This is a genomic window from Saccharomonospora sp. CUA-673, assembly GCF_001942305.1.
In the GTDB taxonomy this organism is placed as follows: Bacteria; Actinomycetota; Actinomycetes; order Mycobacteriales; family Pseudonocardiaceae; genus Prauserella.
Window position 1 is genome coordinate 1 of record NZ_MKKE01000007.1, and the last position, 56,968, is coordinate 56,968.

A 56,968-nucleotide genomic window follows, 5' to 3' on the forward strand; every position below is an offset into this window, starting at 1 on the left:
AATCTCAACGTCCACGGCCCCGAAGACCTCGAGCACGTCGCCCAGGAACTCAACGGCCGACCACGCAAAACGCTCGACTGGGACACCCCAGCCGAGCGCTGCGTGCTCTACTGACGGCCACATAAACCACCAGGTGTTGCGACGACCCCTAGAAACCACCGTCGCGTTGAATGCGACCATCGGGCCCTTGGGAGCACTTTGGGCTCAGTGGAGCATCAGGATGACCTGCATCTCGCCGACGAAGCCGCCGATGATGCCGCCGACGACGATCAACTTCCACTCGTCCTGGCGGAACGCCGGCCGCAGGAGGCCCTCGAACTGTTGCGGCGTCAGCTTCGCCATCCGTTCCTGCACGAGTCGCGCGACGTCCATCGCCTCGGTCAGATAACCCTCGGCGTGCCGGACGGTCTGGGGGAGGCGCTCGATCGACTTGTCGGCCGCCGCGCGCTTCATCTCCGCGAGCCGCTTCGGCCCGATCGTCGCGTTGACGAGTGGCCGCGCCGTGTTGGTCTGCTGGTCGATCGCGTCGGCGACGGTCCGCGAGATCATCGCCATCAGCCGGTCCGACCGCGGCCCGCTGAGGATCGACTCCATCAGGTTCTGGACGGTCAGCACGTCGCGCGCGATGATCTCGCCGTACTGCTCGGCGACCTCGTCCCTGCGTTGCTGGAACTTGCCCTGGAAGTAGAACTTGCGCGTGATGTAGACGGGTTCGCGCGGCCAGAAGATCAGTTTGATCGCGGCCCAGTCGGTGAACAGGCCGACCGCGGCGCCGAAGATCGGCATCACGATCGGTTGCTTCGTCACCGCCCACACGAAGGCCTGCACGATGCCCAGCGCGAATCCGAAGTAGATCCCGGAACGCGCGATGAACGCCATCTCGGGTCGCGACGTCTCGCGGATCAACCGCACGAGCAACTTCTTGTCACTCGTGAGTCGCCGAACCGTCATTTCCTTGACGTCCAGGAATTCGTGGACGTTCTCGCGCATCTCCAGCGTCACTTGCCGCACGATCTGCGGCGTCTGCGCCTGGATCTGCTTGATCACGAGGTCCTGCGCGACGGCGGGCAGGCGTTCCCACATGCGCGGGTGCGTCTGCTCGAGCACCTCACGCGCGACGTCGTCGACGGCCCGCAGCAGCGGCTGCTCGATCTCCTTGGTGATGCGGTCCGGGTCGATCCGCGCGAAGACGTCCTTGATGTCCAGCAGGTTCTTCGTCAGCAGATCGGTCGCGATGGCCGCCATCCGGCCGCCGTGCTGCGGGACGACACCCTGCCAGCCGAGGAAGGTGCCCTTGATGCCGCGGAACTCGAGCGGACGGAACATCATCTCGATCGCCACGCGCTTGGTGACGTAGCCGATGAACGCCGCGATGAAGGGGATGGCCGAGTACAGCATCCAATGCTCGGCGATGTCGACAATGATCGCGTCCACGTCGCAGACTCCTCCTTCCCCTCCTCGTCACGCGGGAGAACAGTATCGCGACCGGTTGTGAAGCCGAGTATGGGCTTCTCGCTGCGAACTCATTAAAGTTGCCGAATGGCTGAAGCCGAGGCATCCCCGAATCCCACCAAGTCAGGCACCTTCACCACCGTTTTTCGCGGTTACGACCAGGTGCAAGTCGATGAACATCTGAAGAAGTTGAGCGACCGGCTCGATCGGACCGCGCGCAGCCGCGACGACGCCACGGCGTCGGTCGCCGATCTGACGAAGGCGCTCGGGCACGCGCAGCAGGAACTCGTCGAGACCAAGGCCGCCCTCACCCGGATGGCCGAGGAGCCGACGGGTCCGGCTGCGATGAGTGAGCGCGTCAAGACGATGATGAAGCTCGCCGAGGAGGAGATCGACGAGCTGCGCAAGAAGGCCGAGGAGGAGGCGGCGGCGACCCGGTCGGCCGCCGACGCGTACTCGGAGAAGACCCGCGAGGACGCGCGCACCGAGGCCGCCCGCCTCGCCGACGAGGCGAAGGCCGAGCGCACGCGCTCGACGAGGAGGCCGCGAAGGTGCGCGCCGACGCGGAGAAGGCGTCGCAGGACAAGATCGCCGCGGACGAGAAGAAGTCGTCCGAGGAGATCGCGAAGGCCAAGGCCGATGCCGAGAAGGCCGCCGAGAAGCTGACCTCGGACGCCAAGACCCGCGCCGACGCGATGCTCGGCGAGGCCGAGACCAAGCTCGCCGACGCCAGGACCAAGCAGTCGCAGGCGCTCGAACTGCGCGAGAACGTCGCGCAGAAGCTCGCCGCCAGCAACACCGCGCTGTCCGAGGCGCTCGACAAGCTCGGTACCGCACCGGAGCCGGTGCAGTTCGCGGCGTCCGGTTCGGACGGTTCCACCGCTGCGAAGGGTGGCGCCGCTGCTCCGAAGGACGGTGCTGTCGCGAAGGCTGGCGCCGCTGCGAAGCCGGCTTCCGGGGCCTCCGCCGCGACCCCGGCGCCCGCTGCGGGCACGGCGAAACCCGGCGACACGCCCGCCGACACGCCCGCGTCCAACGAGAAACCGTCGCCCGGAAAGGCCGAAACCGCTGGTAACGGCGTTGCCGGCGGTCCCGCGTCGACGTAAACGTCACACCGGGGCTGCAGAAAAGGACCTAACGGGTGCAAGATCCTCGCCGTGAGTACCAAACCGCCTGACACGTTGCCGCCTGCCGATGCGTCCGGATCCGATCCGGACGCATCGGCAGGCGGCGCGGCCGAGACCGCGTCCACACCGGACCTGCCGGGGGCGGACGCGGTCTCCGTCGACTTCCCCGTGTACGGGTTGCATCGCGACATCCCCGGGCCCCGTTGGGTCGACTTCTTCGAGGGAGGCGGCGAGTACTCCGGCGGCGAGCCGTGGGCGCTCTGGCTCGGCCAGCGGATCGCCGACAGCGAACGGGGCCTGCGGATCGGCAGCATGCCGAGACACCGGTACGAACAGTCGATGTGCCCCGGCGGCGGCGATCCGTTGGCGGAGGTCGCCTTCGGCGGCGCGTTCGGACTCGTCAACCTGACCCTGCCGGACCGGGACGTCGTGCGCCCGGACGGTCTCATCGAGACACTGCTGGCCCACGCCGAGCAGAACGCGCGGCGGTACGAGACGTGGCGACGCGCGACGTGGCGCGTCGACGGCATGTCGGTCCGCGCGCGCGTCTGGGAGTTCGCGGGCGGCTGGACCGGGTTCACCGGCGACCTCGACGACAGCTACGTGTCCGTGATCGGCATCGGCGTCTCGCCGGAGGGGCTGAGCCTAGCGCGGGTCGACCGTCCAGCGGCCTACGGCGTCGACTTCTCGCAGCCGATCAGCATCTCCGACCTGGGCAGACACCGCGCGATGCGCCCCGAGGCGTGGCTGCCCCCACCCCGCCGCGACGCCTTCCAACCCGAGCAACTGGCCTTCCTCGACGAAACCCCCGAGGAATAACCCCGCCGGCCCTTGCGCCGTGTCAGCACCCCACGTCGCCGTGTCAGCACCCGGCGCGGGCGTGTCAGCATCCGGCGTCGCCGTGTTGACGTTTCGTGTACGAGTAGGCGAGCTCACCGCGCCCGGTCGCAGTCCTTGAGGGCATCCTGTTGACATGCCCGGATACGATGAAATCGCCGGGTATGCACGATTGGTCCTCAGTGACGAGGGGCTGCCGATGTCGAGCTCAGGGGCGGATCGCACGCCGGAGCAGATGGTGCGTCTGCTCGCGGGGTTCGAGGTCTCGCAAGCGTTGTACGCCTTCACGAAACTCGACATCGCGACCGTGATGCACGGCGGCGTGCGGGCTGTCGACGAGATCGCGCGCCGCGTCGAGGTGGACGAGACGGCGCTGAAGCGGTTGTTACGCACGCTCACCGGCGTCGGCGTCGTGGAGCAACGCGGTGAGATCGAGTTCGCCATCACCGATTTCGGCGCGACGCTCGCCGACGGCACCGAGGGGTCGTTGCGGGATATGGCGCTCATGCTGATGGAGACGCATTATCGGCCCTTCGAGCGGTTCGTCGACACGGTCCGCACCGGCGAACCCGCCTTCGACATCCACTATGGACAGTCCTTTTTCGAGTGGGTCACCGCCGAACCCGAGCGCGCCGAACTGGTGAGCGCGGGCATGGCATCGATGACCGACAGCGTGCAGGGTGACGTCTTCGCGGGCTATCGACTTCCGGACGGCGACCTCGTCGCCGACATCGGGGGTGCGGACGGCTCGGTACTGACACGGTTGATTCGCGACGAACCGGCCCGTCGCGGCATCGTGTTCGATCTTCCGGAGGTGGTGTCCGCCGCGGCGACGCGCGTGTCCGAGGCGGCTGTGGTCGGCCGTATTTCCTTGGTGGGCGGCGACTTCTTCGACGGCGTACCGGCCGCCGACGTCTACGTGTTGTCCACGGTGCTGCACGACTGGGACGACGCGTCCTGCGGTGTGTTGCTGGGCCGGATCGTCGCCGCGGCGCGTCCCGGCGCGCGTCTGGTGCTGGTCGAGACGATCATGCCGGTCACGAACGAACCGCATTTCAGCAAGCAGTCCGATCTCACGATGCTGGGCATGGTGCGCGGGAGGGAACGGACACTCGCCGAGTTCACGGATGTGCTCGCGGCGGCGGGTTTCGTGGTCGATCGGCTCGTGCCGACGCCGCCGACCAGCCCGTACGGCATCGTGGAAGCGACGCTGGCGCCCTGACGCGGGTGCCATTCCGGGTTCGCAGGTCTACGGTAGGGCTGTGGCCACGAATTGGTACTGCGCACTGCTTCGGGGAATCGGCCCCGGGAATCCGAACATGCGCAACGACAAGCTGCGGGCGGTGTTCGCCGGCCTGGGGTTCGACGGCGTCGTGTCGGTGCTCTCGAGCGGGAACCTCGTGTTCGCGACCGACGACGACGCGTCGACGCTGGAGGACCGGATCCAACGTGCCCTGCAGGACGAGCTCGGGATCGGCGGCGGCACGATCATCCGCAGTCGGGACGAGCTCCAGGCGTTGGTCGACACCGACCCGTTCGCCGGCAGGGAGCACGGCCGCGAGTCGTACCTGACGGCAACTTTCCTGAAATATCCATCGGAACTCGCGGAGTCACTGGCCGAATTGGACGGTGCGAGCGTCAGCCTCGTCGGCTACGACCGTGCCGCACGGGCGGTGCTGGCGGTGTCCGACCACACCACGTCGTCCGGTCCGGAGTTCATGACCACGCTGGAACGCCGCTTCGGCAAGGACATCACCACGCGAACCTGGTTGACGGTCACCCGGATCCTCGCCCGCTTCCCGAACTGAACATCGTCACTCCGGATCGAGGAGACAGAACTCGTTGCCCTCGGGGTCGCGGAGTACGACGTGCTCGGCGTCGTCGGGTTGGCCCACGGACGCGCGGGATGCTCCGCGTGCCAGCAGATCCTCGATGACCGACGGTTGATCGCCGGCGGACAGGTCGAGGTGCAGCCTGTTCTTCGTCGTCTTGTCGTCACCGACGTGGACGAAGAACAGCGACGGCGCCGCCTGGGTGGGATCCTGAACCTCGACACCACCCGGAACCGGATCCATCAACCGCCAACCGAGCGTTGTCGCCCACCACTGCGCGAGCGACCGGGGGTCGCGGGCGTCGATCGTCAACGCTTCCCAGGTGATACCCATGGCCGCATCGTCCACGACCACTCGAGACGCGGCAACACGGTTCCGCGAGGTCCGCGCCCAACGCAGTCTCGCGGGTCCGAACGCAGATCCCGCGGTGCTGCATGCAGATCTGCGTCGCAGAGTGCAGGCACGGCGACGTGGAATGCTGACACGGCGACGCAGGATGCTGACACGGCGACGTGGGGTGCTGACACGGCCCTCAGAACTGGTAGTACAGGAAGGGGCTGAAGGTTCCTGTGGCTACGAGGATGGCGGCGTAGACGGTGCCGACGGTCATCAGGGCGGTGCGGACGACGGTGGCCTGCTTCGACCGCGCGGTCTCGAGCAGCGGACCGGTCACCGACGTGCCGGGCAGGAAGAACACGCCCATCGCGAAGAGCAGCAGCACGAGGCGTTGGTTGGTCAGCGCCGAGTCGACCACGTCGTTCAGTCCGCCGAGGTCGGGCGTGAACATGTGCCCGATCATCGTGAACGCCTGGCTCAGGTCGGAGGCGTTGAAGAACACCCAGCCGACGATCACGAGCAGCAACGTCAACGCCCGCCGGCCGGCCCGCGCGGCGGTGGAACGCGGTGCCTCCGAACCGCCCGTCGCGCGCTCGATCACCAGCAGCGCACCGTGGTACAGGCCCCACACGACGTACGTCCACGCCGCGCCGTGCCAGAACCCGGTCAGGATGAACACGATCCACAGGTTTCGATACGTCTTGCGCGCCCCGTCGCGGCTGCCGCCCAGCGGGATGTAGACGTAGTCGCGGAACCAGCGCGACAGCGACATGTGCCAACGCCGCCAGAACTCGGTGATCGTCACCGACGAGTACGGCCGCGCGAAGTTCTCCGGCAGGCGGAAGCCCAGCATCCGGCCCAGTCCGATCGCCATGTCGGAGTAGCCGGAGAAGTCGAAGTACAGCTGCAGCGCGAACGCGGTGGCGCCCAGCCAGGCGATCGCGAACGTCATCTCGTCGTCGGGCGTCGAGAAGCACGCGTCGACGAACGGCGCCAGCGAGTCGGCGATGATCGCCTTCTTGCACAGCCCCAGCGCGAACCGCGGGAACCCGGCCGCGATGTCGTCGAGCCGGTGCCTGCGGTGCTGCGGCAGCTGGTCGGCGATCTCGTGGTACCGGACGATCGGGCCGGCCGCGAGCTGCGGGAACATCGCGATGTAGGTGCCGAACGACACCGGGTTGCGCAGCGCGCGCCGCTCACCGCGGTAGATGTCCACCGCGTACGAGATGTGGTGGAACGTGAAGAACGAGATGCCGATCGGCAGCGCCACCTCGGCGATGGGGAAATCGCCGCCGAACAGCTGCGTGAACCACGCGATCTGCTCCGACGCGAACCCGGCGTACTTCCAGATGAACAGGATCGACAGGTCGAAGACGATGATGCCGATCAACAGCCGACGTCGGCGCCCGTTCGGCGACATCCGGTCCCACTCGTCCGGCTCCAGGGCGGGCCCGGCGAGGAAGTTGACCGCCATGCACGCGATGAGCAGCAGCGTGAACGCGCCCGCGCCCGTCGCGTAGAACAGCAGGCTCGCGACCGTGATGACGCCGTTGCGCCAGCCCCGCGGTGCCACAAGCACCGCGATGAGCACCGCGGGCATGAAGTACCACAGGAACAGTGGCGAAACGAACGACATCCGGTGGGCCCCCTCGGCTGATCCGAGCTGACCCTAGCTCAAGAGACTGCCGCGTATGGCCGGTACCGCGCCGTTCGCCACCCCGTCACCCACGGCGGCCAGGACCGACAGCGCCGGGGGCAGGAAACAGTCGTCAGACGCGGCCGGCGGCCCGGCGCCGTCGGGCGACCTCCGACATCAGCACCGCCGCGGCCACGGACGCGTTGAGCGACTCGACCTCGGGGGACATGGGGATCGACACCGTGACGTCGCAGTTCTCGCGCACGAGGCGGGACAGGCCGCGGCCCTCGGAGCCGACGACGATCACCAGCGGGTCGGTGGCCACGTCGAGGCCGTCGATGTCGAGCGTGGCGTCGGCGTCGAGGCCGGCGATCATCAGGCCCTCGGACGCCCACGCCTGGAGCTGACGGGTCAGGTTCGTTGCGACGGCCACCGGCAGCTTCGCCGCGGTGCCGGCGCTGGTGCGCCACGCGACGGCGGTCATGCCGGCGCTGCGCCGCTGCGGCAGCAGCACGCCGTGGGCGCCGAACGCCGCGGCCGACCGGATCACGGCGCCGAGGTTGCGCGGGTCGGTGACCCCGTCGAGCGCGATGATCAACGGCGGCTGTCCGGAGTCGGTGGCGGCCGCGAGCAGGTCGTCGGGGTGGGCGTACTCGAACGGCGGCACCTGCAGGCCGAGGCCCTGGTGCACCGCGCCGCCGGTCTTGCGGTCGAGCTCGTCGCGCGGCACCTCGAGGATCGAGATGCCCTTGTCGGCGGCCAGCTGCACGGCCTCCTTGACGCGGTCGTCGGCGTCGATGTTCAACGCGACGTACAGCGCGGTGGCGGGCACATCGGTGCGCAGCGACTCGACCACCGGGTTACGCCCCGCGATGATCTCGGGGGTGTCGGCGGCCTTCTTCTGGCTGCGCTTGCGCTGCTCCTCCTGGGCGGCCCGCTTGTGCGCCTGCTTCTGCTTGGGGTGGCCAGGACGGTTCTCGCCCTTGGGCGTGGGGCCCTTGCCCTCGAGGCCCTTGCGGCGCTGGCCGCCGGAGCCGACGACCTGGCCCTTCTTGGTGCCCTCTTTGCGGATCGCGCCGCGACGACGGGAGTTGCCGGCCATGTCCTAGTCCCTCACTGTCCACGTCGGACCATTGGGGGTGTCCTCCACGGCGATGCCCGCGGAGGTCAGCTGGTCGCGGATGGCGTCCGCGCGCGCGAAGTCCTTGTCGGCGCGAGCTGCGTGCGCTCGGCCAGCAGCCCGTCGACGAGCGTGCCGAGGGCCTTCGTCTCGCCGCCGCCCGCGGAGGCGTCCTGCCACTGGTCGCCCAACGGGTCGAGCCCGAGCACGTGCACCATGCCGCGCACGGCCTCGGCGAACTCGAGCGCCTTGGTCTCGTCGCCGGTGTCGAGCGCGGTGTTGCCGTCGCGCACGGTGTTGTGCAGCACGGCGAACGCCTGCGGGGTGCCGAGGTCGTCGTCGAGCGCGGCGGCGAACTCGGCGGGCACCTCGCCCACGCGCACGTCGCGCGCCGACGCCACGCGGCGCAGGAAACCCTCGATCCGCCGGTAGCCCTGGGCGGCCTCGGCGAGTGCCTCGTCGGAGTACTCGATCGTCGACCGGTAGTGCGGCTGCACGAGGTAGTAGCGCAGCTCCACCGGCCGGGCCTTCTCCAGCAGCGCCGGGATGGCCACGATGTTGCCGAGCGACTTCGACATCTTCTCGCCCGAGAGCGTCACCCACGCGTTGTGGAGCCAGTACCGGGCGAAGCCGTCGCCCGCGGCGTGCGACTGTGCGCGCTCGTTCTCGTGGTGCGGGAACACCAGGTCGACGCCGCCGCCGTGGATGTCGAACTCGGCACCCAGGTAGGCCGTGGCCATGGCCGAGCACTCGAGGTGCCAGCCGGGACGGCCGTCGCCCCACGGCGTCGGCCACGACGGCTCACCGGGCTTGCTCGCCTTCCACAGCGTGAAATCGCGCGGGTCGCGCTTGCCCTCGGCGGCCGTTTCGCCCTGCTGCATCTCCTCGAGGCGCTGGCCGGACAGGCTGCCGTAGTCGGGTTGCGACGACACGGAGAAGTAGACGTCGCCGCCGGAGGCGTAGGCGTGCCCGCGCTCGATCAGCCGCTCGATCAGCTCGACCATCTGCGTGACGTGGCCGGTGGCGCGCGGCGAGATGGACGCGGGCACGCAGCCGAGCACGGTGTAGGCGTCCTCGAAGGCGCGTTCGTGCGTCGCGGCCCACTCCCACCACGGCCTGCCCGCGTCGGCGGCCTTGGTGAGGATCTTGTCGTCGATGTCGGTGACGTTGCGGACCATCAGCACATCGAGTCCACTGTGGAGGAGCCAGCGGCGCAGGACGTCGTAGTTCAGCGCGCCGCGGACGTGCCCGATGTGCGGAACGCCCTGGACGGTGGCCCCACAGACGTACATGGACGCCGTTCCACTGCGCGCGGGATGGAATTCCCGTACGTCCCTGGTCGCGGTGTCGTAAAGATGGAGGGCCACACCGAAATGGTACGGGCTACAACACGCCGTGCTCGCGCAGGGCGGTGCGCAGCCCGTCCGGTCGCTGAGCCGTGGGCAGGGGCTCGACCAGCGCGAACGCACAGCCGATGTCGCGTGCGCCGCCGTCGGCGTCGGTGTGGTCGCCGACCATGAGGGTGCGTTCGGCCGGGGTGCCGAGGCGGTCCACGAGGATGCGGAACACCTCCGGGTCGGGCTTGATGGCGCCGACCTCGTAGGACAGCACGAACTCGTCGATGTGGGCGTCGAGTCCGAGCGCGGTGAACGCGGGCCGGATGTCGAACGCGATGTTGCTGAGCACGCCCACCTTGACGCCCTTGCCGGCGAGTTCGGTGATGACGTCGGCGGTGTCCGGGTAGGGCGTCCACTCGGCGGGGTTGATCAGCGTGCGGTACAGCGCCTCGCCCTGCTCGCGGCCGGGCACGCCGCTCTGCCGGAGGATCTCCAGGTACGCCTTGTGGTGCAGCGCCGGGTCGAGGTCGCGGTTCTCCCACGCGTGCCGGTGCTCGTCGTCGAGGTCGACCGTGAGGGTGACGGGCGCGGTCATCCGGCGCAGCAGTTCGGCCTGCGCGGCGGCGTCCAACGGCGTGCCGGCGTCGTCGACCATGCCGGCGAACCACGACTCGTGCTCGTCGAGTCGGAACAACGTGCCCGAGAAGTCGAACATCACCGCGTCGATCGCCATGTCGATCACGTTACCGGGGCAGCAGCAGGGCGGTGGCGACGGCGGCGATGCCCTCGCCGCGGCCGGTGAGGCCCAGGCCGTCGCTGGTCGTGCCGGACACGCTGACCGGCCCGCCCGCCGCCTCGGACAGCACGCGCTGGGCCTCCTCGCGGCGGGTGCCGATGCGCGGCCGGTTGCCGATGACCTGCACGACCGCGTTACCGACGACGAAACCGGCGGTCTCGACACGGTTGCGGGCCTCGGCGAGCAGTTCGACGCCGTGGGCGCCGGTCCACCGCGGGTCGCCGGTGCCGAAGACGGCGCCGAGGTCGCCGAGCCCGGCCGCCGACAGGAGCGCGTCGCACAGCGCGTGGGAGGCGACGTCGCCGTCGGAGTGGCCCGCGCAGCCGTCGTCGTCGGGCCAGAGCAGTCCGGCGATCCAGCAGTCGCGGCCGGGTTCGATCGGGTGGACGTCGACGCCTGGCCGATACGGGTCATGCGGGGGTCTCCGTGGTCAGCAGGGCCTCGATGACGGCGACGTCGAACGGCGTGGCGATGCGCATGCCGAGCGGGTCGCCGGGGACGGTGCGGATCTCGCCGCCGAACAGGTCCGGGTCGGCGAGCAGCTCGGCCGGGTCGGACGTGCGCCGGGCGCGAGCGCGCGTTCCAGCGCGGCGGCGCGGAACGCGAGCGGACTCTGGACGTGGCGCAGGTGCGTGCGGTCGCGGGTGCCGCGGACGACCCCGTCGGCGTCGACGACCTTGACGGTGTCGGCGACGGGCAGCACGGGTACGGCCACGTCCACGTGGGTGTCGACGGTGTCGATGGCGCTGCGCAGGACGGCGGCGGGGACGAAGGGCCGGGCGGGGTCGTGGACGAGCACGACGTCGTCGGCTGCCGCGGCCGTCGCGGTGAGCCCGGCGCGCAGCGGGTCGTCCTCGGCGGTGTCGACGACGTGCACGCGGGGGTCGGCCGGGGTCTCTACCGCACTCGGGGTCCCTACAGCACGATGCCGTGCCGGTCCTGCCACGACGATCCGGTCCACGCATCCGGAGTCGAGCAGGCCGTGCACGGCATGTGACAACAATGGTTCCCCGCGGACGAGCAACGGCGCGTCAGAATGACACGCGTCATCGTTCGTGAGAACCAGCGCGATGACGTTCAGGTTCTTATGCCTCGTGCTTTGTGTTGCGGTGAGAACTAGACGACGGCGGTCTCGAGGACCTCGTCGAGGAGCACCTCGGCCTTGCCCTCGTCGGTGCCCTCGGCCAGCGCCAGTTCGCTCACGAGGATCTGTCGAGCCTTGGCCAGCATCCGCTTCTCGCCTGCGGACAAGCCCCGGTCCTTCTCCCGCCGCCAGAGGTCGCGCACCACTTCGGCCACCTTGTTCACATCGCCGGAGGCGAGCTTCTCGAGGTTGGCCTTGTACCGACGCGACCAGTTGGTCGGCTCGTCGGTGTGGGGAGCACGCAGCACGTCGAAAACGTGATTGAGTCCGTCTTCGCCCACGACATCACGCACGCCGACGATCTCGGCGTTGTCTGCGGGAACGCGAACGGTGAGATCACCCTGTGCGACCTTGAGCACGAGGTACTGCTTCTCCTCGCCCTTGATCACACGGGTCTCGATCGCTTCGATGAGTGCGGCACCGTGGTGCGGGTAGACGACGGTCTCTCCGACCTTAAAAACCATGTGTCCTCTGCCCCTTTCGCTGAATCCAGCTTAGCACGGCATGCATGTCTCCAACCAGGCGGTCGCGTTCGTCCTCGCAGGTCAGTGGCCTGATCTGGGTGGTTCAGGGGCTTGACAAAAGCGCTATTCGCATACTCACGCAGGTGGGCCGGGCCGGTTTCGACGCACTTTCCAATTCCACTGTGGACCTCGATGGTCGTGCCGTCCGCGCGAGGGTCGGCGCGGCCCACGTCCCGGGTCCGCCTCGGGCGTCCCGACCTCTACAGAGTGTCGTACTCGCCACCAGGTGATGTCTTCGCGAGGCGGCCGGGATAGTCTCCAGACAGACCGGACTCGCCGATGCGGGCCGGTTGTGCGTTGTAGGCGCTAGGAAGGACTCGAGCAGTGAAACGTCGCATGATCGGTGCGGGCATTGCGGGCATCGCGCTCCTCGTCGCGGGCTGCGGCGCAGGTCAGATCACGCAGACGGACCAGCAGGTGGGGATGGTCGACGGCGCTGCTGCCGAGGCCGACACCATCTTCATCCGCAACGCCGAGATCGCCTACCCCGACCACGTGCAGCCGGCGGCCTACCTCGAGGGCGACGACGCGACGTGGTCCTCAGCATGATCAACACCGGTCAGAACCCCGACGAGCTCGTCTCGGTCACCTCGCCGGACGCCGATGACGCCAGCATCTCGGGCCGGACGACGCTGCCCGCCGACACCACGGTGGCCGTGGGCCCCGAGGCGCCGCAGGAGGGCAGCCACCAGCTGCACGCCGAGATCACGCTCAACGGCCTGAACCGCGAGGTGCGCCCCGGCCAGGACGTCACCGCGACGTTGACCTTCCGCGAGGCCGGCACCGTCGAGGTCCGCATGCCCGTGAAGACGCCCGACGAGCCGCGCCACAACGAGCCCGTCCCGGAGCCCGAGAAGCACCTCACCCCGCACTGATCGACGTCCGCCGGCCGCGACTCGGCTCGAGTCGCGGCCAGGCGGCCAGATCGGCGAGCAGTTGCCGATCGTGCGTCGCGACCACGACCGCACACGACGTGTCGTGCAGTGCCTCCGTGATCTCGTCGACCAGGCCGATCGACAGATGGTTCGTGGGCTCGTCCAGCATGAGCAGGTCGGGCTCCGAAGCCAGGCACATGGCCAGATGCAAGCGGCGCCGCTGGCCCTGGGACAGGCGTTCCACCGAGGTGCGCATCGACGCCGCGTCCAGCAGCCCCATCCCGGACAGCGACAACGCCCGGCCGATCGCGCCCTGAGCCTCGAGCCGGTCGACGTGCTCCCGGTAGACCTGGTGCGCCGTGCGCGAACCGGCCCGAACCGGCACCTCCTGGGACAGCAGTGACACTCGGGCGCCGTGATGGACCCGCAGCGTTCCCGTCGTCGGCTCCACCCGTCCGGCGAGCACGCCGAGCAGGGTGGACTTGCCTGCGCCGTTCGGCCCGGTGAGCACCAGCCGGTCGCCGCCCCCGATCGAGATGTCGACCGGTTCGGGCAACCGGCCGTCCACGGTCAGCCCGTGCCCGTCCAGTACCGGACGTCCGGGACGCACCCGCAACTCGGGCCACGTCAGGTGCCGTGGCGGTTCCGGCACGGTGATGCGGTGCCGTTCGAGTTCCTCGACCCTCCGGTTGAAGGCCTGCACGACCCCGGCCGTACGGGCCGCCCGCTGGTGTTTACCGGTGCCCTTCTCGGGTCGCCAGCCGGTGTGCAACCGGCCACGGGCGTCCTCGGCGGCCTGCGTGAGCTGGGCGTGTTCGGCCTGCTGGGTGGTGTAGTCCTGTTCCCACCGCTGCCGTTCGCGCCCGCGACCCTCCACCCAGCCGTCGTAGCCGCCCGCGTACCGGCGGGGCAGCCCGTCCCGGCTGGGGTCGAGGTCGAGGAACGTCGTGGCGACCGCGCGCAGCAGTGCTCGGTCGTGACTGACCACCGCCACACCTCCCGGGTGCTCCCGCAGGCGCCGGGTCAGGAAGTCCAGGGCGTCCGCGTCCAGGTGGTTGGTGGGCTCGTCCAGCAGGAGCAGGTCGGTGTTCGAACCCAGCACGACGGCCAGCCGGACGCGGTAGCGCTGCCCGACCGACAGGGTCGACAACGGCCGGTCGCGGTCGGTGCAGGCACCGAGACCTTCCAGGGCGACGTCGATCCGCCGCTCGGCGTCCCACGCGTCGAGGACGGTCGCAGCCTCGAGCGCGTGGGCATAGGCGTCCTCGGCGCCGGGTTCGCCCGCGGCGAGGGCCTCGGTCGCCGCGTCCAGCAGGTCCAGCGCGGTGAGGCTGTCGCCGACCGCGGCCGTGACCAGGTCGCCCACGGTGCGGTCGTCGTCGGCCGCGAGGGTTTGTTCGACCAGGGCGAGCGTGCCGGTGCGCGACACCGTGCCCGTGTCCGGGACGAGGCGTCCGGCCAGCACGTGCAGCAACGTCGTCTTGCCGCGTCCGTTCTCGCCGACGATCGCCAGGCGGGCGCCCGCGGCGACGGTGACGTCGACACCGGACAGGACGGTGCGTTCGCCCAGCGAGACGGCGACGCCGTCCGCGCGGACGTGCGCGGCCGCGCCCGCGGGCAGTTCCGAGGAAAGCGCAGAATGCGCAGAAATGGACGGTGCAGAAGAAGGATCTGTGCGAAGCATGTGCGTTCTCTCAGCTCGTCGAGAGCCGGGCAGCACACGTGAGGCCGCCCGGCGCGGGGCCAGGTCGGCGGCTGGAGATTCAGTCGGGTTCGGCCGCCGTCAGCGGCGGAACCAGGGCTTCGCGTAGAAGTTCATGTCCGCCACGATACGGACGGCGACCACGGGCGGCCACCGAATTGGGTGTCCGCGTGGGGCGCCTCACCCTGCGTGGAACTGTCGGGGTCTGCCGATACGGTCCGTGCGTGGCCAAGAAGACGTCGAGTACCTACCGCTGCGCCGAATGCGGCAACGAGGTCGCGAAGTGGGTCGGTCGCTGCCCGGAATGTCAGGCGTGGGGCACGATCGAGGAGCGCGGGGACGCGCGTCCGCAGGTCGCACGCGTGGCCGCAGGTGCGCCGAGTGCGCCCGCCCGTCCGATCGGGCAGGTCGACGTCGAATCCGCCCGCGCCGACGCCACCGGGGTGTCCGAACTCGACCGTGTGCTCGGCGGCGGGCTGGTGCCCGGGGTCGTCGTGCTGTTGGCCGGCGAGCCGGGGGTCGGCAAGTCGACCCTGCTGCTCGAGGTCGCCCACCGCTGGGCCGCGCGCGGCGGCGCGCCCTCCCTGTACGTCACCGGTGAGGAATCGGCCGGACAGGTGCGGCTGCGCGCCGAACGCACCGGCAACGTCGACGACGCGATGTACCTCGCCGCCGAGAGCGACCTGTCGGCCCTGCTCGGTCACGTGGACGACGTCAAACCCGGACTGGTCATCGTGGACTCGGTCCAGACCATGTCGTCGCCGCAGGTCGACGGCAGCCCCGGCGGCGTCACGCAGGTCCGCGCCGTCACCGCGGCGCTCGTCGCGCTGGCCAAGGAACGCGGACTGCCGGTGGTGCTCGTCGGGCACGTCACCAAGGAGGGCTCGGTCGCGGGCCCGCGCGTGCTGGAGCACCTCGTCGACGTCGTCCTGCACTTCGAGGGCGACCGCCACTCCACGCTGCGCATGGTCCGCGGCGTCAAGAACAGGTTCGGACCGGCCGACGAGATCGGCTGCTTCGAACTGCGCGACGACGGCATCGTGGGCGTGCCCGACCCGTCCGGACTGTTCGTCAACCGGCACGCCGAGGCGGTGCCCGGCACCGCCGTGACCGTGACCGTCGAGGGCAAACGGCCGCTGCTGGCCGAGGTGCAGGCCCTCGTCGGCAAGTCCTACCTCAACCAGCCGCGCCGGGCGGTCAGCGGACTCGACTCGTCCCGGCTGAGCATGGTGCTGGCCGTGCTGGAGAAACGCGGCGGCGTACAGCTGGGCGACAAGGACGTCTACGCCGCGACCGTCGGCGGGATGAAGGTGACCGAACCGGCCGTCGACCTGGCCGCGGCACTCGCCGTCTCGTCGGCGTTCACCGACCAGGCGCTGTCGCCGAAGCTCGTGGCCATCGGCGAGGTCGGCCTCGCCGGCGAGGTGCGCCGCGTGACGGGCGTCGGGCGGCGGCTCGGCGAGGCCGTGCGCATGGGCTTCACCCACGCCCTGGTGCCGCCCGACCCCGGGCCGTTGCCGGACGGGATCAAGGCACTCGAGGTCGCGGACCTGGCCAGCGCCGTGCACGCGGTCGGCTACGTGCCCGGCTGAACAGCGAACGGGCTACCCGGAACCTGCCTCGGGCGAAAGGGGCGAGGTTCCTGGTAGCCGGCCGGGGCGCCCCCGACGCGCGTCCCGGCCGGCTACATCGACGGGACGTACCGACCGGGACGTGCTGGTGCATATTCGGCGCATTTGTGACGTGAATCACTTCGATGGGTGAGGTTCGGACGCGCCGAACCTCACCCGGGTGCTCACTTGGCGGCGAGCAGCCGCGCGCAGCGGATCAGGCCGATGTGCGAGTAGGCCTGCGGGTGGTTGCCGAGCGAACGCTCCGCCACCGGGTCGTACTGCTCGGGCAGCAGACCCGTCGGCCCCGCGGCGTCGACGAGCTGGTCGAACAGCTCCTCGGCCTCGGTGCGCCGGCCCGTGAGCAGGTACGCCTCGATCAGCCACGCGGCGCACAGGTGGAAACCGCCCTCGCCGCCGGGCAGGCCGTCGTCGCGGTGGTAGCGGTACACGGTCGCACCGCTGCGCAGCTCCGCCTCGATCGCCGTGACGGTCGACTGGAACCGCTCGTCCTGCGGGTCGAGCAGGCCCGCGAGACCGACGAACAGCGACGCCGCGTCCAGGTCGGTGCCGTCGTAGGCCGTCGTGAACGCCTGCACCTCGGAGTTCCAGCCGTGCTCGAGTACGTCGGCCGCGATGGTGTCGCGCAGCTCGGTCCAGCCCGCCGGGATCTCCCGGCCGTAGACCTCGCCGAGGCGGATGGCCAGGTGCAGCGTCTGCCAGCCCATGACCCGCGAGTACACGCGGTGCCGCGGGACGTGCCGCTCCTCCCAGATGCCGTGGTCGGCCTCGTCCCAGCGGCGGCTGACGGCCTCGGCCATCGCGCGCACCATCTGCCAGTCCTCGTCGCGCAGGTCGCCGCGGGCCTCCGCGAGCGTCATGACGAGCTCGACGACCGGGCCGAACACGTCGAGCTGGACCTGGTGGTTGGCCAGGTTGCCGACCCGCACCGGACGCGAGCCCTGATAGCCGGGCAGCGAGTCGATCACGGCCTCGGCGCCGAGCTGCGTGCCGGCGAGGGTGTACAGCGGGTGCAGCCGCTCCGGGCCCGCGAGCGTCGACAGCACGCCGTGCAGCCAGCCGAGGAACGCCTCCGCCTCGTCGAGCGAGCCGAGCGTGACGAGCTCCCGCATCGTCATCGCGCCGTCGCGGATCCAGCAGTAGCGGTAGTCCCAGTTGCGGACGCCGCCGATCTCCTCCGGCAGCGACGTCGTCGCGGCGGCCATCACGGCGCCGGTCTCGGCGTCGATGAGGCCGCGCAGCGTCAGCGCCGAGCGGGCGACCATCTCCGGTTCGACGCCGGGCAGCTTGAGCCTGCTCGCCCATGCGCTCCAGTACTCGCCCGCGTGCACGCGGCGGTCCAGTTCGGGCAGCTCGTGCGGGTTGAGGTCGTTGCTGCCGCAGCGCAGTTCCAGCACGACGGGCTTGTCGGGGGCAGGCTGCACGTGGGCGGTCGCCGTGTCGTGCAGGCCGTCGCTGGTGATCTCCCACGTCACCCCGGGGGCGCGCAGCGCGATCGGCTCGGACGTGCCGATCACCTGCAGGCCGTTCTCGTGCGCCACGAGCCGGACGGGCACGCCGCCGAACTCGGGCCGCGGTGCGAAGACCACCTCGGCCTCGGCCTCGCCCGAGATCACGCGCACGATGTCGGTGCAGTGGGCGGGCGACTCGGACTCCATGTAGTCGGTGACCAGCAGTCGCGACCAGCGCGTCTCCACGGTCATCGTGTTCGGCAGGTAGCGCTGCCCCAGCGGGAGTCCGTTGCGGTGCGGGTGGATCGAGAAGTGGCCCGCGCCCTCGCCGCCGAGCAGGTCGGCGAACACGGCCGCCGCGTCGGGCCCGGGGTGCGAGAGCCACGTCAGCTTCGCGTCCGGGGTCACGAGCGCGACCGAACGCGCCGAGGCCAGCATCGACAGCCGCTCGATGGGCGGCGCCTGCTCGCCGTAGAGCCAGTTGCGCCGCTCCTCCAGCAGGAACGCCAGCACCCGGGCGACCTGCTCGGTGTCGGTGACGCGGTACTGCGCGAGGCTGTCGCCCTCGCCGACCTTGATGCCCAGGTCCGGACCGGTCAGCTGCTCGAACGCCTTCTCGTCGGTGACGTCGTCGCCGATGAAGAACGCCGCCGTCGACCCGGCCTGGTGGCGCAGGGTGCCCAGGGCGCTGCCCTTGTTGGTCTGCACGACCGACAGCTCGACGACCTCCTTGCCGTCGGTGGTCGACACCCCGTCCCACGTGCACGGTCCATTGTGGACCTCATCGACGATGCGGGCGGCGTCCGCGCGGGAGGCGCGGCGCACGTGCACCGCGATGCTCGCCGGCTTGACCTCGAGCGCCGCGCCCTCGGTGCCCTCGACGATCCGCTCGAGCTCGGCCTCGATGCGGCCGTGCAGCTCGCGGGCCGTGCCGTCGAGCTCGTGCACGAACCCGATGTCGAACTCCGAGCCGTGGCTGCCCACCAGGTGCACCTCGGCGGCAGTCTCGACAGGGTCGCCAGATCGCGCAGCGCACGACCCGAGATCACGGCCGTGGTCGTCTCGTGCAGCGCCGCGAGGGAGCGCAGCGCGCCGACCGACTCGGCGAGCGGACGCGCCTCGTCCGGCTTCTCGGTGATGGGCGCCAGTGTGCCGTCGTAGTCGCAAGCGACCAGCAGCCGCGGCGTCCTGGCGATCTGCACGATCGCGCGCCGCAGTTCAGCCGGCAAAGCCTCGGCCGTCAACACTGTCTCCTTCAGGAGTTTCGCGGGTGAATTCTCGCTGGGGCGGGCATTACTCGTTTGTGTCGAGCCCGGCTGGCCGGTGCCCGAATGCTGGGGTGAGTGCTGTCGTAGGGCCCCAGTGCGTCGTGCGCACTCGCGGCAGAGTACTCAGGAAGTCGGCCCGGCCCCGAGGGCCTCGAGGAACGAGCGCGCCCACCTGTCGACGTCGTGCGTCAGAACCTGACGGCGCAAGGCGCGCATCCGTCGGCGACCTTCCGCGGGGTCGAGCTTAATAGCCTGTTCGAGGGCGTTTTTCACCCCGTCCAGGTCGTGCGGGTTCACCAGGAAAGCGCTGCTCAACTCGGCCGCGGCGCCCGCGAACTCGGACAGCACGAGCGAACCGCCGAGGTCGTGCCGGGCGGCGACGTACTCCTTGCAGACGAGGTTCATGCCGTCCCGCAGCGGTGTCACGACCATGACGTCGGCGGCCGCGAACAGGGCCGCGAGCTCCTTGCGATCCACCGACTGGTGCAGGTAGTGCAGCACCGTGTGACCCACGCGCCCGAACTCGCCGTTGATGCGCCCGACCATCTGCTCGATGTCGACGCGCATCTGCTGGTAGTGCTCGACGCGCTCGCGGCTCGGGGTGGCCAGCTGGATGAACGTGACGTCGCCCGGTTCGACCCGGCCCTCCTGCAGCAGCTCGTGGAAGGCCTGCAGCCGCAGGTCGATGCCCTTGGTGTAGTCGAGCCGGTCGATGCCGAGCAGGATCTTCTTCGGACTGCCCAGCTCCTCGCGCACCTGCGCGGCGCGCTCGCCGACGGCCTTCGTCCTGGCGAGCTTGTCCAGGCTCGTCGCGTCGATCGAGATGGGGAACGCGCCGACGCGCACGGTGCGGTCGCCGACCTGCACCATGCCGGGCCGCGAACGCACACCCACCGAACCCCTGCTCGGTTCGAGGCCGATCAGCTGCCGCGCCAGCCACAGGAAGTTCTGCGCGCCACCCGGTCGGTGGAAGCCGACGAGGTCGGCGCCGATCAGCCCGCGCACGATCTCCGCGCGCACGGCAGCTGCATGAACAGCTCGACCGGGGGGAACGGGATGTGCAGGAAGAACCCGATCCGCAGGTCGGGCCGCAGCTCACGGAGCATCGTCGGCACGAGCTGGAGTTGGTAGTCCTGCACCCACACCGTGGCGCCCTCGGCGGCCACGGCCGCGCTGGCCTCGGCGAACCGCTTGTTGACCCGCACGTAGGCGTCCCACCAGCCGCGATCGAAGATCGGCCGCGCGACGACGTCGTGGTACAGCGGCCACAACGTGGCGTTGGAGAAGCCCTCGTAGTAGTCGCGGACCTCGGCCGACGTCAACGCCACCGGGTGCAGGACCATCCCGTCGTCGCTGAACTCGTCGACCTCGACGTCGGGCACGCCTGGCCAACCGACCCACGCGCCGTTGCGGGCGCGGAGGAACGGCTCCAGCGCCGACACCAGGCCACCGGGGCTCTGGGTCCAGCGCTGGGTGCCGTCCTCCGCGCGCTCGAGGTCGACGGGGAGCCGGTTGGCCACGACGACGAACTCGGCGTCCCCGCGTGATGTCGCCGGCTTCGTGGGTTCCATGGACACTCAGTGACCTCCCGGGACGCTGCGGGTGTTTCGCCCTTGCGGGCATCGTCGACCGTCTGGCTCCGCCGAAACATTAGCGCGGCTACGGCTATTCCGGGCTCCCGCCGGGATTCAGCGGTCCGGCCATGCGGGGCCCGGCGAGCTTGCGTTCCAGCCTGCCGAGCCCGGTGCGCACCGGTTGGGCGAGGAACTCGCCGAACACCACGCCCGCGGCGAGCGCGATACCGGTCGCCACGGCACCCATCAACGGCGTCAGGTTGCCGAAGTCCGCCAGTTCCGACAGGCCGCGGTACGTCGCGAAACCGGGCAGCAGGGGAGTGATGCCCGAGACGGCGACGACCAGCGGAGTCACCTTCAGCCTCCGCGCCATGACCCCGCCGCCGAACCCGACCACGGTGGCCGCGACCGCCGACGACGTGATCGCGCCGAGGTCGATCACCATGAGCGTGCCGTAGGCCGCCGCGCCCACGGCACCCGCGCACGCTGCGACCAGCAGCGGCCGCAGGCTCGCGTAGCAGGCCAGGGCGAAGCAGGCCGCCGCACCGGTGCCCGCGAGGACGATCATCGGCAGGTTCTGCACGTCCAACGCGGGTACGGAGGGCACCGGGGTGCGCTCCGAACCGAGGTACTCGGCCAGTTGGATACCGCCGGCCACGCCGGTGATCAGACCCGCCGACATCAGCGCGACCTCGAGACTTCGTCCGGCCGCGGTCACGTAGTACCCGGTGATGGCGTCCTGCACCGCAGACACGGTCGACAGTCCGGACAGCAACACCGTCAACGCCGCAGCCACGACCAGCGTCGGCCGTTCCAGGGGCAGGATGTCGAGGTTCACGACGCCGATCGCCGCCGACGAGGCAAGCACGCCACCGACGACCTGCTGGAAGAAGAACGGCATGTTCGCCCGGTTGAGCATCCGGCCGACCCGGTCGATCGCCGCACTGATCACGAACGCGACCAACGCCGTCCAGCCGTCACCGCCGAGCAGCAACGAGATCGAACCGGCCATGCCGCCCCACGCGAGGGTCGAGACCCACCGCGGGTACGGGTGGCCCGCGTCGGTGACGCGGTGCAGTTCGGCGTACGCCTCCTCGGCACTGAGCTTGTTGCGGAGCAGCTTCTGCACGAGCCGTTCGGTGGCCGACAGCCGCGTGTAGTCGAGGCTGCGGGAGCGCACGACGCGCAGCGCGGTCACCGGCGACAGGTCGCTGCCCCGGTGACACGACACGGTGATCGACGTGAAGATCACGTCGACCTCACAGTGGGGAAGGCCGAGCGCGCGGGTCAGCGCGAGGATCGTCGCGGTGACGTCCTGGGCGCCTGCTCCGCTGGCCATCTGGACCTCGCCGATCCGCACCACGAGGTCCAGGACGAGGTGGACGGTCGCCTCGTCGGGAAGCTGGGGGCCCATCGCCGCGTCGGTCTCGACGGCCGGGTGTTCACCGGTGGGGGCCTCGAGGATCTGCCACGCCCGCTGGCGCAGGTTGCTGCTGCGCTGCTGTTGCTGGCGAGAACTGCGTTTGCCGTCCTGCTTGGTGTCGTTCTTGCGATCCTCGGACGGCGCTTCGAGGATCTGCCACGCGTGCCGGCGATTCGCCGCCGCCCTCGCACGCGGCTTCAGCTTCATACGGCCCCACCTCCCTAGCTGCTCATTGGTGCCCCCGTGGAATCGCCGCGTGAGGCCGCGCCGTTGCACCCCCGTTGCTGTGTCGTCCGACACGTTTCAGCCACGTTTCCGCGACGCCGGTTGCGCTCCTCCCAACGTACGCCCGTGTCGTCGTTATCGCAGGTGGGAGCATGTAAAGCGGGTGTGGGGGACGGGAAGTCCGGGAGTCGCGCCCTGCGCGTGATGTTCGCCCCTATACTGGGTCCGCGACGTCGCCGATGCGGCGGACGCAATGCCGGCATAGCTCAGTTGGTAGAGCAGCTGTCTTGTAAACAGCAGGTCGCGGGTTCGAGTCCTGTTGCCGGCTCCGAAATCACCGTGTCAGCACCCCACGTCGCGGTGTTGGCATCCCACGTCACCGTCTTGGCATCCCACGTCGCGGTGTTGGCACAACACGGCGACGCCAACTGCTGACACGGCGACGCAGGATGCTGACACGGCGGACGGGGTGCGTTTCGCGCTCTACGCTGTCGGGCATGTTGGATCTGCTGCTGCGCGACGTGCGCGCTCTGACGTTGGACCCCGCCCACCCGCGTGCGCACACGATCGGCGTGTTGGGCGGGCGGATCGTGGGGTTGGACGAGGACGTCGCGGGCCTGCCCGCGCGGCACGTGGTCGACGGCGGCGGCGCGGTCGTCACGCCCGGATTCTCCGACGCCCACAACCACATGGTCTGGTACGGCCTCTCGCTCGCCGAGACGGATCTGTCGACGATCTCCTCGCCGCAGGAGCTGTACGACACCGTCGCCGCCGAGGCCGCGAAGCTGCCCGCCGACGGCTGGGTGATCGGATCGGGCTACGACGACTTCGCACTGGGCGGGCATCCCGACCGGGCCGAGCTCGACCGCGCGGGCGGCGGGCGTCCCGTGTGGCTCAAGCACCGCTCGGCCCACATGGCCACGGTCAACACGAAGATCCTCGAACTCACCGGCGTGCTCGACGGTTCGGCGGCCGTGCCGGAGGGCGGCGTCGTCGAACGCGACGCAGCCGGCGCGCCCACCGGCCTGCTCGCCGAACAGGCCCAGCAGCTCGTGGACCGCCTGGTCAAGCCGTACCCGGTGGGCGACCTCGCGGACGCGATCACGCGCGCGTCCGCGGTGTACGCCGCCGAGGGCCTGACGCACGTCACCGAGGCGGGTATCGGCGGCGGGTGGATCGGGCACAGCCCGGCGGAGGCGGCCGCCTACCAGCTCGCACGAGCCCGCGGCGACCTGAAGCAGCGCGTCGAGCTGATGCCCGCGCGCGAGGTGCTGCACGAGGTCGACGAGGCCTACGGCCTGGACCTGGGCATTCGCACCGGGTTCGGCGACGACTTCCTCCGCATCGGCCCGATGAAGATCTTCACCGACGGTGCGCTGTCGAGCCGCACGGCCGCGGTCACCGAACCGTTCTGCAACCACGGTGACGCCGAGGCACACGGCGTGCTCGGTGACGACCCCGACGTGCTGCGGCGCGCGATCCTGGCGGCGCACCACGGCGGCTGGCGCGTCGCGGCCCACGCGATCGGCGACCGCGCGATCGACCTGACCCTCGACATCTTCGAGCAGGCGCAGCGCGAACTGCCGCGACCGGGCGTGCGCCACCGCATCGAACACGCCGCGATGACCCGGCCCGATCAGCTGGCGCGCCTGAAGGCGCTCGACGTCGTGCCCGTGCCGCAGGCGCGGTTCCTGTACGAGATCGGCGACACGATCGCCGACGCCATCGGCCAGGAACGTCTGCCGTGGGTGTACCGCCACAAGTCCTTTGTGGACGCCGGCGTTCGGGTTCCGGCGAGCTCCGACCGGCCGTGCGTCTCGGCCGGTGCGCCGCTGCTGGGCATGCGGTCGATGATCGAACGGACCACCAAGAGCGGGGCCGTCATCGGCGCCGACGAGTGTGTCGACGCCGAGACGGCGCTGCGCGCCTTCACCGTCGACGCCGCGTACGCCGCCGGGCAGGAGCACGTGCGGGGGACCCTCGCCGCGGGCATGTTCGCCGACCTCGTCCTGCTCGACGACGACCCCACCGAGGTTCCGAGCGCGAAGCTCGGTGACCTCGAGGTGCAGGCGACAGTCGTCGCGGGCAGGGCGATCCACGGCGCGGAGCGGTTCGGCCTACCCGCCTGAACCCGCGCTACACGCCCGCGGCGGCGAATGAGAGAAAGTCGACATGCCACGTGCGGGGGACGTGCCTGGGTGGGCCGGTGGTGCGAACCTAACGTCGCTGGCGAACGCTGGAGGTGCGCGATGAGGGAAGCCGTGCGCGGACTGCTCGACGCGGTGGACAGCCGGTCCGCCGACATCGAGCGCGCGGGCACGACGTTGCTGGACTGTGTCGACGCGGGCGGGGTCATCCACACCGCGGGCGCGGGACATTCCGTGGCGATGGTGTGCGAGACGTTCTACCGGGCGGGCGGCCTCGCGGCCGTGCGGCCGCTGTGGGACCCGGAGGTCGTCCCGCTCGACGGCGCGTTGCGCAGCACCGCGGCCGAACGCGAGATGGGCCGTGGCAAGGCGCTGGTGGACGGCGTCGCGCCGGCCGCCCCCGACGTCGTCGTCGTGTTCTCCACGAGCGGGCGCAATCCGTACCCGGTCGAGATCGCGCAGGAGTCCGCCGCACGCGGTGTTCCGGTGATCGCCGTCACGTCGTTGGCGGCGTCGGCGGGTGCCACGGACCGTTCCGGTTCGAAGGTCGCCGACCACGCCGACATCGTGCTCGACACCGGTGTCCCGCCCGGCGACGCGGTGCACCCGGACGGCGAGCCGCGGACGTCCGCGGTCTCGACGATCCTCGGCGCCTACACGTGGTCGACGTTGCTGGCCGAACTGCACCGGCAGGCGGCCGAACGCGGCAGCGTCCTTCCACTGTGGACGAGCGCGAACGTGCCGGGCGGCGACGAGCGCAACGCCGAGCTGTTCGCCCGCTACTCCGATCGCATCCCGGAACTGACCGCGGGACTGGGCTGAGAAGGGGCTGAGAACCCCGGGCCGCCCAGAATCCAGGACGCTGAATCCCGGGCGTTCGGGGTGTTACGGCTTCAGGTCGGCGACCGAGTCGAAACCGGCCAGCTCCACGATGCGCCGTGCGGGCGTGCCGTGGTCGACCAGCACGGACAGTTCGGTCTGCAGCAGCTGGAGCCGGTCGGCGAGGGCGAACAGGATCCGCAGGCCCGAGCTGTCCAAGTAGGACACTGCGTTGAGGTCGAGTCGCACGAGCACCAGGTCGTTCGCGATGGCGCGGTAGAGCTCGTCCCGCACCTGCTCGACATTCGACAGATCGATCTCGCCGCTCACGGTGATGTCGAGGGTGCGGGGCTCGTCCGCCGCGCGGGCCTCAACGTGCGCCGTGGTCATCGCTCGCTCCGAGTGTCCTGCGCAGCCGGACCGTGGTGCCGGCGTCGTCGTGGTCGATCTGGAGTTCGTCGGTCAATTCCCGCATCAACTGTGTTCCTCTGCCGCGGCCCATGCCTCGTGGCGAACGCCACCGTCCTTCGTCGCGGATGGTTCCCTCAATCTGCTCATTCGATGCCGAAAGCCGCAACTCGAGCTTGCCGCCGAGCGGCCCGTAGGCGTGCTCGATGACGTTGGCCCCGGCCTCGCCCACCACGACCAGCAGGTCGGCGACGTCGTCCTCGGTCGCGCCGACGGTGGGCAGCCAGCGGCGCAATGCGGCGCGCAGTTCGGCCAACGATTCGGGAAGCGCGTCGAGCGTGAGAGCCAGCTCGAGCTGCTCCTCCACGGGTCGCCTGCGGACGGCCAGCATCGCGATGTCGTCGTCGGTGGGGTCCTCGCCCACGAGGGTGAGCATCACGTCGGAGCACAGCCGCTCCGCCGGGCCCGACCGCACGGTGTCGCGCAGCACCTCGAGGCCGTCGTCGAGGTGCCGCCGTCTGCGTTCGACCAGGCCGTCGGTGTAGAACAGCACGCTCGTGCCCGGTGCGACGTCGACCCGGGTCGTGCGGCGTTGCCGCGGAACGGCCCCGGCGCCGACGGGCGGGTCGATGGGGAGGTCGAGCAGTTGGGCGACGCCGCTTTCCGGTGCTACCACCGGATTGAGATGCCCCGCGAGCGAGATGTGCATACGCCCCAGTGACGGTTCCCACATCGCGTACGCGACGGTGGCCATCATCTCCGACTCGAAATGCCGTATGTGGCGGTCGAGTTTCGTGAGCACCTCGGCCGGGTCGGCGGAGTCGAGGGCGTACGAGCGCATCGCCGTCCGCAGTCGCGACATGACGGCCGCGGCGGGCAGGCCCCTGCCGACGACGTCGCCGATCGCGGCGCACAGCCAACCGGTGGGGAGCCGGAATACGTCGTACCAATCGCCGCCGATGCCGCCCGCCTCGCCGGGAGCATAGCGGGCGGCGAGCTCCAAACCCGGAATCTCGGGCAGTTTTCCGGGTAGCAGCGTGCGCTGCAGCGCCGAGGCGGCGACACGGTCGGCATTGGTGATCCGGTTCTGGGCGGCCAGCGCGATCCGGTCCGCCGCGACGCGGAGCAGTTCGATGTCCTGGTCGGTGAAGGCACGTTCGGTGAGCGTTCCGACGTGCAGCACGCCGAGCAGCCGGTCGCCGGCGATCAGCGGGACGCCCGCGAGGGCGCGAATGCCGCGGTGCCAGAGGATCGGGTTGACCACCGTCGTCTCGTCCACCCGGCGGAGCACGAGAGGCTGCCGGGTCTCGGCGATGGCGCCGGCGAAGCCCTCGCCGATGCGTACCCTGCTGCCCTGGCGGACCTCCTCCTCGATGCCGGCCGCGCTGGCCGCGACGAGCTGCTGTCCGCTGGCATCCAGGAGCAGAACGGTCGCGGTGTCGGCGTCGAGGAGGTCGCGAACCCGCCCCAGGACCTCCTCCAGCAGCCGTTCGACATCCAGGTGGGCGAGCTCGGCATCGGTGACCACCTCGATTCGGTGGAGTCGATCGGTGGGGCTACCCGAATCGAACTTCGGCATACGTTTCAGGTTAACGCTCCGGCGGTGTCGGAGCAGGACTGAATCCGTGTGTGGACGCGGATATTCCGCTCGGTTACGTAAGTCGTGTACTGCATGTAGAACCGACGCTACCCATGGTGGATCAATGTTGCGCTCAACAGTGGTCGGTCGCCCCCGATGAGGGGGCCGAACAGGTCACCGTGTGACTCTGCGCGCCCGCGGACATCTCGGGCAGTGAACACTAAATCGCTGGGCTTACTGCAAGTTGCTACTTCGTCCCACGTAATGGGAGTCGACACGGTGGGTCGCGGCCGGGCCCGCAGGGAGTACGGGGCAACCGTGGTCTTCTGCGGGTTGTTCTGGCTCCAGTCGATCAGTACCTTGCCGTGTCGAAGTTTTTTCGTCATTCGGGAAACAATCAGATCGGGCACTTCACGCTCGAGCCGGCTGGCGAGCATGTGTGCGTACTCGCGGGGATGTCCGGATTCGTTGGTGCGAATCGGTGTGTACAGCTGCATCCCTTTGGCACCGCTCGTCTTTGCGTAGGCGTCGAACCCGTCCTCGGCCAGTGCCTCGCGCAGCAGCAGGGCGACCCGGCAGCACTCGACGATCGTGGCGGGCTCGCCCGGGTCGAGGTCGAACACGAGCAGGTCCGGTTCTTTTCGGCCGTCCCGCGGCCCGACGGTCCACTGTGGAACATGCAGTTCGATGCTCGCGAGGTTGGCCGTCCACACGAGTGTCGGAAGATCCTGCACCACGGCGAAATCGGCGTACTCGGAGCCGCGTGCGCTGCCGGGTGTGTCGATGCGGGCCGTACGCACCCAGTCCGGTGCGTGCCTGGCGACGTTCTTCTCGAAAAACGACTGCCCCTCGATGCCGTCCGGATAGCGCTTCAGCGTCAACGGCCGGTCCCGCAGATGCGGCAGGAGCACCGGGGCGATCGCCGCGTAGTAGTCGATCACCTGGCCCTTGGTGAACCCGTCCTCCGGGTACAGCACCTTGTCCAGGTTGGACAGTTTGAGTCGACGGCCCTCGATGTCGACGGCGGGGTTGTGCTCGGTCATGGCCTCGTCTCCTGTGCGGCCAGTTCATCCGGGGTTCGGTCGGGGCGGAGCCCGCGCCACGACGGGGCGCGGAGTCTGCCGTCCTCGGTCCAGGCCTTGAACTCGACCTCGCCGACCATGTGGGGTCGCACCCAGTGTGCGCCTTTCGCCCGCTCTCGGGGAATGTCGGTTCCGAACGGCGAGTTCTCGCTCCGGATTCCGCTCAGCCGGGCGGAGAGGTCGGTCAGCATCGCCTCGCTGAACCCGCTGCCGACCTGTCCGACGTAACGCAGCCCGTCCACCGCCGGGTCGGGACGCCCCAGCAGGAGCGAACCGAGCGTGCCCGCCCGGCGCCCCTCGCCCGGTCGCCAACCGCCGATGACCACCTCGATGGTGTGGCGTTCGGAGATCTTCACCCAGTCGGTGCTGCGGCTGGCCTCGCGATAGGGCGAGGCGAGGCGTTTCGCCACGACGCCCTCGAGACGCTGCTGCGCGGCCGCGGCCACCACCGCGGCGCCGTCGTCGAACCGCGGCGACAGCATGCAGTGCGGCCCGTCGGGTGCGAGCTCCTCGAGCAGGCGCCGGCGCTGTTCGTACGGCAACGCCAGCAGGCTGCCGCCGCTGTGGTCACCGTCGTCGCTGCTCGCACCGTTGCTGTCGAGGTGGAGGAGGTCGAACACGACATACGTGACGGGCAGCTGCGCCGCGAGTTGCTCGGCACGCGCGCCGCCCGCGTGCATGCGCCGCTGCAGCGCCGCGAAGCTCGGGACTCCACCGGAGAGGGCGACGATCTCGCCGTCGAGCCAGGCCCGAACGTCCGGCGCGCCTGCCCCACCGAGTCCGCCGAGTCCATTCGGTCCGCCGAGGCCGGACAGTTCGGGATAGGTCGCCGTGATGTCCCCGCCGCGTCGGGAGAACAGGGTGCACCGGCCGTCGCGATCCGCGCGAGCGCGCGCACGCCGTCCCACTTGAACTCGAACGCCCATCCGTCGGAGGCGGGCAGTTCGCCCTGCACGGCGAGCATGGGCCTGATCAGCGTCGGGAGCATGGCCCTCGGTCTACCCGATGCCGTCGATGATCACCCGCCGAGTCGACGGCGCGCCCTCGCTGCGCCGCGACCCGGCGAGCTCGCGCCAGTGTCCCGTAGTCGCTCCCGTCCGCCGCAGTGCGGGCGTCTTTTTCGCGACTTTCGTAGGGTCCGGCGAGGTTGTCGGTGCCATGCGCAAGACTGCGTGTCGATCTTGTTCGTGCCGCTTTCGTGTTGGAGGACGACCACCCCATGATGGGCCGCACCCACGCGCTCACCGGCTGGTGTGCCGGGCTCGCCGTCGCGCCGCTCGCCGGCGTCAGCTCGCTCGCCCAGGCCCTGGTGTTCGCGGCGACGACGGCGGGTTACGCCCTGCTGCCGGATCTCGACCATCCGAACGCGCGGGCCTCGCGGCTGTTGGGCCCGTTGACGGGGATGTTGTCGCGGATGCTGCGAGCGACGTCGTCGGCGGTGTACTCGGTGACGAAGGGCCCGCGCGACGAGGACGGCGCGGGCACGCACCGACATCTGTCGCACACGGTGCTGTTCGCCGTGCTCGTCGGCCTGGCCGTGGGTTTCGGCACCGAGGCGGGCGGGCCGTGGGTCGTCGCGGGCGTGGTGATCGTCGGGTTGCTGCTCGCGGAGAACGCACTCGGCGACTGGTTGCTGCCGTTGACCGGCGGCGCGGCGATCTGGTGGGCGTGGGAGGTCTCGCCGCACGCGCTGACCGAACTCGCCGCGATGGGCGGACTGCTCGGACTCGCCGTCGCGTTGGGGTGCGTGACGCACTGCCTCGGCGATGCGCTCACCGAGTCGGGCTGTCCGTTCCTGTTCCCGCTGCCGATCGCGGGTGAGACCTGGTACGAACTGCGCCCGCCCGCGCTGCTGCGGTTCCGCACGGGCCGCACCTTCGAGAACAAGGTGCTGTTCCCGGCGTTCTCGGTGCTGGCGGTCCTGCTCATCCCCGGCGTCTGGACCATGTTCGCCGACCTGCTCTCCGGCCTCACCCCACCCCAAACCCCCACAGCAACCCAATAACCCCGTCCGCCGTGTCAGCAGTTGGCGTCGCCGTGTCAGCACCCCACGCCGCCGTGTCAGCACCCCACGTCGCCGTGTTGGCGCTTGGTGTGGCCATCACCAGCCGGGAACGGGTGTGGCTCGGTCGATCGGTTCGAGGGCAGCTGCCCGGTGGAGCTCTTGGTCGTCAGCCTCCGACAATTGGTCGATCTCCAGATCGATGAGACGGGCGTACTGGTGGGGAGCGTCGAACGTGGTGATGATCCCCCAGGGCAACGCGACGTCGATGGTCGCGGCGTAGTCGTCCGCGTCGAGGTGGTGCAAGGTCGCCCGAACCTGTGTGTCCGACGCGGCGTCGACGCGGTCGATGATCCAGTCGTCGCCGGTTCGTCCGAGGATCGGCGCGTGTTGGGGTAGGAACAAGGTGAAGGGAAATGTGCCTTCGAATCCGGTCGGCGGGCCGTCCTCGATGCTGCCGTCGGCGTACCTGCTCCGACTTGCGAGCGGGCTGTAGTACTGCGTGAGCCCGACGTCGGAGCGCGTGACCACGGCAACGCCGCCCTGTCCGTACAGGCAGGTGCCCGCCTGCGCGACGTTGTTGCTCGGCACCTGAATCTGCTCGAAGCCGAACCTGGCTCGTTGAAGCCGTGGCGGGCTCAGGAGCATGCCGATAAGTTCCTGGACCTTCATCGCTCCACGGTAACGAGCCCACTGGACTCGTCGCTTCCGTTCGTGTCAGCACCTCACGCGGCCGTGTCAGCGTTTGGCGTCGCCGTGTTGGCGTCTCGTGGCGGTCAGTCGCCGTTCTCGTGTTCGCGTTCGGCGTGGCGGAAGGCGCGTGGGGTCATGGTGGCCCAGACGACGGCGGCGGCGACGGCGTCCACGACGGCCGCGATCCACCACACGCCGCGCAGGTTCCAGTTCGCGGCGACGAAACCGCCCATCAGCGCGCCGAGCGGCGTCAGCCCCCACGCCAGCATCTTGTGACTGGTCAGGACCCGGCCGAGCAGGCGGTTCGGCGTGAACCGCTGCCGCGTGGACTGGGAGCAGACGTTCCACACGAGCACCGCCGCCGACTGCAGTGCCAGCACCGCGCCGACGAAGACCGGCGACGGCGGTGCGGCCGCGATCAGCACGGCGGTGACGATCGCCATGGTCGACGACATGCGCATCGACCACGAGTAGCCGAACCGGTCGACGACGCGGTGCACCGCGAACGTCATCAGTACCCAGCCCGCGGCGAAACACGCCAACATGGCGCCGTAGCCGAGCTCGCCCAGGCCCAGTTCCTGCGTCACGTACAGCACGAGCATCGCGATCGTCGCGCTCGCGGCGAACGACCCGAGCGCGACCGTCACCGTCACGGCCCGCAGCAGCGGCGCGGCGACCAGATACCGCAGCCCCTCGGCGATGTCGCGGAACGGATTGCTGCGGGTCGCGGGCCGTGGCGGGGCGACCGGTTCCGCCGACCGGCGCAGGCCCGCGGCGAGCAGCAACGCCGCCACCGCCGCGCCGCACGCCATCCACGCGGGCCCGCCCAACGCGAGCGCCAGGACCGCGCCGGCGACGGGTGGGGCGATGAACTGCGCAATGCCGCGTTCGAGGAGCATCATCCGCGCGTTGGCGGCGGGCAGCCGGTCGCGCGTGATGATCGTGGGCAGCAGCGCCCCGCTCGCGCCGTCGCCGAGCACCTGTGCCGTGGTCACCGCGAACGCGACGCACAGCAACAGCGGCAACGTCAACGCGTCGAGCGAACCGGCGACGGCCAGCACGCCCGCCGCGACGAGGAGCAGCACCTGTCCGGTCATCAGCACGCTCGTGCGCCGGACCCGGTCGACGAGCAGCCCCGCGAACAACGCCAGCAACAGCCACGGCAACTGGCCGACGACGTTGACGAGCGACACGGCCTGTGGATCGGTCGTGATCGTCACCGCGAGCATCGGCATCGCCGCGATCATCAGGCCCTCGGCCGCCGACCCCGCGGCCACGACGCCCTGCAACCGCGGCCAGTGCCCCGAACCGAACCACCGCGACCAACGGGAGGATGCGGTGGAATCGGGGCTCACCACCGCAGTGTGCCAGTTTCGTCGGCCGTGGGGTGTTCGTCCTCAGCGGAACACGTGCTCCGGGTGGGGATGGCTGAGGAAGTCGTGGTGCGAGATCTCCCAGCCGTACGCACCGGCGTGGACGAACTCGAGCACGTCGCCCGCGCGCACGTGGTCGACGACGACGTCGCGGGCCAGCACGTCCTTCGGGGTGCACAGTTCGCCGACGACGGTCACCGCCGACCCTGTCGCCGCGGGACGGGGCAACGCGTCCGGCCAGTCGTCGACGGCGCGCACCCGGAACGGATGGCTGTGCTGCCACGACGCGGGCAAGCGGAAGTGGTGTGTACCACCGCGCACGACGACGTACTGCGTGCCGTGGTTGCGTTTCACGTCGAGGACCTCGACCTCGTAGGTGCCGAACGGGGCGACGAGGAACCGGCCGCACTCGAAGTCGACCTCCGCCCAGTGCGGCGGAAACGTGGCCACCAGTCTGTCCAGTTCGGACGTGAACGACGGCCAGTCGAACTGCGGGCCAACCTCGCCGTGGGACGCCGATCCCGTCGGGGGCAGGTAGTTGACGCCGATCCCGCCGCCGACGTTGACGACCTCGCACCGCACGCCGAACCGGCGTTCCCAGCCGGTGATCTTGTCGCGGTAGAGCGTCAGCATCTCCAGATGCGCCGACGGCGACAGGTTGTTGGACAGCGAATGCAGGTGGAAGCCGGCGAACCGCACCCCGGGCAGCTCGGCCGCCGCGTGCATGGCGTCGCCGAGCCGGGACTCGTCGATGCCGAACTGGGTGGCGCCGCCCGCCATCGCGATCGTCGCCGGTGGGAACGGGCCTGCGAGGTTGACGCGGATCAACACGTCCGCCACGCGGCCCGCGGCGACGGCCACCGCGGAGATGCGGTGCAGTTCGAGCACGCTCTCGGCGTGGAACCGCACGACGCCCGCGTCGAGGGCTTGCGCGATCTCGGCCGGCGTCTTCGCGGGGCCGCCGAACACCACGGGAACGTCCGCGCCTGCCGCACGGGCCTTCGTGATCTCGCCGCCCGAGGCGACCTCGAACCCGGCGACGATCGGGGCGAGCGTGCCGAGGACCTCGGGAGCACTGTTGGCCTTCATCGCGTAGAACATCCGGCAGCGCTCGGGAAGTTGCGCCACGACCTTGCCGACATGCTCGGCCATGCCCACGAGGTCGTAGCGGTACCGGCACACGGGCTCGGGCAGGTCGGCGATGTTGTCCTTGCGGCCGCCGGTCATGCGCTCGCGAGCGGGTTGGGGACGGGGTGGATGCGCAGCTCGGTGTCGGGCAGCACACGTCTGCTGGTCAGTTTCTCCACGGCCACCTCCGGGGTGAACAGGTCGTATCGGGGTTCGGGACAACGGTGCAGATACCGGCGCAGGACGTCCGCCGTAATCGCCCAGAACTCGCGTTCGTCGAGTCCGTAGCGTCGGCGAGGAAGATCGCGAGCTCGCCGACGCCGACGAACAGCAGGGCGTCGAGCACGAAGTCGGCGACGAGCGCGGGGTCGTCGGTCTCGACGAACGAGTTGCGGTTCTCGTGGTACGACGGTGTCGAGCGCAGGGTCGGGGCGCGCTGGGGTTCGGCGAGCCGGTCGCGGCTGAAGCGGACCCCGTCGTGGAAGTCGCGCAACGCGACGCGCGTGGGCACGCCGTCGCGGTGCAGCAGCACCATGTTCTGCGCGTGTGATTCGAGCGCGATGCCGTGCCGGCACAGCAGGTGCAGCACGGGGACGACGACGGTCTCGGCGATGCGCCGCACCCACGGGGTGAGGCCCTGTTCGCGGACCCACGGATCGATCAACGGTGTTCCGTCGATGTCGCGCGCGGTGAGTCCGGTGAAGGGGACGCCCGATTCGCCGGCGTCGAGATACGGATGGAGGCTCTCCCGCCAGATGCAGGCGAGTGTGCCGTACGTGCTGCCGCGGCGGATCGGGTCGTCGCCGGCGGTCACGGCGGTGCCCATCAGTTCGCGCAGGAACACCGTGCGCAGCTCGTCGCGCAGGAACGGGTCGTCGGCGGCGATGCCGGCGAGCCATGCGGATATCGCCGGTGCGTTGTGGACGGTGTGCGGTGCCAGAACCCGGCTGGTGGACGTGTTCACGATCGACATCGACAGCTTCAGGTACGGCCGCTTCGGCCGGTCCACGCAGGACATCGTGCGGATCGACTGCTGGGGGCGGAAACGATCCGGGTCCGGGCCGAGCAGCCGGATCGCTCCGGAGGCGATCTCGGTGGCGAACGCCGCGGCGAGGTGGCGGTCCCACTGCCACGGATGCACCGGCACGAGCGTCCGGCTGGGCCCGGCCGCCTCCGGGTACTGCGCGCGCAGGAACGCGCCTTCGTCGGCCGGGCCCGCCACCTCGGCGATCGACCGGTCGACCGACAGCCACAGTGGACGGACGTTCGGCCGGAACTCCGGCCCGTAGGCGAGGTTGTCGTCGACACCGAAGCCGAGGCGCGATTTGTACGTCGGGTGGTAGCGATGTCCGTCGGTGATCGCGCCTCGAGGGCGTCGGCGTCGAGCCGGTGCAGGGGCGTGTCCTCGGCATGGTGGCGGTGGTGCTGGGAGAGGGCGTCCTTGACGTAGGTCTCCTCGAGTTCGCGGGCCAGGTGGGGAATCCGCTCGGGGTCGGCGTCGAGCAGGTCGGCCACGTCGCGAGGAACCCGCTCACCGACGCGGGTTCGGTGCCGTCGGCGGTGCGCAGGTCGTCGACCGTGACCCGGCCGAACGTGAACCGCCGTCGCGCGCGGAACGTGTACCGCGCGCCGTTGGGGCAGACGAGCTCGCCGTCGCCGGCACGGACGGCGTCCTCGTAGAGCAGCGATCCGAGCAGTTGGTGCAACACGCGCCTGCGTACGGCCGCGGCCGCCGGGCCGGTGAGGGCCGCGTCGAGTCGGGTCGTCTCCGGCATCAGGACGCATCCTCCCGAAGTGGGTTGGGGATCTCCACGAAGTACGGCCGCTCGCCGCGCTGGACGAACCGGCTGAGCAGGTTGGCCTTCGCCGGCAGCGTCGGCGCGGTGAGGAGGCTCTCCGCCTCGGGCCACGGCCGCATGGTCTCGCGGGCGACCGTCCACAGCGCCCGTTCCGAGGCACGGGCGGAGGTGCCGAGTGTGTGGATCACATGGCCGAGCTGGTTTGTCACCGCGTGGTACACGAGCCGTTGCCACGCCTCGTCGTGGTGATACATCGCGGGGCTCTCGGGCGGCAGCCCCGGATGCCGTGCGCGGTCGATCGCGACGCCCTCCATGTCGCGCACCAGGAAACGTGTGGGCATCCCGTCGTCGTCCAGGCACACCAAGGAATTCTGCACGTGCGCCTCGAAGGCCACGCCGTGGTCGGTGAAGGCCGTCAGCAGGGGCCGTTGGGCGAGGGTGACGTAGCGGGCGAGCCATTCGGCCGGATCGGCGATCCGTGCGGCGAACCGGGCCGGATCGTCGAGGAGGCCCGCGAGCACGAGCGCCTCCGGATCGCTCGACCGGTGGAGCGCGTTCAGTTCGCAGGCCAGGCCGTGCCCGGCGGCGCCAGGGGCGAGGGTGCGGAAGCCGTTCTCGGCCACGACACCGAATCCGTCGTAGGTGGGCAGGGCCGCGACGATCCGCATCGCGTCGGCCGCCCGGCGCAGATGCTCCCACGGCGTGTTGCGGACGAAGTTCGTGATCCGCACGTGCAGGGGCAGCTTCCACGACGAACCCGCCGCCGGGTCGCAGACGGTGCGCACCGACGAGGTCGGATACACCGGAGGGCCGAGCCGGCCGAGCGACACGATCGCCCCCTCGTCGACGAGCTTGCGCACGGCCGGATTCCGCATCAGGTGGCGGTACTGCCACGGGTGGACGGGAATCGGCGCGAACCCGGCGGGGGTCGCGGCCGTCACGTACTCGGGGACAGGGAGCCGACCCTCGTCGTGCACGAGTTCGCGGGCGAGGGCGACATACTCCAAGGAGAACTCGGCGCCGAGTTCCGGGGCGAAATCGCGCAGGTCCCGTGCGCTGAAACCCTCGGAGCTCTTCGGGGTCGGGTGGAACGGATGTCCGAAGAGGACGTTCTGCTCGGCGGCCCGCGCCGGGTCGCCGTCTCGCTGCGGACGGTCCTGTGCGCTGCGGCCCCTCGCGGCGAGGAACCGTGCGGTGTTCTCCGCGCTGCCGGCGATCTGCGCCTCGAGCACGCGCGCCCCGCGGAACCCGGTCCGCGCCTCGAGTTCGTCCAGCACCGTGCGGACGGCGTTGTGCGGCACCGCGGCGTAGTCGTGATGGCCGGTCGGAGAGGCGTGCGTGACCGAGAGCCGCACGGTACGTCCCGTGGTCGGCATGGTCAGCTCGAGCGTTCCCGCTCCGACGTCGTGGATGCCGTTCTCGCGGAGGTAGGCGTTGAGCACCCGGCGCCGCGCCGCATGCCGCGCGGCCTCGGGCGCGGACCCGGCGGGGCTGGTCGGCCGCAGCGGATTCGGGACCGATCCGGTGTCGGCGGGCATGCTGAGGCCCGTCGACCGGCCCCGGGCCAGCAGCGGGGAGAGGACGCGGCGGTGCGGCCAGGTGGGCGCGTCGAGCAGGGTCGTGCGGAGTTCGCGGGCGCGTAGCGGTCGAGGGCGACCTCGAGCGCCTCGCGCAGTGCTGTCCACAGCAGACGTTCCGAGACGCCGTGGGCGCGCGTGAGTGCGTCGATGATGCCGTAGAGGTTCACCTGGAAACCGAGGGTCTGCAGATACCCGGTGAGTTCCGCCGGAGCGTCGATGCGCAGCGACTGTCGTGCGCCTGGTTTGACGCGGTACTGCGGATCGGGCGTCGACAACTGTGTGGGGCAGTAGCGCACGGTGTCGTGGTCGCGGAGCACGAAGCGGCGTCCGGCGCGCAACACGTTCTGGCCGTGGACCTCGGGGAGGATCCCGTGGGCCAGGAAACCCACCGCCATGGCGCAGAAATCGCCGGAGAGGGTGCGGAAGAACGGTACCGGGTCGACCGGATACGCGGTGTGCCAGTCGACTGCGGCGAGCGCCGCCATCGGCACGGCCCGGTCGGCGCCCGGCGGATAGCTGCGCACCTGCGCGGCGAGGTGGCCCGGCCGGTCGGCGTACGGGTCGGCGGGGTCGGCCGGGTCGCCGTTCCAGCCGCACCACGTCGTCTCGTCGGCGACGAGCACCAGGTCGGCGAGGTTCGGATCCTGCTCGACAACCGTCCGGAGTAGACGTTCGCCGCGTTCGCCGTTGTCGAGATAGCGCGGCGGCAACAGTCGCTGCGAGCCGAGGGTGTTGACGCCGAGCGGAAGTTTGAGGTGTCGGGACGATCCACCCTCGTCCGGCGCGAGGGTGCGGATCGACGACGTCGCACGCCAGCGTCCCGTGTCGCGCCGGTGCACGCGGACGATTCCCGAGTCCACGTCGGCGGCGAACTCGGTGGCGAGTACGTGGTCGAGCTGCCACGGGTGCACCGGAACGAGCGTCTCGCCGGGGCGCGCGTCGGTGGGCATGTCCGGGACGGTGTCGGTGTTCCAGTCGCCGCTTCCGAACCGCAGCGCCTCGGTCCGCACGGCGAGCCAGTCGAGGCCGAACGTTCCTCGGCCGTAGCTGGTGAGTTCGTCGACGGTCCAGCCGACGACGGCCCGCGCCGTCGGGTGGAACGGCCGTCCCCGTTGCGCGGCAACCGATTCCGGATCGCCCGCGCGGGCCGGGACGGCGGCGTGCGCGGCGGCGGTGCGCAGATCCTCGGCGACCTGGACGGCGGCCGGATCGGTGCAGGCGACCGCGCGGAGCAGCGCGTCGGGGTCGGTGGTGCCGTGGTCGCCGATCAGCACCGGGCCGCCGGCATAGCGCCACGGTTGCAGTCCGCCGCCCGCGCGGATGCGGAACCGCACGTCGCCGACGCGGTACCAGTCGCCGTCCACCGTCCCGTCGGCGAACCCGTGGATCCGTTCGCGGATCAGGGCGTCGACGAGCTCGGCGAGGACCGTGGGATCGGCCCCTGCGGTCGGCTGGGTGGGCGGTTCGTCGGTCACGGCCGGCCTCACCCGCGCCGGGCGATCGCGTCGGCGAGCCAGTCGTCGTCGTAGACGAGGTCGAGGTAGCGGTCGCCGCGGTCGGGCAGGATCGCGACGACACGGCACGGTCTCGGCAGGTCGGGAAGGCTGCGCCGGAGCGCGGCGATCACCGCGCCGCTCGATCCGCCCGCGAAGATCCCCTCCGCCGACAGCAGTTCGCGGCAGGCGAGCGCGGCGTCGGCGTCGGTGACGTGCACGACGTCGTCGATCTCGTCGGGCCGGCACAGTTCCGGAACGCGGCTGGAGCCGATCCCGGGCAGCTCGCGCTGCCGGGTCGGCCCCCGAAGATCACCGACCCCGCGGCGTCGACGGCCGTGACCCGCAGGTCCGGGAACCGTTCGCGCAGGCGGCGTGCCGATCCGAGCAGGCTGCCCGTCGTGCTGACGGGTCCGAAGAGGACGGTTGGTGCCGCGGGGAGCTGGTCGACGAGTTCCGCGCCGATGCCGTGGTAGAAGGCCTGCGGATTCCGTTCGTTGGCGTACTGGTTGATCCACACCGCGCCGGGCCGTTCGGCCAGCAGTTCCCGCACGCGCCGCAGCCGGCTGCCGAGGTAACCGCCGTGGGCGTCGGTGTCGTCGACCATGTCGACGTCGGCGCCGAGATGGCGCAGGAGCGCGAGGTTGGCGCGGGTGGTCTTCGGGTCGACGACGCACGTGAACCGCAGATCGTGCACCCGCGCGGCCATGGCCAGCGCGACGCCGAAGTTGCCGGAGCTGCTCTCGATGAGCGTGCTGCCCGCGCGCAGGGTGCCGTCACTGAGGCCGCCCTCGACGATGAATCGCGCGGAGCGGTCCTTCATGCTGCCGCCGGGGTTCATCAGTTCGAGTTTGGCCAGCACCTCGACGTCCGGCTCGGGGAACAGCCGGCGCAGCGTGACGATCGGGGTGTTGCCGACGCAGTCGAGGACGGACTCGGCGGCGGCGGTGGTCACGGCGTACCTCAAAGCGCGAGTACCTCAGCGGGTCGGGATCTTGGTGAGGATAGTCTTACCTTACTCAAAGATGCGCGGTCGGGTGACCATGCGACCACAGATCGTGTTCGCCGGAAAGCCGCCAAAGGTGGACTTGACCTTCGAGCCTGCTGAACGGTCAGCATCGACGACATGGCTGACCCCGAGCTGATCCCGATCGGCGCGTTCGCGCGCCGCAGCGGCCTGACGGCGAGCGCCCTGCGGTTCTACGACGACGTCGGCCTGCTGCGGCCGGCCAGCGTCGACGGCTCGTCCGGATACCGCTACTACGCTCCCGACCAGCTCGAACGCGCGATCGCCGTGCGGCGGCTGCGGAGTCTCGAGATGCCGTTGCCGACCGTCGAGCGCGTCCTCGCGGACCCGGCCGACGCGGCCCGGATGATCGACGAGCACGTGGCCGGCCTGTCCGCGCGGGCCGAGGACGCCCGCCGTGCGGCCGTCGAGATCAAGGCGGCGCTGACCGGGGCGTCCGCGATTCCGCTCGCGACGGTGAAGGGGCCGGTGCTGGCCGCCGCTGTCGACCAGGTCCTGGCCGCGACCGGTGAGGCCGAGGAGTTCCCGGTGATCTCGGGCGTGCACGTCGAGATCGCCGGCGAGGCGGTGACGCTGACGGCGACCGACCGGTTCCGGCTGTCGACACGGACCCTCGTGCCCGACTCGGTGACCGGTTCCTGGGTCGGCACCCTCGACGGGACGGAACTGCGGTCGGCGCTGGTTCGGCTGCGGCGGGCGCACCGCGTGTCACTGGAAGCCCTGCCGGACGCGCTGCGCTGCCGGTTCGCCGAAGGCGAGGTGTCCGTTCACGTGGCGGCGGGGCAGTTCCCGGATCACCGGGCGATGACCGAGAACCTGCCTTCCCCTCGGACGCGGATCGTCGTCGCGAAGGCGGCGCTGCTGGCGGAACTCGAGGACGTCGCCGACGAGACCGTGCGGCTGAACGCCGAGCCCGGCCGCCTGACCCTGACGCCGGCGGCGAATGCGGAGGCACCGGTGTCGGCGTCGGATGCGGATGCGGGGGCGTCGGTGCCGGTGTCGGTGGATGCGGTGGTCGACGGCCCGGAGGTCGAGCTGTGGTTCGCGGTGCCGGTGCTGCACCCGGCGGTGGCGACGGCGATCGGCCCGGACCTGCTGCTCGACGTGCGGAGCCCGGTCGAACCGGTCACGGTCCGCTCCGCCGACAACGGCACCCTGACCACCCAGGCCATGCCCGTCGAACCCCGCTGAGCTCAAAAGCTCCCAAGGGCCCCATAGTCGCGTTCAACGCGACTATGGGGCCCTCGGGAGCTTGAAACCGGGGGTTACTCCGGGGCCGGGGTGTTGACGGTGCGGAGGGTGCGCATGGCCTCGGCGAGTTCCTCGGAGGAGCGGTTGCCGAGGGGGGTGAGCACGCGTTCGCGCAGGATGTCGGCGCAGGCCTTGCGGGCCTGGGACGCCACGTCGCGGCCGTGTTCGGTCAGGCAGGCGTACGTGACGCGTCGATCCTCGGAACTGGGTACCCGTTCGATGAGGTCGGCGGCGACGAGGCGGTCGGCGACCTTGGTGAAGCCGCCGCTCGACAGGGCTGCCTCCTTCGCCAGGCGCGTCATGGGAAGGCGGTGCTCCGGTGATCGGACGAGCCGCAAGAGGATGTCGAACGAGGCGGGCGCGAGCCCGAAGCGCTCGGCGATCTCGCCCATCAGTCGGTCCTGGGTGGCCAGGTAGCCCTCGATCACGAGGCCCCACCAGGTCACGATCTCGTCGTCGTCCGGCTCTGTCGTCACGTGGACGAGCGTACACGACGACTCCCGGAGCAGATTCTCACCCGGATGCATCTCTCCAGCGAAACTCTCTCGGGAATAAGTCTTGCACGCGAGATGTTTCTGGGATAAGTTCCAGTCATCGAGTTCGGAGGAGATAGCCATGGGATTCACGACCAGCGGCCTGCACCACGTCACGGCGATCGGTGGCGACCCGCAGCGCAATGTCGACTTCTACCTGCGCGGCCTCGGCCTGCGGCTGGTGAAGACGACCGTCAACTTCGACGACCCCGAGACCTACCACCTCTATTACGGTGACGGCGCCGGTCGACCCGGCACGCTGCTGACGTTCTTCCCGTGGCGCGGCGTGCCCGAGGGGCGCATCGGCACCGGCCAGGCCACGACCACGGCGTTCTCGGTCCCCGAGCACTCGCTCGCTGGTGGAAGCAGCACCTCGAGGCCTCCGGTGTCACGCCGGGGACCGTGGTGACCAGGGACAACGAGGAGTCGCTGACGTTCCGCGACCCCGACGGCCTGCAGATTGCGCTCGTCGCCCACCAGCAGCCGGACCCGCGCGACCCGTGGGACACGCCGTTCGTGCCCGCCGAGCACGCGATCCGCGGCCTGCACTCGGTGACGATGTCCGTGACCACCGAGGACGCCACGGCCGACATGCTCACCCGCGGTCTCGGCCTGTCGCTCGCCTCGCAGGAGAGTGGCCGGTACCGGTTCCAGGCCGGTGACGGCGGCCCCGGCACCTTCGTCGACGTCGAGATCACGCCGGACGCGCCCAGGGGCGTCGTGGCGGGCGGCACGGTGCACCACGTCGCGTGGCGCGCCGCCGACGACGACGAGCAGCTGGCCCTCCGCGCCGACCTCGTCGACCAGGGCGTCGGCGTCACCTCGGTGCTCGACCGCCAGTACTTCCGCTCCATCTACTTCCGCGAGCCGGGCGGCGTCCTGCAGGAGGTCGCGACCGACCAGCCGGGCTTCGACGCCGACGAGCCGCTGCTCGAACTCGGCCGCGCCCTGAAGCTGCCGCCGTGGCTCGAGCCCACCCGCGAGCAGATCGCCGCCGCACTTCCGCAGCTGCAGCTGCCCGCCGAGAACAACCCGGAGCTGTGATGACCAGGACGACCGAACTGCCGCTCGAGCACCGCTACGTCGAGGGCAGCAGCACCGAGCCGGTACTGCTGTTGTTGCACGGCACCGGCGGCAGCCCCGACGACATCCTGGCGCTCGGCAAGGAGCTGAGCCCCAACTCGACGATGATCGCGCCCCTCGGGCCGGTGTCCGAGGGCGGCGCGGCGCGCTGGTTCCGCCGGCTGCGCGAGGGCGTGTTCGACGTCGAGGACGTCGTCGTCCGCGCGGGCCAGCTCGCCGAGTTCGTCGAGGCCGCGCGCGAGCAGTACGGCCTCGCCGGCCGCAGGCTCGTCGCCGCCGGCTTCTCGAACGGCGCCAACATCGCCGCCGCCGTGGCGCTGCTGCGCCCCGACGTGCTCGACGAGGTGCTGCTGTTCTCGTCGATGTCGCCGCTGCCCGACGAGAAGCTGCCGGAGGCCTCTGCCACCGCGTTGGAGGGCACGCGCGTGTTCCTCGCCAACGGCAGGCAGGACCCGATGGCGCCGCTGGACTCGAGCGAACGGCTGGTTCGCACCTTCCGGGAGCGGGGCGCGCACGTCGCCGAGTACTGGCACCCGGGTGGTCACCAGATCACCCTCGACGGGCTCGACGCAGCCCGCACGTGGCTCGCGGACTAGGGAACCGACGAGCCACGAGGGAGACGTGCACTGCTCCGCCTGCGGCGCGGGGACATCGCCGAGGTGGCGGGGAGTGCACCTGGCCGGTCCGGTTCGAGGTGGGGACCTTCGAACCGCCGGCCATACCCGGCGCCGTGGGAAGCGCCGGGGAGCAGGAGGGGATCCGGAGCTGTGGGAAGCACCGGAACTTCGGGGAATGGAAACGACTGCCCGGTAGAAGTCGCAGGGGGACTTCTGCCGGGCAGTCGTGCGTTGCGTACCGGTACGACCCGCGGGCGCCCGACGGTTTCCGGTCCGGATGTCGCGTACCGAGCGTGAACCTTGCAAATTGCAAACTGGTCCTGTCGGCGGAACCGGACCGGGGTCCGGAGCAATACAGTTCGCCTGTCGATACTCGGACGGAACTGGCGTCGGCTCCGGGAGGTTCATGTGGTCCAGGTCGGTGACATGGTCGACTGTCCGCGATGCCACGGATCGGGCCTGACGCCGAATCGCGGCACGGCGTGTCCGAACTGCGGCGGTATCGGGCAGGTGCCGAAGACCTGACCCCCGTGTTACGGCTTTGCGTGTCGCCCCGGCAACGGGTAGTGATCAACAGGGCCGTTTGGTGGTGCCAGTAGCATCACGGGTGTGGAAGCGGACGAGTTCATGCAGCGCGCGGGGAAACTGGCCGGATGGGCGGCGCGAACGGGGTACACGCTGGGCAAACGCGTACCCGGCGCCGACAGCGCCGAGCGCTCGTTGCGCAACCTCGAGCAGAAGGCGCTCACCGAGCTCCACAAGCGGATGGAGAGCGCCAGCAACCGCCGGTTGATGGAGCTGACGGACCTGCCCACCGTGCCCGAGAATCCCGTTGTGCGGGGTGACGGCGCCGACCACGGCACGAACGGTTCCGGAACCGCCGGTACCGGCAGTGGTTCGACCGGATCGGGCGCGCGCAGCGCGTCGACGGCCGTTGCGCTGCCGCTGCCGCACGACCCGCTCCGCGCCGGCATGGCCGCGCTGCTCAACCGCTCGACGTTGATGAACCGCGACGCCGCCCGCGACTACCTCTACGCCTCGATGCTGCGTCAGCTCACGCCGGACGAGGCGCGCATCATCTCGACGCTCTCCGACGGCACCGACTACCCCGTGGTCGACATCGCCGAGAAGCGCACCGGCCGGGTGCTGCTGCGCAACGCCTCCACGGTCGGCAAGACGGCCGGGGTGTCGGCCACCGAGTACGTGCCCGTGTACGTCACGCGGCTGATCGGGTTCGGCCTCGCCGAGCTCGAGGCCGAGAAGACCGAGATGACGACACAGTACGAGATCCTCATGACCGACGAGACCGTGCGCAAGGCCGAGGATCTGCCAAACGCCCCAAGATCGTGCGCAGCACGCTGCGGATCTCGGCGCTCGGCATGAACTTCTGGATGGCCTGCGCCCCGTAGGTCTTCCCCCCACTCGATGCACCCAACGGCCCCATGGCTGCGTGGAATCGAGTGCAGCCACGCGGAGCGTGTCCGTTTGGGTGGGGGTGGGAGACGGGTCGGAGCAACTATGGGGCCCTTGGGAGTACTCGAGCGGCGTGGGTGTGTACCACTAGCGGTCGTACACCCGGCCGTGTGATCATGCCCGCCAGCGTCGGCGACGGGGCGGGCGCTGGTATCGACAGGTGTGGCGGTGATCGGTGGGCGAATACCTGCTCGGGCTCGTCGACGACTTCGTCGAACACTGGCCCATCTACATCTCGATCCCGATCGTCGCGGCACTGATCGGCTGGGCGACCAAGCTCGTCGCGATCCGGATGATGTTCGAACCCCTGGAGTTCCGGGGAATCCGGTGGCGCGGCAAACCGTTGTTCGGCTGGCAGGGCATCGTGCCCAGACGCGCGGCGCGGATGGCCGGTATCGCGGTCGACACGATGACCGAGCAGCTCATCTCCCCGCGCGACATCGTCGAACGGCTCGATCCGGACCGCATCGGCAAGGAGATCGAGGCGCCGCTGCGCGAAGCGGTCGGCGAGATCGTCGTCGACGTCGCCGAGCGCTACCAGCCCGGGCTGTGGGAGGCCCTGCCCGTCCGCGCACGCAAGCTCGTGATCCGCAGGGTGCAGAACGAGGCGCCCAAGATGGTCGCGGCCGTGACCGAACAGATCAAGGCCGACGTCGACTCGGTGTTCGACCTCAAGGACATGGTCGTCACCAACCTCGTCAAGGACAAGGAGCTGCTCAACCGCATCTTCCTGGAGGCGGGCGAGAAGGAGTTCCGGTTCATCAGCCGCTCGGGCGTGCTGTTCGGCTTCGCGATCGGCATCCTGCAGATGATCGTGTGGCTGGTGCTGCGCATCCCGATCGTGATGCCGATCTTCGGTCTGTTCATCGGTTGGTTCACCGACTGGATCGCACTGAAGATGATCTTCCGGCCGGTGAAACCGAAGAAGTACTTCGGCGTCACGTGGCAGGGGTTGTTCGTCAAACGGCGCGACGAGGTCACCGACGCCTACGCCGCGCTGATCGCCGACGAGATCATCACGCCCCCCAACGTCATCGACGCGGTGCTGCGCGGGCCGATGTCCGACCGCGTGCTGTCGATGATCCAGCAGCAGGTCGACCAGGAGTTGGCCCGGCACACGGGAGTCGCGAAACCGCTGGTGCTGCTCGCGATGGGCGGCAGTCAGTACCGCGAGCTCAAGGACGCCATCGCCGGATCGGTGATGTCCCGATTACCCGAGACGCTCCGCTACGTCGAGACCTACGCCGCCGACGCGATGGACATCCGCGGCACGTTGATCACGAAGATGCGCGAACTCGACGACGAGGAGTTCGAGGGACTGCTGCGTCCGGCGTTCCAACAGGACGAGTGGATCCTGATCATGACCGGTGCGTTGCTGGGTGGTCTGTGCGGTGAGCTGCAGGTGCAGCTCGTGCTGTTCCTGACCTCGTAGCCGGGGCGCCGGTCACACGCTGCACAGCCAGTCGAGGACGACGGCAGCCGTCCACGACTGGTTGGTGCTGCCCAGCGGCTTGCCGGTGAACGGTTCGTAGTACTCGCCGAACGCGCCGTCCGAGGCGAGGTACACGCCCTGGGCGCGGAACTCGCTCGCGTGCCGTTCCCACCCGCGCCGGCCGAACGCCCAGCCGAACAGCCAGGTGACGACAGGCCACTGCGGCCCGCGCCAGTACTGCCGCGGATCGAAGTCGGGCGAGTCCGGCGACACCGACGTAGGCACGGCCGCGAGCAGGTCCGGGTGTCCGGACCAACGCGGGCTGTCGAGCGTGGCGATCAACTGCTGTTCGACGTCGGCGGGCAGGCCGCCGCACAGCAGCGGCGAGAAGCCGGCGATCGAGTCGGTGGCGACCCACCGGCCGGCGCGGACGTCGCGGTCGCGGGCCATGCCGGTGTCGGGGTCGCAGCTGGCCGCGGTCGCGGCACGGGCGCGCTCGGCCCAGCCGCGCAGCTCGGCGACCTGTTCGGCGTCGGCGCCGATCTCCTCGCCGACCTCGGCGAGGTTGTCGGAGGCCAGCGCGAACACGGCCGTGATGAACACGTCGCCCACCAGGAACGCCGAGGTCTCGACGACCTTGTCCGGGTTGTAGTCGGCGCGGCGCATCTGCTCGATGAGCCACAGGTAGCGGTCGTACTCGTCGTCGCTGGGCCGCTCGCCGGGGTCGTCGACCTTGAGCACGTCGAGCCGCACGTACGGCGGCAGGTCGGGTCCGGGGTGGACACCGGCGTAGGCCGAGTCCCAGCGCGGCGAGTTGTCCATCCCGGACTCCCAGCCGTGCACGATCGTCACGAGTCCGTGCGCGTCGCCGGGCATGCGGTGGCGCACGATCCAGCGGTGCCAGCGGTACAGCGCGTCCCAGGCACGCGCGGCGAATCCCTGGGCGACGACGGCGTCGGCGGCCGAGGTCCGGCGTGCGGTGTCGATGATGCGGCGCAGTGCGATCGCGTGCACCGGCGGCTGGCAGATGCCGGAGGTGCGGACGCCGTCCGGGCGCTGCGGCGCGTCGTCGGTGCCCCACCGGTCGGGACCGGGGAAGTAGTCGTTGTCGCCGGTGAAGACGATGTGCGGGATCATCCCGTCGCGCCACTGGGCGGCCAGCAACGTGTCGAGCTCCCGCGTCGCGCGCGCGACGTCGAGGTGGGCCAGACCCATCGAGATGAACGCGGCGTCCCAGCTCCACATGTGCGGGTACAACCGCGGCGACGCGGTCACGAGATTGCCGGTGTCGTTGTCGCGCAGCACCATGGCCGCCCTGGCTGCCAGGTTCGCGGGTCTGTATGCGGCGCGGTTGCCGGTGGCGGTGGTCACCGGACCTCCAAGAGCAGAGACGTTTCGGGGTCGTACCAGCGGCACGCTTCGTCGGGCAGACGCAGGACCAGCACGCCGCCGGGCTCGGCCCGGAACGTGGGCGGGGCGGAGACCTTGACCGTCTGCCCGCAGATCTCGGTCGTCAGCAGGGTCGAGGAGCCCAGTGGTTCGAGCACCTGCAACTCTCCGCTGAGCACGTCGGCAGGGACCTCCCCGGAACCGCCGACCCCGATGACGTCGACGGCCTCGGGGCGCACGCCCAGTTTCAGGGATTGGCCTGCGTGCTCCGCCAACTCCGCGGGCACGGGCAGGGACTGCCCGCCGAGGTCCAGTCTAGGTCCGTCGTCGGTGTCGGCCACGACGCCCGTGAGGAAGTTCATGGGTGGACTGCCGAGGAAGCCGCCGACGAACTCGGTGGCGGGTTCGTCGTACACGTCGGTGGGCGATCCACATTGGACGATCTTGCCGTCGCGCATCACGGCGACCCGGTCTCCCAGCGACAGAGCCTCCACCTGGTCGTGCGTCACGTACACGGTGGTGGTGCCCAGCTGTTCGACGAGCTTCTTCAGCTCCGCGCGGAACGACAATCGCAGCAGTGCGTCGAGGTTCGACAGCGGTTCGTCCATCAGCAGCACGTCGGCGTCCATGACGATCGCGCGGGCGACGGCCACGCGCTGCCGCTGGCCGCCCGACAGTTTCGCCGGGTATCGGTCGAGATACGGCGTCAGCTGCAACAGGTCGGCCGCCCAGGCGACCTTTCGCGCGATCTCGTCGGGGTCGACGCCGTGCATCCGCAGGCCGAACCCGATGTTGTCGCGCACCCGCTTGTTGGGGAACACCGCGTAGCTCTGGAACACCATCGACAGGTTGCGCCTGCGCGGTTCGGCATAGGTGACGTCGCGGTCGCCGATGACGATCTGACCGGCGTCGGGCAGTTCGAGTCCGGCGATCATGCGCAGCAGCGTCGTCTTGCCGCAGCCCGACGGGCCGAGCAGCACCATGAACTCGCCGTCGCCGATCTCGAGGGACACCTCGTCGGTCGCCCTCGACGTGCCGCCGGGATAGGTCTTGGCCAGGTCCCGCAGGATCACCTCGGCCATGCGGCCCCTCCCTTCGGTGCGGTTGCTTGTTCGGTCATCGGACGCCTCACCGGTCCGGTCGGTCGTTCGGTTCTCAACGCAACGTCGTTCCCCACATGTTCACGAGGTAACGGCGCATCACGAAGATGAACAGCAGCGCAGGCAGGATCAGGGCGAACCCGCCGGCGAATCGATACGCCTGGGACGCCTCGGCCAGGGCCGTCAGGACCTGGGCGGGCAGGGTGCGGTGGCCCAGCGTCACGACCGTGGCGCCGAGAATCTCGTTCCACGACAGGACGAAGGTGAAGATCGACGACGCCGCGAGCCCGGGCAGCGCCAACGGGAGCACAACGCGGCGTGCGGCCTGCCACCGGGTGCAGCCGAAGATCTGCGCGGCCTCCTCGACGTCGCGGGGCACCGACACGAAGATGCTCGCCGTGATCAGCACGGTGGTGGGCAGAGCGAGGACGGTGTGCACGAGCGTCACGGCGAACACGGTGTCGTAGACGCCGAACTGGAGGAACAGGGTCGCCAGCGGCACCGACAGCACGACGATCGGCAGCGCGCGGACGAGGAGGATGAACACCTGGTACGGCTCCTTGCCGCGGAAGGCGTACCGGGCGAGCGCGTAGCCGGCGGGCGCGCCGACGACGAGCGACCAGAACACGGTGTAGAGCCCGACCAGCAGCGAGTTGCCGAACGCGGGGAACGTGCCGGTTGCCTGCAGGAACGCCTGCAGCGTCTCGGTGGACAGTTCCGAGGGCACGAGGGGTTTGGGGAACTCGCCGAGCGCGATCGGGAGGACAGGGCCGACAGCCCGATGAGGACGATCGGCAGCGCCATGAACAGCGACACGAGGATGCAGGCGAACTGCACCCAGGCGGCGCGGGTGCGGCGCCTGCGCAGCGGTGTCCGGTCGACGGGCGGCAGCTCCCGCCGCGCCGGCTGTGGTGTCGAGCGGGTCGACGGTGTTGTGGGGTTCATGTGGCCGCCTCCGCCGGGTTGCGGACCGTGCGCAGGTACAACACGGCTGTGCCGAGCGACAGGCCGAGGACGACGAGGGCGACGGCGCTGGCGACGGCCGGGTTCTGCAGGCCGACATACCACTCGTAGGTCTCGCCGACCAGCAGCGGGAAGTCGCGTCCGGTGAGCGCCTGCGCCACGGCGAACGCCTGGAGCGCCAGAATGGTGCGCAGGATCAGCGCCACCTGCAGGCTCGGCTTGAGCAGTGGCAACGTCACGTGTCGCAGCCGTTGCCAGAACGAGGCGCCGAACACCTGCGCTGCCTCGTCGTACTCGCGCGGCACCATCTGCACGCCGGCGACCACGATGACGAACACCAGCGAGGTGGCGCGCCAGATCTCGGCGAGCACGACGGTGAGCAGCATCGTGAAGGTGTTGTCGTAGCTCAGCCACTGCACACCGTGCTCGGACAGGCCCAGCGACACCAACAGCGAGTTGAGGTAGCCACGGCCGTCGAAAATGGACAGCCACACCAGTCCGGCGGCCAGCTCGGAGATTGCCAGCGGAATGCACCACAGGTAGAAGTGCCCGCTCGCGAACCGGGGCTTGGCCTGGATGAGCAGCGACATCGCGACCGCCAGTACGAGCTGCACCGGCACGACGATGACGATCAGCAGCACTGTGTTGCGGAGCGCCTCGAAGAAGTACGGGTCGCCGAAGAGGCGCTGCCAATGAGCGAGCGTGAACCCGCCGTCCTGGGTGAACGCGGCGAGTACGCCGGACACGAGCGGCCAGCCGAACAGGGCGAGCAGCAGCACGATCGACGGTGTCAGCAGCAGCCACGGCGAGCGCAGCAGCGCACCACGCATCTCAGCCCACCTCGCAGCGGTCGGCGGGCGGATCCGGCGCCCAGCACGGGACGTTCAGTTCGGATAGCACGTTCTGCAGCACCCGGGCCTGCGTGTCCAGAGTGGACCGGATGTCGGCACCGCCGAGGACGATGGCCCGGAACGAGTCCTGGAAGACCTTGCTGACCTCGCCTTCCCGTTCGCCCAGACCCACCGGTGGCAGCGACAGGATCGCGTCGTCGGCGGCCTTCTGCTTGGCGACCGCGTCGGCCTCGAGCCGGATGGCGGGCGGCAGGTCGTCGGGGATGTCGGTGTCGACGACGGGGAAGAAGCCGTTGGAGCGCAACACGTCCAGCTGGGCCTCGGGCGTGGTCAGGGCCCGGATCGTGGCACGCGCGAGCTCGGGATCGGTGCTGCCCTTGGGGATCGCCAGGCCCGCGAGCACCGCCATGTAACCGAGACCGTGTTCCCCGCGCGGCGCCGGCAACATGCGCCAGTTCTCCGGGTCGCGTTCCGGCGCCTCGACGAGGCGGACGACGTGGTCCCAGGTCATCCGCACCTCGCCGGTCTCGAGGGGCTCCTGCATGAAGTCGTAGGTGGTGCTGGCGGGATTGCAGTTGGCCCACAGCTCGCGCAGGTACTCCCACGCGTCGACCGCCTCCGGCGAACGGAACGTCGTGATCTGCCCACCGGTGAACGACGGCAGCAGGTATCCCTGTGTGAAACGGTGGAACAGGCCCTCTGGGCCGAGGGGCAGGCCCAGCATGGGACGACCGCCGTTGGCGCGGCGAGCCGCGATGGCCCAGTCGAGGAACTGGTCGTAGGTCAACGAGTCGGCATCGGCGCCCGGAGGCAGGTGCTCGAGCGCATCGGCGTGCGCGGCGAGAACGTAGCTGGCGTCGGCCCACGGGATGTACCAGACGCGATCGGTGCCGGACCGGGCGAGATCGACGTAGTCGGCGGGGAACCCGCGGTCGCCGAGCTCGTCGAGTAGATCGGTGACGTCCTCGAGGTGGCCGTCGGCGAGTGGGGTGAGATCACCGTGGAGTCCGCCGAGCAGGCCCATCTGGGTGGCGCCCGCGTCGACCTGGCTGCGCACCTGGCCCGCGAACGGACCCTCCTCGATGGTCACGTAGCTGACGTCGTCGATGGTCTTGGCGAGGGTGGAGCGGAACGCCTCGGCCTCGTTGACCGGACGGAACTGCGTGGACAGGAAGACCATGCCGCCACCGCCCGTGGTGGCGAAGCCGGTGCAGCCGGCGAGTCCACTCGTCGCGGCGAGGGCGCCCGCGGCACCGGTGGCGCGCAGGAACGTGCGGCGGGAGAGCCGCGACCGGCCGCCACGCATCGCCGTCTCTTCGCGCTCGGATGTTACAGACTTTTGTCAGGGTCGTTAACATAAGTAGGGTGGGGGAGATTGTCAATGTCGGTGAGGCCACTGCGGGCGCGGACGAGGGGAGACGTGGTGACGAACCAGTCGGCGAATCCGCCGAGCGCGACCTCGCCGGGGCACGTGCTGGCGGTGCTGCGTGCGCACGGCCCGATGACCAGGCAGGAACTGCAGGAGCGCATCGGCCTGTCACGCGTGACCCTCGTCGAACGACTCGACGCGCTGCGCAGGCAGGGCTTCGTGCGCGCGTCGGGGCATCGCGACTCGAGCGGCGGCCGGCGTGCGGAGCTGCTCGAGGTGGACGACGAGACCTCCGCCGCGCTGACCGTCGACCTCGGACAGAGCCACGCGGCGCTCGCCGTGACCGACCTGCGCGGCAGCGTCGCGGCACGCGAGACGCACCGGCTGCCCGTGCGGCACCGCCCCGACGACGTCGTCCCGATGCTGTTGGACGCCGGCCGGGAGTTGTTGTCACGCACCGGGCGGACCGGTGCGCTGCGGGCGATGGCGCTGTCGCTGCCGGGGCAGATCGACCACGAGCGCGGGGTCACGGTCGCGCCGCCGACCATGCCCGACTGGAACGGGCGCACGCTGCGGGATCCGTTCGAGGACGCCTTCGGCGTGCCCGTGCTGTTGGAGAACGACGCCAACGCGTTGGCGTTCGGCGACTACTGCGCCATGGGCCGTCCGGATTCGACGGTCCTCGGCGTCAAGGTCGGCACCGGGATCGGCGCGGGGGTTGTCGTATCGGGGCGGATCCACCGCGGTGAGAGCGGCACCGCGGGCGAGATGGGGCACATGCGCATCGAGGGAAGCGACCGCCGATGCGGCTGCGGACGCCGCGGGTGCGTCGCCGCCAACGCCAGCGGGTCGGCGCTGGTGCGCGACCTGCGGGCGGTGGGCGTCCGGTCGATGGACGACGTGGTGCGGCGGGTCGCCGACGGCCGCGGCGACGCCGTGCGCGCCGCCGCCGAGGCCGGACATCTCGTCGGGACCGTGCTGGCCACCGTCGTGACGATCATCAATCCGCGGTTCGTGCGCGTCGGCGGCGCCGTGGGCATTCTGCCGCCGTTCCTCGAAGCCGTCCGCAAGGCTGTCGAGGAGTACGCGCACGCCAGCGCATTGCGCGGCCTGGAGGTGTCCGGATCCGAACTCGGGGAGGACGGCGCGTTCGTCGGGCTGGCCGGCCTGGTCGCCGACGCCACCCTCAGCCCCGCCGCAGTCGACGCCACCCTCGCCCCCTGAGCCGTGTCAGCACCCCACGACGCCGTGTCAGCACCTCACGACACCGTGTTGGCACCCCACGTCGCCGTGTTGGTGCTCCACGACGCCGTGTTGGCACTCCCAAGGGCCCTTTGGTTGCGTTCAACGCGACCAAAGGGCCCTCGGGAGCACTTCTAGTCCGGGAGGGCGGTGAAGCGGGGCGTGGGGTCGTCCCCGTACGCCGTCGCGGCGGTGGGGCCCACGCCTCGGCGGGTGCGAAGTGGGCCGAAGAGGTTGTCCGGCAGGTGCTCGTCGACGGCCTCGATGACCAGGTCGTGTCCCTGGCCGGCGGAGCTCCCTCCGAGGTCCTCGGAGTAGACGCACACGCCCGTTTCCGTGTCGAGGCGGACGAGATAGGAGTCGGCGAACACCGTGCCGGGCGCCGGTTCGTGGTTCTCGGCTGCCTCCGACTCCGCCGAGAACAGCAGCGGACAGCAGCCGCAGCGCGGGTCGTACCAGCGGGTCGGGCGCAGGCGCGCCTGCCACGCGGGCCGGCCGTGGTGCTCGACGGCCGCGAGATCGAGGATCTCCGTGCCCACCACGGCTGCGCCGTCGTCGTCGCGGCCGGTGGCGAGCTCGTACGGGTCGAGCATCGCAACCCACCGGTAGTCCTGGTACATCGGCGGTTCGAAGTCGAACCGGTACACGGGCAGCCGATCCGGATGGTCCGCCAGGAGTCCGTGGTCGTCGAGGGCATCGGGATCGACGGCGGGCGGCTCGGCCACGTCCGGGTCGGCGGTGCGGTGCATGACGGTGCCGTCGAAGTCCTCGACCCGCAGCCTGCCCGGCTTCCGGACCCATGCGCGCACGGTCGGCTCGCCGGTGCGACGCGGGTCCACCGTGAAGCGCAGGGACCGCCATCGCCACGGCGCCGACCGCGCCAGCGCGTGGAACCGGTCCTCCGTCAGATCCATGGTTCGTTCGTAGCAGGCGGGCACGGCCCACGGCGAACACAATTACGGCCATGGGAAGTGTTGAGCTGCTGACCGACGCCTTCGACCGCGTCCAGGAACTCGTGCACGACGTCGTCGACGGACTGGACGCGAACGCGCTGGCCCACCGGCTGGACGCCGACGCCAACTCCATCGGCTGGCTCGTGTGGCACCTGACCCGCGTGCAGGACGACCACGTCGCCGGTGCCGCCGGGATCGAGCAACGCTGGACGGCGGACGGCTGGACCGACCGGTTCGCGTTGCCGTTCCCGCCCGGCGACATCGGCTACGGCCATTCCAGCGCCGACGTCGCCGCCGTCGTGGTCAGCGACCCCGCGGTGCTCGTGGACTACCACGACGCCGTCCACGCGCAGACCGTCGACGTCATCGGCCGCATCACCGACCCCGACCTCGACGTCGTCATCGACGACGCATGGGACCCGCCCGTGACCCTCGGCGTGCGGCTCGTCAGCGTCATCGGCGACACCATGCAGCACGCCGGTCAGGCCGCGTTCGTCAAAGGGGTCCTGCTCCGGCGCTCGAACCGGCCCTGAAGCCGGCCCTGGGCCCGGGGTTACTTCTTGGCGGCCGCCTTCTGGGCGCGTTTGAAGTCGCGCACCTCGGCGAGCGTGTTCGGGTCGACGACGTCGGCGATGGAGCGGCGCGCCCCGTCCTCGCCGTACGCGCCGGCGGCCTCGCGCCACCCCTCCGGGGTCACGCCGAGCTGCTTTCCCAGCAGCGCCAGGAAGATCCGCGCCTTCTGGTCGCCGAAACCGGGCAGCGCCTTGAGGCGTTTGAGGACCTCGCGGCCGTCGGGGTCGCCGAACGTCCAGAGCGCCGTCGTGTCGCCGTCGTAGTGGTCGACGACGAACCGGGCCAGTGCGTGCAGCCGCTTGCCCATCGAGCCGCCGTAGCGGTGGATCGCCGGCTTGGCCACGCACAGCTCCACGAACGCGTCGACGTCGGTCTCGGCGATCTTGTGGACGTCGAAACCGTCCATCCGCTCGTCGAGCTTCTTCGGCCCGGCGAAGGCGACCTCCATCGCCACCTGCTGATCCAGAAGCATGCCGCTGAGCAGTGCGAACGGATTCTCGGACAGCAGCGCGTCGGCGGCGGCGTCGCCGGTGAGGTTGAGCTTGGTGGCCATGTCTCCATCTTGACACGTCGACACGGGACGCGGTCGCGCGTATGACGTGGTCACGGGCCACACACGGTGCTCGGACCGCCCGGATCGTCACGGAGCGTCGTCACCCGTTGACACCTCGCGCACCGGCGGCCACGCTCGTTACCGTGGCCGCGTCGCTGGACGCGGTGCCGGTCATGCGGCCTGTCACCGCGGCAGGGAACCGCCAGGCAACGCTGCCGTAACTAGCACAGGCGGTGTCAAGATCGGTAGCTCGCTGTCGCCATCGTCACCCGGGTTTCTGTGTTGTTGCAGGTTGATCGGGTGATCGTGACCGCGTCGAGCTGAATCGGAAACCGTGACCTGTTATGTTGCTTGAATATGTCCGGAAAGCACACAAAGCGTGCCAACGGCGATAATGATTCGGCGGGCAACGTGGTCATCGAACCCCCTGCGGCGGATGACGGCGGGGCCCTCTGGCGAATAGCGCGTGATTCACAAAAGCTGGACCTGAACTCGTCCTACGCCTACTTGCTGTGGTGCCGTGATTTCGCCGACACATCTGTCGTCGCCCGCGTCGACGGGAGCCCCGTAGGATTCGTGATCGGCTATCGAAGGCCGGCCACGCCCGATTCGTTGCTGGTGTGGCAGGTCGCGGTCGACGACTCCCAGCGCGGCCGCGGTCTCGCAGGGAAGATGCTGGACGCCCTGTTCGAGCGAGCGGTCGCCGACGGTGTCCGGTACCTCGACACCACCATCACCCCGGACAACGAGGCGTCCATCGGGTTGTTCGCCTCCTTCGCCAAGCGGTGGGACGCGACGCTGGAACGGTCCGAGTTCCTGGCGGCCGACGAATTCCCGGACCCGCCGCACGAACCGGAAGACCTCTTCCGCGTCGGTCCGCTGAACGTCCCCGCCGGCTGAACCGCGCCCGCGCGACGTCCGCCCCCCACACAATCATCAGATTTGCCTCCAATAGCAGGAGCTGAAAACACGTGAGCATCTTCGAAAAGCTCGAGTCCGAGGTGCGCAGCTACAGCCGTGGCTGGCCCGTCGTCTTCGACAAGGCGCAGGGCAGCTGGCTCTACACCGAGACGGCAAGCCGTACCTCGACTTCTTCGCCGGCGCGGGTGCCCTGAACTACGGGCACAACAACCCCGTGCTGAAGCAGGCCCTCATCGACTACATCTCCCGCGACGGCGTGACGCACTCGCTGGACATGTACACCGTCGCCAAGCGCGACTTCCTCCAGTCGCTCGACGACACGATCCTGACGCCCCGCAACATGGAGTACAAGGTCATCTTCCCCGGTCCCGGCGGTGCGAACGCCGTCGAGGCCGCGCTGAAGCTGGCCCGCAAGGTCACCGGTCGTGAGTCGGTCATCAACTTCACCAACGCCTTCCACGGCATGACCCTCGGCGCGCTGTCGGTCACCGGTAACTCCATGAAGCGCGGCGCCGCGGGCATCCCGCTCGTGCACGCCACGCCGATGCCGTTCGACAAGTACTTCGACGGCGAGTTCCCCGACTTCTTCTACTTCGAGCGCCTCCTCGAGGACTCCGGATCGGGCCTCAACGAGCCGGCCGCAGTGATCGTCGAGTCGGTGCAGGGCGAGGGCGGCATCAACGCCGCGCGCCTCGACTGGCTCAAGGGCCTGTCCGACCTGTGCAAGAAGCACGGCATCCTGCTCATCCTCGACGACGTGCAGATGGGCTGCGGCCGCACCGGGCCGTTCTTCAGCTTCGAGGACGCCGGCATCGAGCCCGACATGATCTGCCTGTCCAAGTCGATCGGCGGCTACGGCCTGCCGATGGCGATCACGCTCGTGCGCCCGGACCTCGACGTCTGGTCGCCCGGTGAGCACAACGGCACGTTCCGCGGCATCAGCCCCGCGTTCGTCACGGCCTCCGCCGCGCTACGCGCCTACTGGTCCGACGACGAGCTCCAGAAGTCGACCAAGGCCAAGGGCGAGCGCATCGCCACCGAGTTCGGCAAGCTCGTCGACGCCTACCCGAACGCCGAGCTGATCGCCAAGGGCCGCGGCCTGGCGCGCGGTCTGGAGTTCGGCAACGCCGAGGCCGCAGGCAAGGTCGCCGCGGCGGCCTTCGACCGCGGCCTGCTGCTCGAGACGTCCGGCCCGAGCGACGAGGTCGTCAAGCTGCTGCCGCCGCTGACGCTCACCGACGACGA

At 70.1% G+C, this 56,968-nt stretch carries 48 protein-coding genes, 1 tRNA gene and 7 pseudogenes (1 of these 56 cut by a window edge); 23 read left to right on the top strand and 33 right to left on the bottom strand.

The window, feature by feature from the left end:
• Positions 1-125 (top strand): annotated as a pseudogene (locus BJF85_RS29565) (IS30 family transposase); the annotation flags it as partial.
• A 79-nt stretch (positions 126-204) separates the two neighbouring features.
• On the opposite strand, the gene BJF85_RS04090 reads toward BJF85_RS29565, so the two are convergent.
• Positions 205-1,434 carry a hypothetical protein gene (locus tag BJF85_RS04090; protein ID WP_075845837.1) on the bottom strand — a complete coding sequence of 410 codons (1,230 nt, stop codon included), beginning with the start codon at positions 1,432-1,434 and terminating at the stop codon, positions 205-207.
• A gap of 105 nt (positions 1,435-1,539) precedes the next feature.
• Between BJF85_RS04090 and BJF85_RS29570 the strand changes: the two genes are divergently transcribed.
• The 5 genes from BJF85_RS29570 to BJF85_RS04110 all read left to right on the top strand — a co-directional run bounded on the left by BJF85_RS29570 (position 1,540) and on the right by BJF85_RS04110 (position 5,224).
• Entirely contained in the window at positions 1,540-2,118 is a 579-nt protein-coding gene (locus BJF85_RS29570; RefSeq protein ID WP_075845838.1) for a DivIVA domain-containing protein, read from the top strand.
• Positions 2,004-2,558, top strand: a complete 555-nt coding sequence (locus tag BJF85_RS29575; RefSeq protein WP_255375372.1) for a hypothetical protein — start codon at positions 2,004-2,006, stop codon at positions 2,556-2,558. The genes BJF85_RS29570 and BJF85_RS29575 overlap by 115 nt, the downstream gene beginning before the upstream one ends.
• A gap of 51 nt (positions 2,559-2,609) precedes the next feature.
• Complete coding sequence (locus BJF85_RS04100) at positions 2,610-3,398, top strand: hypothetical protein (RefSeq protein WP_255375373.1); 789 nt, start codon at positions 2,610-2,612, stop codon at positions 3,396-3,398.
• 217 nt (positions 3,399-3,615) lie between these two features.
• Positions 3,616-4,638, top strand: a complete 1,023-nt coding sequence (locus BJF85_RS04105) for a methyltransferase (protein WP_158056757.1) — start codon at positions 3,616-3,618, stop codon at positions 4,636-4,638.
• Positions 4,544-5,224: a DUF1697 domain-containing protein gene (locus BJF85_RS04110; RefSeq protein WP_083665905.1), complete on the top strand. Its 681-nt coding sequence runs from the start codon at positions 4,544-4,546 to the stop codon at positions 5,222-5,224. Before BJF85_RS04105 ends, BJF85_RS04110 begins: the two co-directional genes overlap by 95 nt.
• 6 nt (positions 5,225-5,230) lie before the next feature.
• Here the strand turns inward: BJF85_RS04110 and BJF85_RS04115 are convergent, their stop codons facing one another.
• The 8 genes and pseudogenes from BJF85_RS04115 to BJF85_RS04150 form a co-directional block, all read right to left on the bottom strand.
• Positions 5,231-5,581: a VOC family protein gene (locus BJF85_RS04115; protein ID WP_075845841.1), complete on the bottom strand. Its 351-nt coding sequence runs from the start codon at positions 5,579-5,581 to the stop codon at positions 5,231-5,233.
• A gap of 199 nt (positions 5,582-5,780) precedes the next feature.
• Positions 5,781-7,220, bottom strand: a complete 1,440-nt coding sequence (locus BJF85_RS04120; RefSeq protein WP_075845842.1) for an MBOAT family protein — start codon at positions 7,218-7,220, stop codon at positions 5,781-5,783.
• A 133-nt stretch (positions 7,221-7,353) separates the two neighbouring features.
• The gene (gene rlmB, locus BJF85_RS04125; protein WP_075845843.1) at positions 7,354-8,322 is read right to left on the bottom strand and encodes a 23S rRNA (guanosine(2251)-2'-O)-methyltransferase RlmB; all 969 of its coding nucleotides are present in this window, start codon (positions 8,320-8,322) and stop codon (positions 7,354-7,356) included.
• Between the two features lie 3 nt (positions 8,323-8,325).
• Positions 8,326-9,707: pseudogene (cysS, locus tag BJF85_RS04130) on the bottom strand (cysteine--tRNA ligase).
• Positions 9,708-9,723: 16 nt separating this feature from the next.
• Positions 9,724-10,410, bottom strand: coding sequence for an HAD family hydrolase (locus tag BJF85_RS04135; protein WP_075845908.1), 687 nt, complete (start codon positions 10,408-10,410; stop codon positions 9,724-9,726).
• Between the two features lie 10 nt (positions 10,411-10,420).
• Positions 10,421-10,870: pseudogene (ispF, locus tag BJF85_RS04140) on the bottom strand (2-C-methyl-D-erythritol 2,4-cyclodiphosphate synthase); the annotation flags it as partial.
• Between the two features lie 33 nt (positions 10,871-10,903).
• Positions 10,904-11,497 carry a 2-C-methyl-D-erythritol 4-phosphate cytidylyltransferase gene (locus BJF85_RS04145; protein ID WP_255375374.1) on the bottom strand — a complete coding sequence of 198 codons (594 nt, stop codon included), beginning with the start codon at positions 11,495-11,497 and terminating at the stop codon, positions 10,904-10,906.
• 92 nt (positions 11,498-11,589) lie between these two features.
• On the bottom strand, positions 11,590-12,081 hold the full coding sequence (locus BJF85_RS04150) for a CarD family transcriptional regulator (RefSeq protein ID WP_030532268.1): 492 nt from the start codon (positions 12,079-12,081) through the stop codon (positions 11,590-11,592).
• 384 nt (positions 12,082-12,465) lie between these two features.
• Between BJF85_RS04150 and BJF85_RS26370 the strand changes: the two genes are divergently transcribed.
• Positions 12,466-12,690, top strand: a complete 225-nt coding sequence (locus tag BJF85_RS26370; protein WP_139320452.1) for a hypothetical protein — start codon at positions 12,466-12,468, stop codon at positions 12,688-12,690.
• Positions 12,687-13,016, top strand: coding sequence for a copper chaperone PCu(A)C (locus BJF85_RS26375; protein WP_139320453.1), 330 nt, complete (start codon positions 12,687-12,689; stop codon positions 13,014-13,016). The genes BJF85_RS26370 and BJF85_RS26375 overlap by 4 nt, the downstream gene beginning before the upstream one ends.
• Here BJF85_RS26375 and BJF85_RS04160 read toward each other — a convergent pair.
• Complete coding sequence (locus BJF85_RS04160; RefSeq protein ID WP_075845845.1) at positions 13,003-14,700, bottom strand: ABC-F family ATP-binding cassette domain-containing protein; 1,698 nt, start codon at positions 14,698-14,700, stop codon at positions 13,003-13,005. The two genes, BJF85_RS26375 and BJF85_RS04160, sit on opposite strands and share 14 nt — an antisense overlap.
• Positions 14,701-14,942: 242 nt before the next feature.
• Here BJF85_RS04160 and radA point away from each other — a divergent pair, with 242 nt between their 5' ends.
• Positions 14,943-16,310, top strand: coding sequence for a DNA repair protein RadA (gene radA, locus BJF85_RS04165; protein ID WP_075845846.1), 1,368 nt, complete (start codon positions 14,943-14,945; stop codon positions 16,308-16,310).
• A 203-nt stretch (positions 16,311-16,513) separates the two neighbouring features.
• On the opposite strand, the pseudogene otsB reads toward radA, so the two are convergent.
• From otsB to BJF85_RS04180, 3 genes and pseudogenes are all read right to left on the bottom strand, one after another.
• Positions 16,514-19,044: pseudogene (gene otsB / locus BJF85_RS04170) on the bottom strand (trehalose-phosphatase).
• 147 nt (positions 19,045-19,191) lie between these two features.
• A pseudogene (locus BJF85_RS04175) lies at positions 19,192-20,639 on the bottom strand (trehalose-6-phosphate synthase).
• 94 nt (positions 20,640-20,733) lie between these two features.
• Complete coding sequence (locus BJF85_RS04180) at positions 20,734-22,272, bottom strand: threonine/serine exporter ThrE family protein (RefSeq protein WP_075845847.1); 1,539 nt, start codon at positions 22,270-22,272, stop codon at positions 20,734-20,736.
• Positions 22,273-22,545: 273 nt separating this feature from the next.
• On the opposite strand from BJF85_RS04180, the gene BJF85_RS04185 reads away from it, so the two are divergent.
• The 3 genes from BJF85_RS04185 (at position 22,546) to BJF85_RS04195 (ending at position 25,259) form a co-directional block, all read left to right on the top strand.
• Positions 22,546-22,618, top strand: a tRNA-Thr gene (locus tag BJF85_RS04185).
• A gap of 169 nt (positions 22,619-22,787) precedes the next feature.
• Positions 22,788-24,419: an amidohydrolase gene (locus BJF85_RS04190; protein WP_075845848.1), complete on the top strand. Its 1,632-nt coding sequence runs from the start codon at positions 22,788-22,790 to the stop codon at positions 24,417-24,419.
• 120 nt (positions 24,420-24,539) lie between these two features.
• Positions 24,540-25,259 (top strand): SIS domain-containing protein, encoded by a 720-nt coding sequence (locus BJF85_RS04195; protein WP_075845849.1) that lies wholly within the window; start codon positions 24,540-24,542, stop codon positions 25,257-25,259.
• Positions 25,260-25,322: 63 nt separating this feature from the next.
• On the opposite strand, the gene BJF85_RS04200 is transcribed toward BJF85_RS04195, so the two are convergent.
• The 4 genes from BJF85_RS04200 to BJF85_RS04215 form a co-directional block, all read right to left on the bottom strand.
• Entirely contained in the window at positions 25,323-25,646 is a 324-nt protein-coding gene (locus BJF85_RS04200; protein WP_075845850.1) for an STAS domain-containing protein, read from the bottom strand.
• On the bottom strand, positions 25,627-27,243 hold the full coding sequence (locus BJF85_RS04205) for a SpoIIE family protein phosphatase (RefSeq protein ID WP_075845851.1): 1,617 nt from the start codon (positions 27,241-27,243) through the stop codon (positions 25,627-25,629). The genes BJF85_RS04200 and BJF85_RS04205 overlap by 20 nt, the downstream gene beginning before the upstream one ends.
• A gap of 107 nt (positions 27,244-27,350) precedes the next feature.
• A complete protein-coding gene (gene ligD, locus BJF85_RS04210; RefSeq protein ID WP_075845852.1) occupies positions 27,351-28,286 on the bottom strand; it encodes a non-homologous end-joining DNA ligase in 936 nt (311 codons plus the stop codon).
• The gene (locus BJF85_RS04215) at positions 28,283-29,233 is read right to left on the bottom strand and encodes a hypothetical protein (protein ID WP_369822072.1); all 951 of its coding nucleotides are present in this window, start codon (positions 29,231-29,233) and stop codon (positions 28,283-28,285) included. Before BJF85_RS04215 ends, ligD begins: the two co-directional genes overlap by 4 nt.
• A 311-nt stretch (positions 29,234-29,544) precedes the next feature.
• Here BJF85_RS04215 and BJF85_RS04220 point away from each other — a divergent pair, with 311 nt between their 5' ends.
• Positions 29,545-30,330, top strand: coding sequence for a metal-dependent hydrolase (locus BJF85_RS04220; RefSeq protein WP_075845909.1), 786 nt, complete (start codon positions 29,545-29,547; stop codon positions 30,328-30,330).
• Positions 30,331-30,426: 96 nt separating this feature from the next.
• Here the strand turns inward: BJF85_RS04220 and BJF85_RS04225 are convergent, their stop codons facing one another.
• The 4 genes from BJF85_RS04225 to BJF85_RS04240 all read right to left on the bottom strand — a co-directional run bounded on the left by BJF85_RS04225 (position 30,427) and on the right by BJF85_RS04240 (position 34,881).
• Positions 30,427-30,999: a hypothetical protein gene (locus BJF85_RS04225; RefSeq protein ID WP_075845853.1), complete on the bottom strand. Its 573-nt coding sequence runs from the start codon at positions 30,997-30,999 to the stop codon at positions 30,427-30,429.
• A gap of 104 nt (positions 31,000-31,103) precedes the next feature.
• Entirely contained in the window at positions 31,104-32,375 is a 1,272-nt protein-coding gene (locus tag BJF85_RS04230) for an MFS transporter (RefSeq protein WP_075845910.1), read from the bottom strand.
• Positions 32,376-32,417: 42 nt separating this feature from the next.
• Positions 32,418-33,620 (bottom strand): type III PLP-dependent enzyme, encoded by a 1,203-nt coding sequence (locus BJF85_RS04235; protein WP_075845854.1) that lies wholly within the window; start codon positions 33,618-33,620, stop codon positions 32,418-32,420.
• A 67-nt stretch (positions 33,621-33,687) separates the two neighbouring features.
• Positions 33,688-34,881, bottom strand: a complete 1,194-nt coding sequence (locus BJF85_RS04240; RefSeq protein ID WP_255375387.1) for an IucA/IucC family siderophore biosynthesis protein — start codon at positions 34,879-34,881, stop codon at positions 33,688-33,690.
• A 29-nt stretch (positions 34,882-34,910) separates the two neighbouring features.
• Between BJF85_RS04240 and BJF85_RS29580 the strand changes: the two genes are divergently transcribed.
• Positions 34,911-35,201, top strand: coding sequence for a hypothetical protein (locus BJF85_RS29580; RefSeq protein WP_255375375.1), 291 nt, complete (start codon positions 34,911-34,913; stop codon positions 35,199-35,201).
• Positions 35,202-35,295: 94 nt separating this feature from the next.
• On the opposite strand, the gene BJF85_RS04245 is transcribed toward BJF85_RS29580, so the two are convergent.
• Genes BJF85_RS04245 through BJF85_RS04255 form a run of 4 tightly spaced genes read right to left on the bottom strand, consistent with a single transcriptional unit; the run spans position 35,296 to position 39,348 of the window.
• Positions 35,296-36,762, bottom strand: coding sequence for an IucA/IucC family siderophore biosynthesis protein (locus tag BJF85_RS04245; protein WP_158056761.1), 1,467 nt, complete (start codon positions 36,760-36,762; stop codon positions 35,296-35,298).
• Positions 36,699-38,375, bottom strand: coding sequence for an IucA/IucC family protein (locus tag BJF85_RS04250; RefSeq protein WP_139320454.1), 1,677 nt, complete (start codon positions 38,373-38,375; stop codon positions 36,699-36,701). The genes BJF85_RS04245 and BJF85_RS04250 overlap by 64 nt, the downstream gene beginning before the upstream one ends.
• A gap of 8 nt (positions 38,376-38,383) precedes the next feature.
• Entirely contained in the window at positions 38,384-38,626 is a 243-nt protein-coding gene (locus tag BJF85_RS29585) for a pyridoxal-phosphate dependent enzyme (RefSeq protein WP_369822075.1), read from the bottom strand.
• Positions 38,524-39,348: a pyridoxal-phosphate dependent enzyme gene (locus tag BJF85_RS04255; RefSeq protein ID WP_255375377.1), complete on the bottom strand. Its 825-nt coding sequence runs from the start codon at positions 39,346-39,348 to the stop codon at positions 38,524-38,526. Before BJF85_RS04255 ends, BJF85_RS29585 begins: the two co-directional genes overlap by 103 nt.
• Before the next feature lie 171 nt (positions 39,349-39,519).
• Here BJF85_RS04255 and BJF85_RS04260 point away from each other — a divergent pair, with 171 nt between their 5' ends.
• Positions 39,520-40,611, top strand: a complete 1,092-nt coding sequence (locus tag BJF85_RS04260) for a MerR family transcriptional regulator (protein ID WP_075845857.1) — start codon at positions 39,520-39,522, stop codon at positions 40,609-40,611.
• A 74-nt stretch (positions 40,612-40,685) separates the two neighbouring features.
• Here the strand turns inward: BJF85_RS04260 and BJF85_RS04265 are convergent, their stop codons facing one another.
• On the bottom strand, positions 40,686-41,147 hold the full coding sequence (locus tag BJF85_RS04265) for a MarR family winged helix-turn-helix transcriptional regulator (RefSeq protein WP_255375378.1): 462 nt from the start codon (positions 41,145-41,147) through the stop codon (positions 40,686-40,688).
• A 139-nt stretch (positions 41,148-41,286) separates the two neighbouring features.
• Between BJF85_RS04265 and BJF85_RS04270 the strand changes: the two are divergent.
• From BJF85_RS04270 to BJF85_RS04285, 4 genes and pseudogenes are all read left to right on the top strand, one after another.
• Positions 41,287-42,248: pseudogene (locus tag BJF85_RS04270) on the top strand (ring-cleaving dioxygenase).
• The gene (locus tag BJF85_RS04275; RefSeq protein ID WP_075845859.1) at positions 42,248-42,883 is read left to right on the top strand and encodes an alpha/beta hydrolase; all 636 of its coding nucleotides are present in this window, start codon (positions 42,248-42,250) and stop codon (positions 42,881-42,883) included. Before BJF85_RS04270 ends, BJF85_RS04275 begins: the two are co-directional and overlap by 1 nt.
• Positions 42,884-43,513: 630 nt before the next feature.
• Positions 43,514-44,287: an Abi-alpha family protein gene (locus BJF85_RS04280; RefSeq protein ID WP_255375379.1), complete on the top strand. Its 774-nt coding sequence runs from the start codon at positions 43,514-43,516 to the stop codon at positions 44,285-44,287.
• A 265-nt stretch (positions 44,288-44,552) separates the two neighbouring features.
• Complete coding sequence (locus BJF85_RS04285) at positions 44,553-45,809, top strand: DUF445 family protein (protein WP_075845860.1); 1,257 nt, start codon at positions 44,553-44,555, stop codon at positions 45,807-45,809.
• A 12-nt stretch (positions 45,810-45,821) separates the two neighbouring features.
• On the opposite strand, the gene BJF85_RS04290 is transcribed toward BJF85_RS04285, so the two are convergent.
• The 5 genes from BJF85_RS04290 to BJF85_RS04310 form a co-directional block, all read right to left on the bottom strand.
• Positions 45,822-47,180 carry a glycogen debranching protein gene (locus BJF85_RS04290; protein ID WP_187346861.1) on the bottom strand — a complete coding sequence of 453 codons (1,359 nt, stop codon included), beginning with the start codon at positions 47,178-47,180 and terminating at the stop codon, positions 45,822-45,824.
• Positions 47,177-48,280, bottom strand: coding sequence for an ABC transporter ATP-binding protein (locus tag BJF85_RS04295; RefSeq protein WP_075845861.1), 1,104 nt, complete (start codon positions 48,278-48,280; stop codon positions 47,177-47,179). The genes BJF85_RS04290 and BJF85_RS04295 overlap by 4 nt, the downstream gene beginning before the upstream one ends.
• A 73-nt stretch (positions 48,281-48,353) precedes the next feature.
• The gene (locus BJF85_RS04300; RefSeq protein ID WP_255375380.1) at positions 48,354-49,025 is read right to left on the bottom strand and encodes a carbohydrate ABC transporter permease; all 672 of its coding nucleotides are present in this window, start codon (positions 49,023-49,025) and stop codon (positions 48,354-48,356) included.
• A gap of 214 nt (positions 49,026-49,239) precedes the next feature.
• Complete coding sequence (locus tag BJF85_RS04305) at positions 49,240-50,091, bottom strand: carbohydrate ABC transporter permease (RefSeq protein ID WP_075845862.1); 852 nt, start codon at positions 50,089-50,091, stop codon at positions 49,240-49,242.
• A 1-nt stretch (position 50,092) separates the two neighbouring features.
• Positions 50,093-51,418 (bottom strand): ABC transporter substrate-binding protein, encoded by a 1,326-nt coding sequence (locus BJF85_RS04310; protein WP_075845863.1) that lies wholly within the window; start codon positions 51,416-51,418, stop codon positions 50,093-50,095.
• A 117-nt stretch (positions 51,419-51,535) separates the two neighbouring features.
• Between BJF85_RS04310 and BJF85_RS04315 the strand changes: the two genes are divergently transcribed.
• Positions 51,536-52,705 (top strand): ROK family transcriptional regulator, encoded by a 1,170-nt coding sequence (locus BJF85_RS04315; RefSeq protein ID WP_075845912.1) that lies wholly within the window; start codon positions 51,536-51,538, stop codon positions 52,703-52,705.
• A 152-nt stretch (positions 52,706-52,857) separates the two neighbouring features.
• On the opposite strand, the gene BJF85_RS04320 is transcribed toward BJF85_RS04315, so the two are convergent.
• Positions 52,858-53,637: a hypothetical protein gene (locus BJF85_RS04320; protein ID WP_075845864.1), complete on the bottom strand. Its 780-nt coding sequence runs from the start codon at positions 53,635-53,637 to the stop codon at positions 52,858-52,860.
• 50 nt (positions 53,638-53,687) lie between these two features.
• On the opposite strand from BJF85_RS04320, the gene BJF85_RS04325 reads away from it, so the two are divergent.
• Positions 53,688-54,209 carry a DUF664 domain-containing protein gene (locus BJF85_RS04325; RefSeq protein ID WP_075845865.1) on the top strand — a complete coding sequence of 174 codons (522 nt, stop codon included), beginning with the start codon at positions 53,688-53,690 and terminating at the stop codon, positions 54,207-54,209.
• Between the two features lie 20 nt (positions 54,210-54,229).
• On the opposite strand, the gene BJF85_RS04330 is transcribed toward BJF85_RS04325, so the two are convergent.
• The gene (locus BJF85_RS04330) at positions 54,230-54,802 is read right to left on the bottom strand and encodes an HhH-GPD-type base excision DNA repair protein (protein WP_075845866.1); all 573 of its coding nucleotides are present in this window, start codon (positions 54,800-54,802) and stop codon (positions 54,230-54,232) included.
• Between the two features lie 357 nt (positions 54,803-55,159).
• Here BJF85_RS04330 and ectA point away from each other — a divergent pair, with 357 nt between their 5' ends.
• Positions 55,160-55,702 carry a diaminobutyrate acetyltransferase gene (gene ectA, locus BJF85_RS04335; protein WP_075845867.1) on the top strand — a complete coding sequence of 181 codons (543 nt, stop codon included), beginning with the start codon at positions 55,160-55,162 and terminating at the stop codon, positions 55,700-55,702.
• Between the two features lie 71 nt (positions 55,703-55,773).
• Positions 55,774-56,968, top strand: a pseudogene (gene ectB / locus BJF85_RS04340) (diaminobutyrate--2-oxoglutarate transaminase); it runs 58 nt beyond the window's last position.

What these genes read in the sequence shown, in the direction of transcription:
- BJF85_RS29570 (WP_075845838.1), top strand. Translation starts at nt 1,540, where the DNA reads ATGGCTGAAGCCGAGGCATCCCCGAATCCCACCAAGTCAGGCACCTTC.
- BJF85_RS04105 (WP_158056757.1), top strand. Translation starts at nt 3,616, where the DNA reads ATGTCGAGCTCAGGGGCGGATCGCACGCCGGAGCAGATGGTGCGTCTG.
- BJF85_RS04110 (WP_083665905.1), top strand. Translation starts at nt 4,544, where the DNA reads ATGTGCTCGCGGCGGCGGGTTTCGTGGTCGATCGGCTCGTGCCGACGC.
- BJF85_RS04115 (WP_075845841.1), bottom strand. Translation starts at nt 5,581, where the DNA reads ATGGGTATCACCTGGGAAGCGTTGACGATCGACGCCCGCGACCCCCGG.
- BJF85_RS04120 (WP_075845842.1), bottom strand. Translation starts at nt 7,220, where the DNA reads ATGTCGTTCGTTTCGCCACTGTTCCTGTGGTACTTCATGCCCGCGGTG.
- rlmB (WP_075845843.1), bottom strand. Translation starts at nt 8,322, where the DNA reads ATGGCCGGCAACTCCCGTCGTCGCGGCGCGATCCGCAAAGAGGGCACC.
- BJF85_RS04135 (WP_075845908.1), bottom strand. Translation starts at nt 10,410, where the DNA reads ATGGCGATCGACGCGGTGATGTTCGACTTCTCGGGCACGTTGTTCCGA.
- BJF85_RS04150 (WP_030532268.1), bottom strand. Translation starts at nt 12,081, where the DNA reads ATGGTTTTTAAGGTCGGAGAGACCGTCGTCTACCCGCACCACGGTGCC.
- BJF85_RS26375 (WP_139320453.1), top strand. Translation starts at nt 12,687, where the DNA reads ATGATCAACACCGGTCAGAACCCCGACGAGCTCGTCTCGGTCACCTCG.
- BJF85_RS04160 (WP_075845845.1), bottom strand. Translation starts at nt 14,700, where the DNA reads ATGCTTCGCACAGATCCTTCTTCTGCACCGTCCATTTCTGCGCATTCT.
- BJF85_RS04180 (WP_075845847.1), bottom strand. Translation starts at nt 22,272, where the DNA reads ATGAAGCTGAAGCCGCGTGCGAGGGCGGCGGCGAATCGCCGGCACGCG.
- BJF85_RS04190 (WP_075845848.1), top strand. Translation starts at nt 22,788, where the DNA reads ATGTTGGATCTGCTGCTGCGCGACGTGCGCGCTCTGACGTTGGACCCC.
- BJF85_RS04195 (WP_075845849.1), top strand. Translation starts at nt 24,540, where the DNA reads ATGAGGGAAGCCGTGCGCGGACTGCTCGACGCGGTGGACAGCCGGTCC.
- BJF85_RS04200 (WP_075845850.1), bottom strand. Translation starts at nt 25,646, where the DNA reads ATGACCACGGCGCACGTTGAGGCCCGCGCGGCGGACGAGCCCCGCACC.
- BJF85_RS04205 (WP_075845851.1), bottom strand. Translation starts at nt 27,243, where the DNA reads ATGCCGAAGTTCGATTCGGGTAGCCCCACCGATCGACTCCACCGAATC.
- ligD (WP_075845852.1), bottom strand. Translation starts at nt 28,286, where the DNA reads ATGACCGAGCACAACCCCGCCGTCGACATCGAGGGCCGTCGACTCAAA.
- BJF85_RS04220 (WP_075845909.1), top strand. Translation starts at nt 29,545, where the DNA reads ATGATGGGCCGCACCCACGCGCTCACCGGCTGGTGTGCCGGGCTCGCC.
- BJF85_RS04225 (WP_075845853.1), bottom strand. Translation starts at nt 30,999, where the DNA reads ATGAAGGTCCAGGAACTTATCGGCATGCTCCTGAGCCCGCCACGGCTT.
- BJF85_RS04235 (WP_075845854.1), bottom strand. Translation starts at nt 33,620, where the DNA reads ATGACCGGCGGCCGCAAGGACAACATCGCCGACCTGCCCGAGCCCGTG.
- BJF85_RS04260 (WP_075845857.1), top strand. Translation starts at nt 39,520, where the DNA reads ATGGCTGACCCCGAGCTGATCCCGATCGGCGCGTTCGCGCGCCGCAGC.
- BJF85_RS04275 (WP_075845859.1), top strand. Translation starts at nt 42,248, where the DNA reads ATGACCAGGACGACCGAACTGCCGCTCGAGCACCGCTACGTCGAGGGC.
- BJF85_RS04295 (WP_075845861.1), bottom strand. Translation starts at nt 48,280, where the DNA reads ATGGCCGAGGTGATCCTGCGGGACCTGGCCAAGACCTATCCCGGCGGC.
- BJF85_RS04305 (WP_075845862.1), bottom strand. Translation starts at nt 50,091, where the DNA reads ATGCGTGGTGCGCTGCTGCGCTCGCCGTGGCTGCTGCTGACACCGTCG.
- BJF85_RS04310 (WP_075845863.1), bottom strand. Translation starts at nt 51,418, where the DNA reads ATGCGTGGCGGCCGGTCGCGGCTCTCCCGCCGCACGTTCCTGCGCGCC.
- BJF85_RS04320 (WP_075845864.1), bottom strand. Translation starts at nt 53,637, where the DNA reads ATGGATCTGACGGAGGACCGGTTCCACGCGCTGGCGCGGTCGGCGCCG.
- BJF85_RS04325 (WP_075845865.1), top strand. Translation starts at nt 53,688, where the DNA reads ATGGGAAGTGTTGAGCTGCTGACCGACGCCTTCGACCGCGTCCAGGAA.
- BJF85_RS04330 (WP_075845866.1), bottom strand. Translation starts at nt 54,802, where the DNA reads ATGGCCACCAAGCTCAACCTCACCGGCGACGCCGCCGCCGACGCGCTG.
- ectA (WP_075845867.1), top strand. Translation starts at nt 55,160, where the DNA reads ATGTCCGGAAAGCACACAAAGCGTGCCAACGGCGATAATGATTCGGCG.